At 56.5% G+C, this 55,444-nt stretch carries 64 protein-coding genes and 4 tRNA genes; 11 read left to right on the forward strand and 57 right to left on the reverse strand.

Translation table 11 applies throughout. The features are described 5' to 3' along the window. Positions 1–25: 25 nt before the first annotated feature. The 35 genes from rplQ to RDL77_RS24805 form a co-directional block, all read right to left on the reverse strand. Entirely contained in the window at positions 26–454 is a 429-nt protein-coding gene (rplQ, locus tag RDL77_RS01775) for a 50S ribosomal protein L17 (protein WP_223613272.1), read from the reverse strand. Positions 455–521: 67 nt separating this feature from the next. Further along, positions 522–1,535 carry a DNA-directed RNA polymerase subunit alpha gene (locus RDL77_RS01780; RefSeq protein WP_112526662.1) on the reverse strand — a complete coding sequence of 338 codons (1,014 nt, stop codon included), beginning with the start codon at positions 1,533–1,535 and terminating at the stop codon, positions 522–524. Positions 1,536–1,644: 109 nt separating this feature from the next. Then, complete coding sequence (gene rpsK, locus RDL77_RS01785; RefSeq protein ID WP_008124952.1) at positions 1,645–2,034, reverse strand: 30S ribosomal protein S11; 390 nt, start codon at positions 2,032–2,034, stop codon at positions 1,645–1,647. 130 nt (positions 2,035–2,164) lie between these two features. Further along, entirely contained in the window at positions 2,165–2,533 is a 369-nt protein-coding gene (gene rpsM / locus RDL77_RS01790) for a 30S ribosomal protein S13 (protein ID WP_008124949.1), read from the reverse strand. A gap of 211 nt (positions 2,534–2,744) precedes the next feature. Further along, a complete protein-coding gene (locus RDL77_RS01795; protein WP_223613271.1) occupies positions 2,745–3,395 on the reverse strand; it encodes an adenylate kinase in 651 nt (216 codons plus the stop codon). Continuing rightward, on the reverse strand, positions 3,392–4,732 hold the full coding sequence (gene secY / locus RDL77_RS01800) for a preprotein translocase subunit SecY (protein WP_223613270.1): 1,341 nt from the start codon (positions 4,730–4,732) through the stop codon (positions 3,392–3,394). Before secY ends, RDL77_RS01795 begins: the two co-directional genes overlap by 4 nt. A 217-nt stretch (positions 4,733–4,949) precedes the next feature. Then, positions 4,950–5,426, reverse strand: coding sequence for a 50S ribosomal protein L15 (gene rplO / locus RDL77_RS01805; protein ID WP_105732698.1), 477 nt, complete (start codon positions 5,424–5,426; stop codon positions 4,950–4,952). A 20-nt stretch (positions 5,427–5,446) separates the two neighbouring features. Further along, positions 5,447–5,647 (reverse strand): 50S ribosomal protein L30, encoded by a 201-nt coding sequence (gene rpmD / locus RDL77_RS01810; RefSeq protein ID WP_105732697.1) that lies wholly within the window; start codon positions 5,645–5,647, stop codon positions 5,447–5,449. 66 nt (positions 5,648–5,713) lie between these two features. After that, positions 5,714–6,277: a 30S ribosomal protein S5 gene (gene rpsE / locus RDL77_RS01815; RefSeq protein WP_105732696.1), complete on the reverse strand. Its 564-nt coding sequence runs from the start codon at positions 6,275–6,277 to the stop codon at positions 5,714–5,716. A 101-nt stretch (positions 6,278–6,378) separates the two neighbouring features. Further along, complete coding sequence (rplR, locus tag RDL77_RS01820) at positions 6,379–6,741, reverse strand: 50S ribosomal protein L18 (protein WP_105732695.1); 363 nt, start codon at positions 6,739–6,741, stop codon at positions 6,379–6,381. Between the two features lie 12 nt (positions 6,742–6,753). Next, on the reverse strand, positions 6,754–7,287 hold the full coding sequence (rplF, locus tag RDL77_RS01825) for a 50S ribosomal protein L6 (RefSeq protein ID WP_223613269.1): 534 nt from the start codon (positions 7,285–7,287) through the stop codon (positions 6,754–6,756). A 25-nt stretch (positions 7,288–7,312) separates the two neighbouring features. Continuing rightward, positions 7,313–7,711: a 30S ribosomal protein S8 gene (gene rpsH, locus RDL77_RS01830; RefSeq protein WP_091876988.1), complete on the reverse strand. Its 399-nt coding sequence runs from the start codon at positions 7,709–7,711 to the stop codon at positions 7,313–7,315. Between the two features lie 12 nt (positions 7,712–7,723). Beyond that, positions 7,724–8,029, reverse strand: a complete 306-nt coding sequence (rpsN, locus tag RDL77_RS01835) for a 30S ribosomal protein S14 (protein WP_223613268.1) — start codon at positions 8,027–8,029, stop codon at positions 7,724–7,726. 25 nt (positions 8,030–8,054) lie between these two features. Continuing rightward, positions 8,055–8,618, reverse strand: coding sequence for a 50S ribosomal protein L5 (gene rplE / locus RDL77_RS01840; protein WP_223613267.1), 564 nt, complete (start codon positions 8,616–8,618; stop codon positions 8,055–8,057). After that, positions 8,611–8,925 (reverse strand): 50S ribosomal protein L24, encoded by a 315-nt coding sequence (gene rplX, locus RDL77_RS01845; protein ID WP_105732691.1) that lies wholly within the window; start codon positions 8,923–8,925, stop codon positions 8,611–8,613. Before rplX ends, rplE begins: the two co-directional genes overlap by 8 nt. A gap of 11 nt (positions 8,926–8,936) precedes the next feature. Further along, positions 8,937–9,305: a 50S ribosomal protein L14 gene (gene rplN / locus RDL77_RS01850; RefSeq protein WP_008124924.1), complete on the reverse strand. Its 369-nt coding sequence runs from the start codon at positions 9,303–9,305 to the stop codon at positions 8,937–8,939. 85 nt (positions 9,306–9,390) lie between these two features. Next, positions 9,391–9,633 carry a 30S ribosomal protein S17 gene (gene rpsQ, locus RDL77_RS01855; RefSeq protein ID WP_099999158.1) on the reverse strand — a complete coding sequence of 81 codons (243 nt, stop codon included), beginning with the start codon at positions 9,631–9,633 and terminating at the stop codon, positions 9,391–9,393. An 11-nt stretch (positions 9,634–9,644) separates the two neighbouring features. Continuing rightward, positions 9,645–9,845 (reverse strand): 50S ribosomal protein L29, encoded by a 201-nt coding sequence (rpmC, locus tag RDL77_RS01860; protein ID WP_105732690.1) that lies wholly within the window; start codon positions 9,843–9,845, stop codon positions 9,645–9,647. A 12-nt stretch (positions 9,846–9,857) separates the two neighbouring features. Continuing rightward, positions 9,858–10,271 (reverse strand): 50S ribosomal protein L16, encoded by a 414-nt coding sequence (gene rplP / locus RDL77_RS01865; RefSeq protein WP_091877000.1) that lies wholly within the window; start codon positions 10,269–10,271, stop codon positions 9,858–9,860. A gap of 41 nt (positions 10,272–10,312) precedes the next feature. Next, complete coding sequence (gene rpsC / locus RDL77_RS01870; RefSeq protein ID WP_223613266.1) at positions 10,313–11,020, reverse strand: 30S ribosomal protein S3; 708 nt, start codon at positions 11,018–11,020, stop codon at positions 10,313–10,315. Continuing rightward, a complete protein-coding gene (gene rplV, locus RDL77_RS01875) occupies positions 11,020–11,409 on the reverse strand; it encodes a 50S ribosomal protein L22 (RefSeq protein ID WP_106716807.1) in 390 nt (129 codons plus the stop codon). Before rplV ends, rpsC begins: the two co-directional genes overlap by 1 nt. 2 nt (positions 11,410–11,411) lie before the next feature. After that, positions 11,412–11,690 (reverse strand): 30S ribosomal protein S19, encoded by a 279-nt coding sequence (gene rpsS, locus RDL77_RS01880; protein ID WP_008124912.1) that lies wholly within the window; start codon positions 11,688–11,690, stop codon positions 11,412–11,414. 15 nt (positions 11,691–11,705) lie between these two features. Beyond that, positions 11,706–12,539 carry a 50S ribosomal protein L2 gene (rplB, locus tag RDL77_RS01885; protein ID WP_112526650.1) on the reverse strand — a complete coding sequence of 278 codons (834 nt, stop codon included), beginning with the start codon at positions 12,537–12,539 and terminating at the stop codon, positions 11,706–11,708. A 20-nt stretch (positions 12,540–12,559) separates the two neighbouring features. Then, positions 12,560–12,853: a 50S ribosomal protein L23 gene (locus RDL77_RS01890; protein WP_223613265.1), complete on the reverse strand. Its 294-nt coding sequence runs from the start codon at positions 12,851–12,853 to the stop codon at positions 12,560–12,562. Further along, the gene (gene rplD, locus RDL77_RS01895) at positions 12,850–13,470 is read right to left on the reverse strand and encodes a 50S ribosomal protein L4 (protein WP_223613264.1); all 621 of its coding nucleotides are present in this window, start codon (positions 13,468–13,470) and stop codon (positions 12,850–12,852) included. The genes RDL77_RS01890 and rplD overlap by 4 nt, the downstream gene beginning before the upstream one ends. After that, positions 13,470–14,207 (reverse strand): 50S ribosomal protein L3, encoded by a 738-nt coding sequence (gene rplC, locus RDL77_RS01900; RefSeq protein ID WP_105732685.1) that lies wholly within the window; start codon positions 14,205–14,207, stop codon positions 13,470–13,472. The genes rplD and rplC overlap by 1 nt, the downstream gene beginning before the upstream one ends. Positions 14,208–14,232: 25 nt before the next feature. Further along, on the reverse strand, positions 14,233–14,541 hold the full coding sequence (gene rpsJ, locus RDL77_RS01905) for a 30S ribosomal protein S10 (protein ID WP_008124902.1): 309 nt from the start codon (positions 14,539–14,541) through the stop codon (positions 14,233–14,235). A gap of 62 nt (positions 14,542–14,603) precedes the next feature. Then, positions 14,604–15,779 carry an elongation factor Tu gene (gene tuf, locus RDL77_RS01910; RefSeq protein ID WP_223613248.1) on the reverse strand — a complete coding sequence of 392 codons (1,176 nt, stop codon included), beginning with the start codon at positions 15,777–15,779 and terminating at the stop codon, positions 14,604–14,606. 65 nt (positions 15,780–15,844) lie between these two features. Beyond that, on the reverse strand, positions 15,845–17,932 hold the full coding sequence (gene fusA, locus RDL77_RS01915) for an elongation factor G (RefSeq protein WP_223613263.1): 2,088 nt from the start codon (positions 17,930–17,932) through the stop codon (positions 15,845–15,847). Positions 17,933–17,965: 33 nt separating this feature from the next. After that, entirely contained in the window at positions 17,966–18,436 is a 471-nt protein-coding gene (gene rpsG, locus RDL77_RS01920) for a 30S ribosomal protein S7 (protein ID WP_105732683.1), read from the reverse strand. Between the two features lie 60 nt (positions 18,437–18,496). Next, on the reverse strand, positions 18,497–18,868 hold the full coding sequence (rpsL, locus tag RDL77_RS01925; protein ID WP_008121760.1) for a 30S ribosomal protein S12: 372 nt from the start codon (positions 18,866–18,868) through the stop codon (positions 18,497–18,499). Between the two features lie 501 nt (positions 18,869–19,369). Beyond that, on the reverse strand, positions 19,370–20,599 hold the full coding sequence (locus RDL77_RS01930) for a YcaO-like family protein (RefSeq protein WP_308526347.1): 1,230 nt from the start codon (positions 20,597–20,599) through the stop codon (positions 19,370–19,372). After that, positions 20,526–21,332, reverse strand: a complete 807-nt coding sequence (locus tag RDL77_RS01935; protein WP_288191597.1) for a nitroreductase family protein — start codon at positions 21,330–21,332, stop codon at positions 20,526–20,528. Before RDL77_RS01935 ends, RDL77_RS01930 begins: the two co-directional genes overlap by 74 nt. Beyond that, on the reverse strand, positions 21,322–22,218 hold the full coding sequence (locus RDL77_RS01940) for an McbB family protein (RefSeq protein WP_288191598.1): 897 nt from the start codon (positions 22,216–22,218) through the stop codon (positions 21,322–21,324). Before RDL77_RS01940 ends, RDL77_RS01935 begins: the two co-directional genes overlap by 11 nt. 104 nt (positions 22,219–22,322) lie before the next feature. Then, entirely contained in the window at positions 22,323–22,535 is a 213-nt protein-coding gene (locus tag RDL77_RS24805) for a phazolicin family TOMM bacteriocin (protein WP_353884991.1), read from the reverse strand. A gap of 159 nt (positions 22,536–22,694) precedes the next feature. Between RDL77_RS24805 and RDL77_RS01945 the strand changes: the two genes are divergently transcribed. Both RDL77_RS01945 and RDL77_RS01950 read left to right on the forward strand, forming a co-directional pair. Beyond that, entirely contained in the window at positions 22,695–24,437 is a 1,743-nt protein-coding gene (locus RDL77_RS01945; protein WP_288191599.1) for an ABC transporter ATP-binding protein, read from the forward strand. Positions 24,438–24,461: 24 nt separating this feature from the next. After that, complete coding sequence (locus RDL77_RS01950) at positions 24,462–24,743, forward strand: hypothetical protein (RefSeq protein ID WP_130273172.1); 282 nt, start codon at positions 24,462–24,464, stop codon at positions 24,741–24,743. Positions 24,744–24,855: 112 nt separating this feature from the next. Here RDL77_RS01950 and rpoC read toward each other — a convergent pair whose 3' ends face one another. The 11 genes from rpoC to RDL77_RS02005 form a co-directional block, all read right to left on the reverse strand. Continuing rightward, positions 24,856–29,064, reverse strand: coding sequence for a DNA-directed RNA polymerase subunit beta' (gene rpoC, locus RDL77_RS01955; protein ID WP_288191600.1), 4,209 nt, complete (start codon positions 29,062–29,064; stop codon positions 24,856–24,858). Between the two features lie 143 nt (positions 29,065–29,207). Further along, complete coding sequence (gene rpoB / locus RDL77_RS01960; RefSeq protein WP_223613255.1) at positions 29,208–33,359, reverse strand: DNA-directed RNA polymerase subunit beta; 4,152 nt, start codon at positions 33,357–33,359, stop codon at positions 29,208–29,210. Positions 33,360–33,553: 194 nt separating this feature from the next. Next, positions 33,554–33,931, reverse strand: a complete 378-nt coding sequence (gene rplL, locus RDL77_RS01965; RefSeq protein ID WP_223613254.1) for a 50S ribosomal protein L7/L12 — start codon at positions 33,929–33,931, stop codon at positions 33,554–33,556. 47 nt (positions 33,932–33,978) lie between these two features. Beyond that, the gene (gene rplJ, locus RDL77_RS01970; protein ID WP_105732675.1) at positions 33,979–34,497 is read right to left on the reverse strand and encodes a 50S ribosomal protein L10; all 519 of its coding nucleotides are present in this window, start codon (positions 34,495–34,497) and stop codon (positions 33,979–33,981) included. A 348-nt stretch (positions 34,498–34,845) separates the two neighbouring features. Next, positions 34,846–35,544: a 50S ribosomal protein L1 gene (gene rplA / locus RDL77_RS01975; RefSeq protein ID WP_182552812.1), complete on the reverse strand. Its 699-nt coding sequence runs from the start codon at positions 35,542–35,544 to the stop codon at positions 34,846–34,848. 4 nt (positions 35,545–35,548) lie between these two features. After that, positions 35,549–35,977 (reverse strand): 50S ribosomal protein L11, encoded by a 429-nt coding sequence (rplK, locus tag RDL77_RS01980; RefSeq protein WP_105732673.1) that lies wholly within the window; start codon positions 35,975–35,977, stop codon positions 35,549–35,551. Positions 35,978–36,115: 138 nt separating this feature from the next. Beyond that, positions 36,116–36,646 carry a transcription termination/antitermination protein NusG gene (nusG, locus tag RDL77_RS01985; protein WP_223613252.1) on the reverse strand — a complete coding sequence of 177 codons (531 nt, stop codon included), beginning with the start codon at positions 36,644–36,646 and terminating at the stop codon, positions 36,116–36,118. A gap of 23 nt (positions 36,647–36,669) precedes the next feature. Continuing rightward, positions 36,670–36,870, reverse strand: a complete 201-nt coding sequence (gene secE, locus RDL77_RS01990) for a preprotein translocase subunit SecE (protein ID WP_091886799.1) — start codon at positions 36,868–36,870, stop codon at positions 36,670–36,672. 225 nt (positions 36,871–37,095) lie between these two features. Next, a tRNA-Trp gene (locus tag RDL77_RS01995) sits at positions 37,096–37,171 on the reverse strand. 144 nt (positions 37,172–37,315) lie between these two features. Beyond that, on the reverse strand, positions 37,316–38,602 hold the full coding sequence (locus RDL77_RS02000) for a hypothetical protein (protein ID WP_288191603.1): 1,287 nt from the start codon (positions 38,600–38,602) through the stop codon (positions 37,316–37,318). A gap of 74 nt (positions 38,603–38,676) precedes the next feature. Continuing rightward, on the reverse strand, positions 38,677–39,624 hold the full coding sequence (locus RDL77_RS02005) for a hypothetical protein (protein ID WP_288191604.1): 948 nt from the start codon (positions 39,622–39,624) through the stop codon (positions 38,677–38,679). Positions 39,625–39,943: 319 nt separating this feature from the next. On the opposite strand from RDL77_RS02005, the gene RDL77_RS02010 reads away from it, so the two are divergent. Continuing rightward, on the forward strand, positions 39,944–40,471 hold the full coding sequence (locus tag RDL77_RS02010) for an STM3941 family protein (RefSeq protein ID WP_223613249.1): 528 nt from the start codon (positions 39,944–39,946) through the stop codon (positions 40,469–40,471). 80 nt (positions 40,472–40,551) lie between these two features. Here RDL77_RS02010 and tuf (RDL77_RS02015) read toward each other — a convergent pair whose 3' ends face one another. From tuf (RDL77_RS02015) to RDL77_RS02025, 3 genes are all read right to left on the reverse strand, one after another. Beyond that, complete coding sequence (gene tuf, locus RDL77_RS02015; RefSeq protein WP_223613248.1) at positions 40,552–41,727, reverse strand: elongation factor Tu; 1,176 nt, start codon at positions 41,725–41,727, stop codon at positions 40,552–40,554. Positions 41,728–41,966: 239 nt separating this feature from the next. After that, positions 41,967–42,040: transfer RNA gene (locus RDL77_RS02020), tRNA-Gly, on the reverse strand. A 122-nt stretch (positions 42,041–42,162) separates the two neighbouring features. Then, positions 42,163–42,247 (reverse strand) — tRNA-Tyr (locus tag RDL77_RS02025). 260 nt (positions 42,248–42,507) lie between these two features. Between RDL77_RS02025 and rlmB the strand changes: the two genes are divergently transcribed. From rlmB to RDL77_RS02040, 3 genes are all read left to right on the forward strand, one after another. Further along, entirely contained in the window at positions 42,508–43,371 is an 864-nt protein-coding gene (gene rlmB, locus RDL77_RS02030; RefSeq protein ID WP_288191605.1) for a 23S rRNA (guanosine(2251)-2'-O)-methyltransferase RlmB, read from the forward strand. A gap of 113 nt (positions 43,372–43,484) precedes the next feature. Then, the gene (locus tag RDL77_RS02035) at positions 43,485–44,099 is read left to right on the forward strand and encodes a cytochrome b (RefSeq protein ID WP_288191606.1); all 615 of its coding nucleotides are present in this window, start codon (positions 43,485–43,487) and stop codon (positions 44,097–44,099) included. Then, a complete protein-coding gene (locus RDL77_RS02040; protein WP_223613245.1) occupies positions 44,096–44,686 on the forward strand; it encodes a YceI family protein in 591 nt (196 codons plus the stop codon). The genes RDL77_RS02035 and RDL77_RS02040 overlap by 4 nt, the downstream gene beginning before the upstream one ends. A gap of 19 nt (positions 44,687–44,705) precedes the next feature. On the opposite strand, the gene RDL77_RS02045 is transcribed toward RDL77_RS02040, so the two are convergent. Further along, positions 44,706–45,692, reverse strand: a complete 987-nt coding sequence (locus tag RDL77_RS02045) for a sterol desaturase family protein (RefSeq protein WP_288191607.1) — start codon at positions 45,690–45,692, stop codon at positions 44,706–44,708. 344 nt (positions 45,693–46,036) lie between these two features. Further along, on the reverse strand, positions 46,037–47,041 hold the full coding sequence (locus RDL77_RS02050; RefSeq protein WP_288191608.1) for an alpha/beta hydrolase family protein: 1,005 nt from the start codon (positions 47,039–47,041) through the stop codon (positions 46,037–46,039). Between the two features lie 287 nt (positions 47,042–47,328). Here RDL77_RS02050 and RDL77_RS02055 point away from each other — a divergent pair, with 287 nt between their 5' ends. Then, positions 47,329–47,904 (forward strand): transglycosylase SLT domain-containing protein, encoded by a 576-nt coding sequence (locus tag RDL77_RS02055; RefSeq protein WP_223613242.1) that lies wholly within the window; start codon positions 47,329–47,331, stop codon positions 47,902–47,904. Positions 47,905–48,001: 97 nt separating this feature from the next. On the opposite strand, the gene RDL77_RS02060 is transcribed toward RDL77_RS02055, so the two are convergent. Together RDL77_RS02060 and RDL77_RS02065 are read right to left on the reverse strand one after the other, a co-directional pair. Further along, positions 48,002–49,105 (reverse strand): ABC transporter substrate-binding protein, encoded by a 1,104-nt coding sequence (locus RDL77_RS02060; protein ID WP_374042637.1) that lies wholly within the window; start codon positions 49,103–49,105, stop codon positions 48,002–48,004. A 273-nt stretch (positions 49,106–49,378) separates the two neighbouring features. Continuing rightward, a complete protein-coding gene (locus RDL77_RS02065) occupies positions 49,379–49,900 on the reverse strand; it encodes a cupin domain-containing protein (RefSeq protein ID WP_288191609.1) in 522 nt (173 codons plus the stop codon). Positions 49,901–50,171: 271 nt separating this feature from the next. On the opposite strand from RDL77_RS02065, the gene RDL77_RS02070 reads away from it, so the two are divergent. Together RDL77_RS02070 and RDL77_RS02075 are read left to right on the forward strand one after the other, a co-directional pair. Then, entirely contained in the window at positions 50,172–50,702 is a 531-nt protein-coding gene (locus tag RDL77_RS02070) for a cytochrome b (protein ID WP_288191610.1), read from the forward strand. A gap of 81 nt (positions 50,703–50,783) precedes the next feature. Beyond that, positions 50,784–51,431, forward strand: a complete 648-nt coding sequence (locus tag RDL77_RS02075; protein WP_288191611.1) for a class I SAM-dependent methyltransferase — start codon at positions 50,784–50,786, stop codon at positions 51,429–51,431. A 285-nt stretch (positions 51,432–51,716) separates the two neighbouring features. Here RDL77_RS02075 and RDL77_RS02080 read toward each other — a convergent pair whose 3' ends face one another. Continuing rightward, positions 51,717–52,529: a class I SAM-dependent methyltransferase gene (locus RDL77_RS02080; protein WP_288191612.1), complete on the reverse strand. Its 813-nt coding sequence runs from the start codon at positions 52,527–52,529 to the stop codon at positions 51,717–51,719. A 172-nt stretch (positions 52,530–52,701) separates the two neighbouring features. Here RDL77_RS02080 and RDL77_RS02085 point away from each other — a divergent pair, with 172 nt between their 5' ends. After that, positions 52,702–54,000, forward strand: coding sequence for an Nramp family divalent metal transporter (locus RDL77_RS02085; RefSeq protein WP_374042642.1), 1,299 nt, complete (start codon positions 52,702–52,704; stop codon positions 53,998–54,000). Here the strand turns inward: RDL77_RS02085 and RDL77_RS02090 are convergent. Together RDL77_RS02090 and RDL77_RS02095 are read right to left on the reverse strand one after the other, a co-directional pair. Next, positions 53,989–54,168: a hypothetical protein gene (locus tag RDL77_RS02090; protein WP_288191614.1), complete on the reverse strand. Its 180-nt coding sequence runs from the start codon at positions 54,166–54,168 to the stop codon at positions 53,989–53,991. The two genes, RDL77_RS02085 and RDL77_RS02090, sit on opposite strands and share 12 nt — an antisense overlap. A 38-nt stretch (positions 54,169–54,206) precedes the next feature. After that, entirely contained in the window at positions 54,207–54,476 is a 270-nt protein-coding gene (locus RDL77_RS02095; RefSeq protein ID WP_288191615.1) for a hypothetical protein, read from the reverse strand. 239 nt (positions 54,477–54,715) lie between these two features. Here RDL77_RS02095 and RDL77_RS02100 point away from each other — a divergent pair, with 239 nt between their 5' ends. After that, complete coding sequence (locus RDL77_RS02100) at positions 54,716–55,102, forward strand: YkvA family protein (protein ID WP_223613235.1); 387 nt, start codon at positions 54,716–54,718, stop codon at positions 55,100–55,102. Positions 55,103–55,215: 113 nt separating this feature from the next. Here RDL77_RS02100 and RDL77_RS02105 read toward each other — a convergent pair. Next, positions 55,216–55,291: transfer RNA gene (locus tag RDL77_RS02105), tRNA-Thr, on the reverse strand. Positions 55,292–55,444 lie beyond the last annotated feature (153 nt).

Consider the following 55,444-nt stretch of genomic DNA (forward strand, 5'->3'; position numbering starts at 1 on the left):
AAATCATCGATGCGGAAGCGCTGGATTATGCGGCTTCGGCTTCGTTTGCCTGTTCGGCAGCAACGCGGGCCAAATCCTTGGAACCCTTGGCGCTGACATCGCGATCGACGAATTCGACAACGGCGAGCGGTGCATTGTCACCGGTGCGGAAGCCTGCCTTCATGATGCGGATGTAACCGCCGTTGCGCTGACCGTAGCGCGGAGCAAGCGTGTCAAACAGCTTTGCTACGAGCTTGGCATCGCGGATCGCCGAAATGGCCTGACGACGAGCGTGCAGATCACCGCGCTTGCCGAGCGTGACAAGCTTTTCAACGATGGGACGAATTTCCTTGGCCTTGGGCAGCGTTGTAACGATCTGCTCATGCTCAATCAATGATGCAGCCATATTGGCAAACATCGCCTTACGATGGCTGGCAGTCCGGTTAAGCTTGCGGCCTGAATTACCGTGGCGCATGAGCCTTCTCCTTCAATTTCTCAGTTCGGGCTCATTGCCCGGGCTTGGTTGTCGGGCAGAGCCCGGATTAATACTGGTCTTCATAACGCTTCGCGAGGTCTTCAATGTTTTCTGGCGGCCAGGATGGGACTTCCATACCGAGATGGAGACCCATGGAAGCCAGAACTTCCTTGATTTCGTTCAGCGACTTGCGACCAAAGTTCGGTGTGCGCAGCATTTCTGCTTCTGTCTTCTGAATAAGATCGCCGATATAGACGATGTTATCATTCTTCAGGCAGTTTGCCGAGCGTACGGAAAGTTCGAGTTCGTCGACCTTCTTGAGCAGAGCCGGATTGAACGCAAGTTCAGTGACCTGTTCCTGCTGTACTTCCTTCTGCGGCTCGTCAAAGTTGACGAAGATCGCCAGCTGGTCCTGCAGGATGCGTGCTGCATAGGCAACGGCATCTTCGCCGGAGATCGAACCATCGGTCTCGATGGAAAGGATCAGCTTGTCATAATCGAGAACCTGTCCCTCGCGGGTGTTTTCGATCTTGTACGATACTTTGCGAACCGGTGAGTAGAGGCTGTCAACCGGGATCAGACCGATTGGCGCATCTTCTGCACGGTTGCGGTCAGCCGGAACGTAGCCCTTGCCGGTGTTGACGGTGAATTCCATGCGGATTTCAGCGCCTTCGTCCAGCGTGCAGATAACGTGTTCCGGATTGAGGATTTCGATATCGCCAACCGTCTGAATGTCGCCAGCCGTCACAACGCCTGGGCCTTCCTTGCGGACGACCATGCGCTTGGGACCGTCGCTTTCCATGTGGATCGCGATTTCCTTGATGTTCAGGACAATGTCCGTCACATCTTCACGAACGCCGGGGATCGACGAGAATTCATGCAGAACGCCATCGATCTGTACGGCAGTCACGGCAGCGCCGCGCAGCGAAGACAGAAGCACACGGCGCAGAGCATTACCGAGCGTCAAGCCGAAGCCGCGTTCAAGCGGCTCGGCGACGACCGTTGCCTTTGTCTTCGAGCCGGAGGTCTGAAACTCGACCTTGTTCGGCTTGATCAGTTCTTGCCAGTTTTTCTGGATCATCTAGTTTTTCCCTATCCTTGCCTTGCCACCATCCAATCGTGGCAATGAAGCGTGGAAACCGCAGAGGAGCTGAATGTCAGCTCATGCGGCCAAATCTTGTCGAAACAGATTAGACGCGCCGACGCTTGCGCGGGCGGCAGCCATTGTGCGGGATCGGGGTCACATCGCGGATCGACGTGATCGTGAAACCAGCAGCCTGGAGCGCGCGCAGAGCCGATTCACGGCCGGAGCCCGGTCCGCAAACTTCAACTTCGAGCGAACGCATGCCATGTTCCTGTGCCTTCTTGGCACAATCTTCAGCAGCCATCTGTGCAGCGAAAGGCGTGGATTTACGCGAACCCTTGAAGCCCTGCGCACCGGCGGAGGACCAGGCAATCGCGTTGCCCTGCGCATCCGTGATGGTGATCATCGTGTTGTTGAATGTCGAATTAACGTGGGCAACACCCGACGAAATATTTTTACGCTCGCGGCGGCGAACGCGTGTGGCTTCCTTGGCCATAGTAGTCCTTTCAGTTGATCTCGACGCCTCCGTATTTCCAGAGGCTCCACCATGGTTTCAGTTAGAGTGCGAAACCGGCACTTGTCTCTGCAACAGCAGAACCGGCGCAGCGAACCGCGCCGGCGTGATCTTACTTCTTCTTGCCGGCGATTGCCTTGGCAGGACCCTTGCGGGTACGCGCATTGGTATGCGTACGCTGGCCGCGAACCGGCAGGGAGCGGCGATGACGCAGACCGCGGTAGCAGCCCAGATCCATCAGACGCTTGATGTTCATCGAAACTTCACGACGCAGATCACCCTCAACGTGGTAATCGCGGTCGATCGTTTCACGAATCTGCAAGACTTCGGCATCGGTCAACTGATTGACACGACGCTCTGCAGGAATGCCGACTTTCTCGACGATTTCCTGTGCAAACTTTTGACCAATCCCGTGAATGTACTGAAGCGCGATAACAACGCGCTTGTTCGTCGGGATGTTGACGCCAGCAATACGAGCCACGTCTGTTCTCCTTGTTAACCGGCAGAGCTGGGCAGTCAACGCGACCGGCCAGATGACGGGATGAAAATGATATCCGGGACAAACACAAACGATCAGCCCCGAACCTGCTTTACCGGATCGGCGCCGATCGCTTCATATCCAAGCGAATTTCCGCCGTCTTTGAAGGAATCGCTCCGAAAAGTCAACTCCTCCCGTACATTTTTGTCGGAAACTAAAGTTCCGCCAAAATCTTTTCGATCGATTTGGTGACTTCTTCGAAGTCCGCCATGCCATCGACCTTCTTCAACTTGCCCTTGGCGTAGTAGTAGCCGATCAGGGGCGAAGTCTGCTTGTAGTAAGCCTCGAGCCGCGTACGGACCGTTTCAGCATTGTCATCGGGACGCCGCTTGAATTCCGTCGAACCGCATTTGTCGCACACACCCGGTACCTTGGGCTGCTTGTTGGTGTCGTGATAACCGGTGCCGCACTTGGCACAGGTATATCGACCCGAGATCCGCTCGACGAGCACATTGTCGTCGACCTCGAGCTCGATGACGCAATCCAGCTCAAATCCCTTGTCCGACAGCATGTCCTCGACCGCATCCGCCTGGACAAGTGTCCGCGGGTAACCATCGAGAATGAAGCCATTGGCTGCATCGGGCTGATCAATGCGCTCTGAAACGATCGCATTGACAATTTCGTCGGATACCAGCTTGCCGGCATCCATCACAGCCTTGGCGCGCAAACCGACATCGGTTCCGGCTTTGACTGCGTCCCGCAACATGTCCCCGGTGGAGAGCTGCGGTATCCCTAGTTTTTCTACCAAGCGCTGAGACTGAGTTCCCTTACCTGCCCCCGGTGGTCCGAGAAGTATTAATCTCATCTGTTCCGCTTCCCTCCACGGAGCTTAGACTTCTTGATAAGCCCCTCATATTGATGCGCGATCAGGTGACCCTGGATCTGTGCAACCGTATCGAGCGTAACGCTCACGACAATCAGCAGCGATGTACCGCCGAGATAGAAAGGAACGCCAGCCCAGGAAATCAGGAACTCCGGCAGCATGCAGATCAACACGAGATAGGCTGCGCCAAGAACTGTAATGCGGGTCAGAACGTAGTCGATATATTCGGCTGTGCGTTCGCCGGGGCGAATGCCGGGAATAAAGCCGGAATGCTTCTTCAGCTGATCGGCGGTGTCCTTCGGGTTGAAGACGAGCGCCGTGTAGAAGAAGGCAAAGAACACGATCATCGCGGCATAGGACGCCATATAGAGCGGCTGGCCATGGCCAAGCGAGGAAAGAATCGTCGTCGCCCAGCCGGGAAGACCCTCACTCTTGGCAAAGCCGGCAATGGTCGCAGGCAACAGCAGCAGCGAGGATGCGAAGATCGGAGGAATAACACCCGCTGTATTGAGCTTCAGCGGCAGGTGCGACGTATCGCCCTGGAACATGCGGTTGCCGACCTGGCGCTTCGGATACTGGATCAGCAGGCGGCGCTGTGCGCGTTCGACGAAGACAATGATACCGATGACGGCGATGGTCAGGATGATGATCGCCAGAATAACCGGAGTCGACAGGGCGCCGGTACGGCCGAGTTCCAGCGTGCCGGAAATGGCCTGCGGCAGGTTGGCGACGATACCGGAGAAGATGATCAGCGAAATACCGTTGCCGATACCGCGCGCCGTGATCTGTTCGCCCAGCCACATCAGGAACATGGTTCCGCCGACGAGCGTGATAACGGTGGAAAACAGGAAGAACGGTCCGGGATTGGTCACGATACCCTGACTTCCCTGCAGGCCGACCGCAATCGCATAGGCCTGCACCGTTGCCAGAAGCACCGTGCCATAGCGCGTATACTGATTGATGACCTTGCGGCCCTGCTCTCCGTCTTTCTTCAGCTGTTCCAGAGCCGGGATGACCGAGGTCATCAGCTGAACAATGATCGATGCGGAGATGTAGGGCATGATGCCCAGGGCAAAAATCGCCATACGGGCCACGGCACCGCCGGCGAACATGTTGAACATGCCGAGGATGCCCTGTGCCTGATGGTTGAAGGCCTGGGCATAGGCGCCGAGATTGATACCCGGAAGCGGGATATAGGTGCCAAGCCGGTAAACCAGCAATGCCCCAAGTGTAAACCAGATGCGCTTTTTAAGCTCTTCAGCTTTGGAAAAAGCAGAGAAATTAAGATTGGAGGCGAGCTGTTCAGCGGCTGATGCCATAAGTAGTCTCCGGTCTGCGCCCGTCAGGCACTGACGGTCCTACCCAGATATGTGCCGTTACTGCGCCGTGCTTTCCCAAAACGTGCAGGGAATGCATCAACACTAGGATTTACCCATCATATTTACCAAAAGAATGATGCGGATTGTTTTGGTAAATATGATCGGGGAAGACAAGATACAAGCGGCGACCCGGAGGGCCGCCGCTCATTCAATAGAATTATTCTGCAGCCGCTGCAACAGCAGGAAGCTTGACCGAACCGCCGGCCTTTTCGATCTTTTCGATCGCGGCCTTGGAGGCACCAGCAACTTCGATCGTTACCGCAGTTGTGATATCACCACCGGAAAGCAGGCGAACGCCGTCCTTGGCGCGGCGGATAACACCGGCAGCCTTCAGGGTCTCAATCGTAATCGCAACCTTGGCATCGAGCTTCTTGGCATCGATGGCTGTCTGGATACGGCCAACGGATACTTCATTGAAGTTCTTCATGAAGATGTTGGTAAAGCCGCGCTTTGGCAAGCGACGGTAAACCGGCATCTGGCCGCCTTCGAAGCCGTTGATGGCAACGCCGGAACGCGACTTCTGGCCCTTCACACCGCGACCGGCAGTCTTGCCGGAGCCGGAGCCGATACCGCGGCCAACGCGCTTGCGCGCTTTGGTGGCGCCTGGGTTTTCACTCAGATCATTGAGTTTCATTTGATCAATCTCCGGAGTTCTTAAGCCTCGTCCACAACGCGGACGAGATGCTGAACTTTCGCAATCATGCCACGGACGGAAGGCGTATCTTCCAGAACCCGGCGACGATGCATCTTATTGAGGCCCAGGCCGATCAGCGTTGCGCGCTGTTCTGCCGGACGGCGGATAGGGCTGCCGATCTGTTCGACCGTAACCGTCTTACCCTTCTTCTTCTCAACCATGACTTATATCCTTTAGTCTACAGCTAGCGGGACCGAGATCCCTGCCCTGCTGCGCCAGCTTCTGGCCTATTCTTCCGAACCGACCACGTCGCGGCGACGAGCCTGCAGTGTGGAGTACTTGATACCGCGCTGGGCAGCGATGTCCTTGGGGTGCATCTGGTGCTTCAAGGCATCGAATGTCGCACGAACCATGTTGTATGGGTTCGACGAGCCGAGCGACTTGGCAACAACGTCCTGTACGCCCAGAGTCTCGAAGACAGCGCGCATTGGACCGCCGGCGATGATACCTGTACCAGCTGTGGCTGCACGAAGCAGAACCTTGCCGGCGCCATGACGGCCTTCAACATCGTGGTGAAGGGTACGGCCCGAACGCAGCGGTACGAAAATCATTTCGCGCTTGGCGGATTCGGTTGCCTTGCGGATGGCTTCCGGCACTTCGCGCGCCTTGCCATGACCGAAACCAACGCGACCCTTCTGGTCGCCAACGACGACGAGAGCTGCGAAACCAAAACGCCGGCCGCCCTTGACGACCTTGGCGACGCGGTTGATGTGAACAAGCTTGTCAACGAATTCGCTATCGCGCTCTTCGTTGCGGCCGCGATCCTCGCGGTTCCGTTTTTCCTGTGCCATGCTCCTAATTCCTTTTTCTTTTCCGGTAGCACGAATGATAGTAACGAAATCCGGCTTGCAGGAGACAAGCTCCTGCAGTTCCGGATTTCGGATGTCTTGCCTTAGAAGCTGAGACCAGCTTCGCGAGCAGCTTCAGCAAGTGCCTTTACACGGCCGTGGTAAATGTAGGCGCCACGATCGAAGACAACTTCCTTGATGCCAGCCTTGACAGCACGCTCTGCAACGAGCTTGCCGACGAGTGCTGCTGCACCCTGGTCTGCACCGGTCTTGAGCTGACCCTTCAGGTCAAGATCAAGTGTCGATGCGGATGCAATTGTATGTCCACGCGCATCATCGATGATCTGCGCATAGATATTCTTTGAAGAACGGTGGACGCTGAGCCGCGGACGGTCACCGGCAACCGCCTTGAGCTGGCGGCGAACACGCGCAGCGCGACGCTGAATAATTTCTTTCGGCGATGCCATGACACGAATTCCTTACTTCTTCTTACCTTCTTTGCGAACGATCTTCTCGCCCGCATATTTAACGCCCTTGCCCTTGTAGGGTTCTGGACCACGATATTCGCGGATCTCAGCGGCGACCTGGCCGACCTGCTGCTTGTCGATGCCCGTGACGACGATTTCCGTCGGCTTCGGTACAGCGACTGTGATGCCAGCTGGTACGTCATAGATCACTTCGTGGCTGAAACCGAGCGACAGCTGCAGGTTCTTGCCCTGCATGGCCGCACGATAACCAACGCCGTTGATCTCAAGGCGCTTTTCAAAACCGTCCTTAACACCTGCGAAGATGTTGACGATCATCGTGCGGCTCATGCCCCACTTCGACCGGGCGGTCTTGCTGCTGTCACGCGGATCAACGCGAACGGCATTATCTTCGAACTTGACCAGAACTTCGTCGTTGGCGACAAAGCTCAGTTCACCTTTGGGGCCCTTGGCCTTAATGGTCTGGCCGTCAACGCTGGCTGTTACGCCTGGCGGGACTGCCACTGGTTTTTTACCGATACGAGACATTTTTCAAACCTTTTCAAGCCAGCGGTTAGAATATACGGCAGAGCAATTCGCCGCCGACATTCTGTTCACGTGCCTCGTGGTCTGCCATCACGCCCTTCGGCGTCGACAGGATCGAAATACCAAGACCGTTAGCAACCTGCGGAATCGACTTGACCGAAACGTAAACGCGACGGCCAGGCTTCGAAATACGGGTAATCTCACGGATTACAGGTACGTTCTCAAAATACTTCAGTTCGATTTCGATCTCGGACTTGCCGTTTTCAAAATCTACCTGGCTGTATCCGCGGATATAACCTTCAGACTGCAGAACATCCAGAACGCGTGCGCGCAGCTTGGAGGCAGGTGTGGAAACCTTGCCCTTTTTGCGCATGATGGCGTTGCGGATACGTGTCAGCATATCGCCGAGAGGATCTGTCATAGACATCCGTCTTCTCCCTTACCAGCTCGACTTCACGACGCCGGGCACCTGGCCGAGCGAACCCAGCTGGCGCAATGCGATACGCGACATTTTCAGTTTGCGGTAATAACCGCGTGGACGACCGGATACTTCGCAACGATTGCGAATGCGAACCTTGGTCGAATTCCGTGGCAGTTCTGCCAGCTGGATTGTCGCGCGGAAGCGCTCATCCAGCGGAAGCGACTGGTTCATCACGATTGCCTTCAAACGGGCACGCTTTGCAGCATACTGCTTGACGAGCAAACCACGGCGCTTGTTCTTTTCGACTGCGCTAGTCTTTGCCATTTCAAATACCTCGCTACGCTTGCCGTTACTGCCGGAAGGGGAAGTTGAAGGCGCGCAGGAGAGCGCGGGCTTCATCATCCGTCTTTGCAGTCGTGCAAACGATGATGTCCATGCCCCAGATCTGATCAACCTTATCGTAGTTGATCTCCGGGAACACGATGTGTTCCTTGATGCCCATGGCGAAGTTGCCACGACCGTCAAAGCTCTTCGGGTTCAGACCGCGGAAATCTCGAACGCGCGGCAGCGCGATCGTGATCAGGCGATCCAGGAATTCATACATGCGCTCTTTACGAAGGGTAACCTTCGTGCCGATCGGCATATTCTCACGTACCTTGAAGGTAGCGATCGAATTACGCGCCCGGGTAATAACCGGCTTCTGACCAGCAATCAATGCCAGATCTTCAGCTGCGACAGTTGGCTTCTTGGAATCAGCCGTAGCTTCACCAACGCCCATGTTGAGAACAACTTTGGTGATGCGGGGAATCTGCATCTCGTTGTCATATTTGAACTGCTCGAGAAGGTCTTTACGTACCACTTCCAGGTACTGCTTCTTCAAGCGTGGTTCGATCTTTGCACTGGTATTAGCCATCGATCAGGTCTCCTGAGCGCTTTGCTACACGTACCTTCTTGCCGTCTTCAAGAACCTTGAAGCCAACGCGGGTCGGCTTGCCATCCTTGGGGTCGGCGATCGCGAGGTTCGACAGATGGAGCGGCGCTTCTTTCGAAATGATGCCGGCTTCCTGGGTCTGTGTCTGCTTCTGGTGACGCTTGACAACATTAACGCCGCGAACGAGCGCCTGCTCGTCCTTCGGCAAAACTTTGATTACTTCGCCGGTACGGCCCTTGTCCTTACCAGCAAGAACGACAACGCGGTCGCCTTTACGGATCTTCTGCATCGTCTGCTCCTTTAGAGTACTTCTGGAGCCAGCGAGATGATCTTCATATGGCTCTTTGCGCGGAGTTCGCGCGGAACCGGTCCGAAGATACGCGTGCCGATAGGCTCTTTCTTGTTGTCGATCAGGACGGCGGCGTTCTTGTCGAAACGAATAACGCTCCCATCCGCGCGACGGATATCCTTGGCGGTACGAACAACCACCGCCTTCATCACGTCACCTTTTTTAACACGGCCGCGCGGAATTGCTTCCTTGATCGAAACGACAATAATGTCGCCGACCGAAGCATATTTCCGCTTCGAGCCGCCCAGCACCTTGATGCACATGACACGACGTGCGCCGGAATTATCCGCGACGTCGAGGTTTGTTTGCATCTGAATCATGACTAGCCGCCTTCTTCTTGTTCAACCGGACTGGGCTTTCCTTGCCCCTCGCGATTGTTGCGTACTTACATACAGATAATTAATATTAACTTGCTGGGGCGTCTGTAACGACAACCCAACGCTTGTCTTTCGAAATCGGCTTCGATTCCTGGATGGAAACGGCATCGCCGACTTTGAACTGGTTATTCTCGTCGTGCGCCTTGTACTTCTTGGACTGGCGCACAGTCTTCTGGAGGAGCGGGTGCGAATAGCGCCGCTCGACCTTGACCACGACGGTCTTGTCGTTTTTGTCGCTGACGACAACGCCCTGCAGAATGCGTTTAGGCATGGTTTTCTTCCTTAAGCCTTGCTCTCGACCGCTTTCTGGCGGGCGACTGTCTTGATGCGCGCGATATCACGGCGGATCTGCCGGACACGTGCGGTTTTTTCCAACTGGCCAGTCGCCTTCTGGAAGCGCAGGTTGAACTGCTCTTTCTTTAGCGTAGCCAACTCTTCATTCAACTGATCGAGGCTCAAGGCCCGGACTTCTGCGGATTTCATAGCATCCACCCCTTATTCTGCGATGCGCTGAATAAAGCGCGTCTTGACCGAAAGCTTGGCAGCACCAAGGCGAAGAGCCTCACGAGCCACATCTTCCGGAACGCCGTCGAGTTCAAACATGACGCGGCCTGGTGCTACACGAGATGCCCAGTAGTCCACGGAACCCTTACCTTTACCCATGCGGACTTCGGTAGGCTTCGATGTTACGGGCACATCCGGGAAAATCCGGATCCACACACGGCCGGCACGTTTCATGTGACGGGTAATTGCACGGCGAGCGGCTTCGATCTCACGCGCGGTAACGCGGTTCGGCTCGAGGGCCTTCAGGCCGAAAGCACCAAAATTAAGATCCGTGCCGCCTTTCGACGCGCCGTGGATACGGCCCTTGAACTGCTTGCGGAACTTTGTGCGCTTAGGCTGCAGCATTGTTCTCTACTCCAAAATTCTCTTTCCGGAAAGACGCTATTTTAAGCGTTTTCGCGGCGACGGTTCTGACCCTGATGACCATCACCTTCAACAGCGCGACGTTCGGAGGCCATTGGGTCATGCTCAAGGATCTCGCCCTTGAATACCCAGACCTTGACGCCGCAGATGCCGTAGGCGGTGTGTGCTTCAGCAGTTCCGTAGTCGATATCGGCACGAAGTGTATGCAAAGGCACACGGCCTTCACGGTACCATTCCATACGCGCAATTTCCGCGCCGCCGAGACGACCCGAGCAATTGATACGAATGCCTTCTGCACCAAGACGCATGGCCGACTGAACGGCACGCTTCATGGCACGGCGGAATGCAACACGGCGTTCCAGCTGCTGAGCGATAGACTGCGCAACCAGGACTGCATCTGTTTCCGGCTTGCGGACTTCAACGATATTGAGCGTTGTGTCTGCATTCGTCATTTCTGACAGCTTGCGGCGCAACTTCTCGATATCGGCGCCCTTCTTGCCGATGATCAGACCCGGACGTGCAGCGTGGATCGTCACGCGGCACTTCTTGTGCGGACGCTCGATCACCACCTTGGAAATGGCAGCCTGCTTCAGCTCGTCCATCAGATACTTGCGGATCTTCAGGTCTTCATGCAGCAGCTTGCCGTATTCACCCGTGTTCGCGTACCAACGCGAGTCCCAGGTCCGATTGATGCCAAGGCGGAAACCAATCGGATTAATCTTCTGGCCCATTATGCGGCCTCCCCTTTTTCCTCTGCTTCGCGGACAACGATCGTCAGATGCGAGAATGGCTTCTCGATCCGGCTTGCACGACCGCGGCCACGAACGTGGAAACGCTTCATCACGATTGACTTGCCTACGTAGGCTTCAGCAACAACCAGTGTGTCAACATCCAGGTCATGGTTGTTTTCAGCGTTGGCGATAGCTGATTCGAGAGTCTTTTTCACCGTTCCTGCAATCCGCTTGCGCGAAAATTCCAGATCGGCAAGAGCGGCGTTAACCTTCTTGCCACGGATCAGAGCAGCCACCAGATTTAGCTTCTGAGGGCTGATGCGGAGCGTACGGGCAACGGCTTTCGCCTCGTTGTCCTTAAGCTGGCGCGGAGCCTTAGCCTTGCCCATCTTTATTTCCTCTTCGCTTTCTTGTCCGCGCCGTGACCGTAATAGGTACGCGTCGGAGCGAATTCACCGAACTTGTGTCCGATCATCTCTTCGTTGACCGAAACCGGCACATGCTTGTTACCATTATACACACCGAAGGTCAGACCGACGAACTGTGGCAGGATCGTGGAGCGACGGCTCCAGATCTTGATAACTTCACTGCGACCGCCCTCACGTACCTTCTCAGCCTTCTTGAGAAGATAGCCATCGATGAACGGGCCTTTCCAAACTGAACGAGCCATTTCAGACTACCTCTCTTACTTCTTGCGCTGATGACGCGAACGAGCGATGAACTTGTCCGTCGACTTGTTGGAGCGCGTCTTCTTGCCCTTCGTGGGTTTGCCCCACGGAGAAACAGGATGACGACCACCTGACGTACGACCTTCACCACCACCGTGCGGGTGATCAACCGGGTTCATGGCAACACCGCGAACGTGCGGGCGCTTGCCAAGCCAACGACTGCGGCCGGCCTTACCAAGGCTGATATTGCCATGGTCAGGATTGGATACTGCACCGACCGTGGCGAAGCACGAACCGTGGACGAGGCGCTGTTCACCCGAATTCAGGCGAAGGATTGCCATGCCCTGGTCGCGGCCGACGAGCTGCGCATAGGTACCGGCGGAACGGGCGATCTGACCGCCCTTGCCTGGCTTCATCTCCACATTGTGGATGATGGTGCCGACCGGGATCGACGACAATGGCATCGCATTGCCTGGCTTCACGTCCGTCTGTGCGCCAGCGATAACGCTGTCGCCGACAGCCAGACGCTGCGGAGCCAGGATGTAGCTCAGCTCACCGTCTTCGTAGCGGATGAGAGCAATGAATGCGGTCCGGTTCGGATCGTATTCAAGGCGTTCAACCTTGGCAGCCACGTCATGCTTGCGGCGCTTGAAATCTACAAAGCGGTATGTGCGCTTGTGACCACCACCCTGGTAGCGTGCAGTGACGCGACCGGAGTTGTTACGACCACCCTTTGAATGAAGACCTTCGGTCAGCGCCTTGACAGGCTTGCCCTTGTAGAGCTCCGAGCGGTCCACGATGACCAGCTGACGCTGGCTTGGTGTGGTTGGATTATAATGTTTGAGTGCCATTGTCTTTACTCCACGGCCCCTCAGAGACCAGTCGAAACATCGATCGACTGCCCTTCGGCAAGCGTCACGATAGCTTTCTTGACATCACTCTGGCGCCCGACGATGCCGCGGAACCGCTTCACCTTGCCTTTGCGCACAGCTGTATTGACTGCAGTTACCTTCACGCGAAACAGCGCTTCGACTGCGGCCTTGATTTCCGGCTTCGTTGCCTTGCGGGCCACGTTGAAGACGACCTGGTTATGTTCGGAAACCAGGGTCGACTTTTCGGTGATAACCGGGCTGACGATCACGTCGTAATGGCGAAGATCGGTCATTTGAAACGCTCCTCGAGAGCTTCAACTGCAGCCTTGGAAAGCACGAGCTTGCCGCGACGCAGGATGTCATAAACATTGATGCCCTGAATTGGCAGAACATCGATGTTCGGGATGTTCGAAGCAGCGCGACGGAAATTCGCATCAATCTCGGCACCGCCGATGAGAAGCGCATTTTCGAAGCCCAGCTTGGCGAACTGCGAAACAAGTACCTTTGTCTTGGCATCGGTAGCGGCCAGCTCATCGATGATGATGAGCTCGGAAGCCTTTACCTTGGCAGACAGGGCATGACGGAGCGCAAGAGCGCGTACCTTCTTCGGCAGGTCATGTTCGTGGCTGTGAACAACCGGACCATGCGCCTTACCACCGCCGCGGAACTGCGGAGCACGTGCCGAATGGTGACGGGCGCGGCCCGTACCCTTCTGCTTGTACATCTTGGCGCCGGTGCGTGCGATTTCCGAACGACCCTTTGCCTTGTGTGTTCCCTGCTGCTTGCGGGCGAGCTGGTAACGGACCATGCGCTGAAGGATGTCGTCGCGTGGCTCAAGGCCGAAAATCTCTTCCGAGAGCTTCACCTTGCCGGCGTCTTTGCCTTCAAGTGTTGTAATTGTGAGATCCATTATACGGCTCCCTCAGTCGTCTGAGCTACTTCTGCATCAGACACAGCTGCTGCGGCGTTTGCGGCCTGGCGAACACCAGCTGGCTTGGGGGCCGTTGCCGGCAGCGCTACCTTGACGGCATCGCGTACCAGGATCCATGCACCCTTGGAGCCAGGAACAGCACCACGAACGAGAATAAGACCACGATCCAGATCCGTCGAAACGACTTCGATGTTCTGGGTCGTCACGCGGGTCTGACCCATGTGACCGGCCATCTTCTTGCCCTTGAACACTTTACCCGGGTCCTGACGCTGACCGGTCGAACCGTGAGCGCGGTGTGTTACCGAGTTACCGTGTGTGGCGCGGTGACCACCGAAGTTGTGGCGCTTCATCGAACCGGCAAAACCTTTACCGATCGACGTACCCGTCACATCAACCTTCTGACCAGCAACGAAATGCTCGGCCGTGATCTCAACACCGACATCCAAAAGGTTGTCGGCAGAAACGCGGAACTCGGCCACTTTCGCCTTTGGCTCAACGGAGGCCTTCGCGAAATGACCGCGCAATGCCTGCGTTGTATTCTTTACTTTGGCCAGTCCAACACCGAGCTGAACAGCTGTGTAGCCATTCTTCTCGACTGTACGCTGAGCCACGACATGGCAATTCTCCATACGAAGAACTGTCACAGGTACATGCTCGCCTGCGTCATTGTAGACGCGAGTCATGCCCAGCTTCTGTGCAATTACACCTGAACGCATCGGTTCGTCCTTCCGTCCTCAAGCCTTACAGCTTGATCTCGACATCAACACCAGCGGAAAGATCGAGCTTCATCAGCGCGTCTACTGTCTGCGGGGTTGGGTCTACGATATCGAGAAGACGCTTATGAGTGCGCATCTCGAACTGTTCGCGGCTCTTCTTGTCGATGTGCGGCGAGCGGTTTACTGTGAACTTCTCGATCCGTGTAGGAAGCGGGATCGGTCCGCGCACATTGGCACCGGTACGCTTGGCAGTCGACACGATTTCCCGCGTCGAATCGTCAAGGATCCGATGATCAAACGCCTTGAGGCGAATGCGGATGTTTTGACCGTTCATTTCATCTTTTCCTTGTTTAGCGGAGACGCCTATAGCAGGCGCCTCTGCATAAAACCTTAATATTATTCAATGATCGAAGCGACGATGCCTGCACCGACGGTGCGGCCACCTTCACGGATAGCGAAGCGCAGCTTCTCTTCCATTGCGATCGGCACGATCAGCGTCACATCAACCGAGATGTTGTCGCCGGGCATGACCATTTCCGTGCCTTCCGGCAGCGTCACCACGCCCGTCACGTCGGTCGTGCGGAAGTAGAACTGCGGACGGTAGTTGGAGAAGAATGGCGTATGACGGCCACCCTCGTCCTTCGTCAGGATATAGGCTTCTGCCTTGAACTTCGTGTGCGGCTTGACCGAACCTGGCTTGGCAAGGATCTGGCCGCGTTCGACGTCTTCACGGCCAACGCCGCGGATCAGCGCGCCGATGTTGTCGCCGGCCTGGCCCTGGTCGAGCAGCTTGCGGAACATTTCAACGCCGGTCACCGTCGTCTTCGTCGTCGGCTTGATGCCGATGATTTCAACTTCTTCACCAACCTTGACGATACCGCGTTCAACGCGGCCCGTCACAACCGTACCACGACCCGAGATCGAGAAAACGTCTTCGATCGGCATCAGGAACGGCTGGTCAACCGGACGCTCCGGTGTCGGGATGTACTTGTCGACTTCCGCCATCAGCGCGCGCACTGCGTCTTCGCCGATTTCCTTGTTGGAATCTTCCAGTGCGGCCAGCGCCGAACCCTTGACGATCGGCACATCGTCGCCCGGGAAGTCGTACTTCGACAGAAGCTCGCGCACTTCCAGTTCAACCAGTTCCAGAAGCTCGGCATCGTCAACCTGGTCGACCTTGTTCAGGAAAACCACGATCGCCGGAACGCCAACCTGACGGGCCAGCAGGATGTGCTCGCGCGTCTGCGGCATCGGGCCGTCGGCAGCCGATACAACCAGGATCGCGCCGTCCATCTGCGCCGCACCGGTGATCATGTTCTTCACATAGTCGGCGTGGCCGGGGCAATCGACGTGCGCGTAGTGGCGCGCTGCCGTCTCGTACTCGACGTGCGCCGTCGAAATGGTGATGCCGCGCGCCTTTTCTTCCGGTGCCGCGTCGATCTGGTCGTACGCCTTGTATTCACCGAAATACTTCGTAATCGCTGCCGTCAACGATGTCTTGCCATGGTCAACGTGACCAATCGTGCCGATGTTGACGTGCGGCTTGTTACGTTCAAACTTGCTCTTAGCCATCTGAGCTCTCCGTTATATGTTCGCCTGCTCAGGCTTAACTCAACTGTCACGCGCAACCGTTAGGGCTACGCAAACTTCTTCTGAATTTCCTGTGCGACTGCTGTCGGAACAGGTTCGTAGTGATCAAACTGCATCGTGTACTGTGCACGACCCTGGCTCATCGAACGCAGCGTGTTCACATAACCAAACATGTTGGCCAGCGGCACGTTTGCATTGACGACCGTAGCAATGCCACGGGCTTCGGTACCCGAAATCTGACCACGACGTGAATTCAGATCGCCGATTACGTCACCGACATAATCTTCAGGCGTTACAACTTCGACCTTCATGATCGGCTCGAGCAGCTGGGCACCAGCTTCGCGGGCAGCTTCGCGGAATGCCGCACGGCCTGCGATTTCGAATGCCAGAACCGACGAGTCGACATCATGGTAGGCACCGTCGATCAGCGTGGCTTTCACGCCGAGCATCGGGAAGCCTGCGAGCGGACCCGCACCCATGACGCTTTCAATACCCTTCTGAACGCCCGGAATGTATTCCTTCGGTACAGAGCCGCCGACGATCTTCGATTCGAAGATGAAATCGTCGCCATCGTGGGGTTCGAAGATGATCTTGACGCGAGCGAACTGACCCGAACCACCCGACTGCTTCTTGTGGGTGTAGTCCTGTTCCTTCTTGCGTGTGATCGATTCGCGGTAGGCAACCTGCGGCTGACCAACATTCGCCTCGACCTTGAACTCGCGACGCATACGGTCAACGAGAATGTCGAGATGAAGTTCGCCCATGCCGGCGATGATTGTCTGACCCGACTCTTCATCCGACTTGACGCGGAATGAAGGATCTTCAGCAGCAAGACGGTTCAGCGCAATGCCCATCTTTTCCTGGTCGGCCTTGGTCTTCGGCTCGATCGCGATTTCGATAACCGGATCGGGGAATTCCATGCGTTCCAGGATAACCGGCTTCAGCGGATCACAGAGCGTGTCACCTGTCGTTGTTTCTTTCAGGCCTGCCAGAGCAACGATGTCGCCGGCAAACGCTTCTTCAATGTCTTCACGCGAGTTGGAATGCATCTGCAGCATACGGCCGATACGTTCGCGCTTGTTCTTGACTGTGTTGTCGAGCGAAACGCCCTTGGTCAGCTTGCCGGAATAGATGCGGCAGAAAGTCAGCGAACCAACGAACGGATCGTTCATGATCTTGAATGCGAGCATCGACAGAGGCTCTTCATCCGAAGACTTGCGGGTTGTCTCGCCATCGGTCTTCGGGTCGATACCCTTGATCGAAGGAACGTCAACCGGCGAAGGCAGGAATTCAACAACACCATCAAGCAGAGGCTGTACGCCCTTGTTCTTGAAGGCCGAACCGCAGAATACCGGATGGAATTCAACACGGCAGGTGCCGGTGCGGATCAGAGCGCGCAGAGCATCATTGTCAGGCATGTTGCCTTCCAGATACGCTTCCATCGCAGCTTCATCGACTTCAACGGCGGCTTCAATCAGCTTTTCGCGGTATTCTTCAGCCTTGGCTTGCAGATCAGCAGGGATCTCAACGACATCCCACTGCGCACCCAGCTGCTCATCGCGCCAGACCAGAGCCTTCATTTCGATCAGATCGACGACGCCCTTGAATTCTGTCTCTGCACCGATCGGCAGCTGCATGACAACAGCCTTGGCACCAAGACGGGTCTTGACCATTTCAACGCAGCGATCGAAATCGGCGCCGGTCTTGTCCATCTTGTTGACGAAGATCATGCGCGGAACATGATACTTCTCAGCCTGACGCCAAACGGTTTCCGTCTGCGGCTCTACGCCGGCATTGGCATCGAGCAGTGCAATCGCACCGTCGAGAACGCGCAGCGAGCGCTCGACTTCAATCGTGAAGTCGACGTGGCCTGGCGTGTCGATGATGTTGAAGCGACGCTTCTTGCCATCGCGGCCTGTCCAGTAGGTGGTGGTTGCAGCGGAAGTGATCGTGATGCCACGCTCCTGCTCCTGCTCCATCCAATCCATGGTTGCAGCGCCATCATGGACTTCACCGATTTTGTGCGACTTGCCGGTGTAATAAAGAATACGCTCGGTGGTCGTGGTCTTGCCGGCGTCGATGTGCGCCATAATACCGAAATTACGGTAGTCTTCGATTTTATATTCGCGGGCCATGATATGGTGCCTTCAAGAATAGGGTTTCGACGATTACCAGCGGTAATGCGAGAATGCGCGGTTGGCTTCTGCCATGCGATGCGTGTCTTCACGCTTCTTCACAGCTGAGCCACGGTTGTTTGCCGCATCCAGGAGTTCGCCGGACAGGCGATCAATCATCGTGGTCTCATTGCGACCGCGAGCAGCATTGATCAGCCAACGGATGGCAAGAGCCTGACGACGCTCTGGACGAACATCGACCGGAACCTGGTATGTTGCACCACCAACACGGCGCGAGCGCACTTCAACGTGCGGCGCAACATTGTCGAGGGCCTGATGGAACAGGGCAACCGGCTCCTGCTTGCTCTTGGCTTCAACCGACTCAAGCGCACCGTAAACGATACGCTCAGCGATCGACTTCTTGCCATGATGCATGACTGCATTCATGAACTTGGTCAGAACGAGATCGCCGAACTTTGGATCCGGGTTGATCTCACGCTTTTCTGCACTATGGCGTCTGGACATACTTTTTGTCTCTTATCTGCATCGGGTTGACCTACCTGGTGGCCAAAGTCCCGGAAAATCTTACTTCGGACGCTTTGCACCGTACTTGGAACGGCGCTGCTTACGGTTCTTGACGCCCTGCGTATCGAGAACACCACGGATGATGTGGTAACGAACGCCCGGCAAATCCTTGACACGGCCGCCGCGGATCATCACGACAGAGTGTTCCTGAAGGTTGTGGCCTTCACCCGGAATGTATCCAATAACTTCGAAGCCATTCGTCAAACGCACCTTGGCAACCTTACGCAGAGCCGAGTTCGGCTTCTTCGGGGTCGTCGTATAGACGCGGGTGCAAACGCCGCGCTTCTGCGGGTTTTCCTGCAGGGCAGGAACTTTATTGCGCTTTACCGGCGCAGTGCGCGGCTTGCGGATCAACTGGTTTACGGTAGGCATTCAACCTTCCCTCTTTGTAATGCGTATCAAAGCGCACGCGCTTCGGCACAAATCTCGTATCTTCGCCCGTCAGGGCCGTTTCAGCGCCATGCTCATGCACGAATTCGGGCAACTAAACCACCGCGAGGGTGGTTGCCCGAATAAAAGCAGAGGAAGCCTTAAGAGCTTCATGCGAGCGGCAAATTGCATTTCGATCGTAAAACGAACCCTGTTTGAGATGAACTCCAGAGCGTGTCGCTCCGAAACGGCCAATCTCACATCGGCTCAGATGTGCTGCTGATACTTTGTCCCCTGCTCCACGTCAAGCCTGAACTCCAAATTTTGTTAAGGTTTGGAGCGTTTCGGGGCACTTTGCGGCCTGATGGTAAGATTGTTTCGCCGGACCACCATTAATTCAAGTTAAATTTCTCTTTCTTCACAGCGATTTTGAGAGTCGCTGCAACAGGCAGCACCCGCGAGTCGCAGGGCTGCCAGAATCATGACCTTCCAGGCGTTCTTGCACTAGCTGAAAGGCATAGACGTCAGCCGCAGGGGCCTATCCCTAGCAATTGTTTGAAGCCAACGGTTCTGGTTGTTGTTGCCTGCCCCCGGATTCATGTGAATGAAGAAGTCCGGAGAGAACAATTTACAGAATGTGAGTTTGCTAAGTCCCATGTATTGGCTTTGTGAGAAGGCAAACATGCTCTTGCTGACGTCCAGCAAAGACTGTCTCAGTTCAACCAGAGACCCATCTTCGCCATTCAAGCCAAACAACGGAGCTACCTCCAGATCCAGGTCATAGTCGCTGCGGTTGGCTTTCTGAAAACATTCCTTGAGTTCCCCTCCACCATACTCCGTGGAATCGAAGAAATTCATCTGTGGAAGGAGGACACTCGTCTGCCAAACCTCCGTAAGTGCTTTTGAAAGCGCGGCTTGCCACGAAAACGCTGCTGAAGCGCCGCATGCAAATTGCACGAAGTCGGATTCGGACCGTGCCTTGTAGACCACAAACAAGACATGCGCCCCCTTGAGAAATGAAATGTTGTAGCAGCGCAGCATTCCCCGCATGCTCAACCGCTGCAGCAATGTTTTGATCCTCCGATCTGCAACGTTGTCGGGCTCCAGCACGGACAGTGCCTGACATCGCTTCGAAGCCCACATCGCGGCCAGACTTTGCCGTTCGACAAATTCAAGGACGGCATTTTGGAACGCTGCCTCCTTGTTGACGTGAAGCGCCGATCCGGATGTGTCGCGGGTTGGAACAAATTGCTGGTCCTTCGTAGTGTGAAGGGAAAACAGTATCCGTGGCAGCCGCACCGTCTCGCCCGAGCTCAGATCAAGAACCTCAACAGTATCAAACCTGTGCCCGGCAACGGATTGGCCGGTCTGCTCGTCGCCACACGCCTCAGTTATCGCGGCGTTCAATGCACTCTTCGTTTCCAGCGAAACGTTCAATTCATTGATGGTAGCATAACCGCTTGACCCGATACTTCGGTACGCAACAAAGCGCTCCATATACTCTCCGAAAGCCTTGAGATGTATGTCTGGTCCGTAGCCAAAGCCGTGCCCTTGTATACGGCTACTGTCGTGCGCTCCAAAAACGCAAGGTTCCGATATGAGTGGCGGGCTCGATGCCTCAACGGCAAACTGCGGTACCGCTGTGATCACTGGTCGAAATCTATGCTGGATTACCATCTTGTTTCTTTTCGAACCCGAATGCCTGAACAATAGTCGGCAGCAGCAATCGGCCATCCAGATGACACATGTGTGCAATCTGGCGCTCGGGGAAGCCTGACAGGACGCGCGATGAAACGCCCACAGATTGGGCGCAAGACAGCATATTCTGGTACATCGATCCCACCTCAAGAAGTGAGAGCCTGTAGCCGCGCGTACGATATTTGAAGATCGATTTTTTCAGGTTGACGCAGTAGAGAACATAGAAAGACGGATTTGGTACGTCGCTCAGGCCGGAAAAATCAGACGCTGAAACATGCGCGGTCAGTTGTTCGAATGCATTGGACACGGGAAGAAAATGGAAGGCTGACAATCTCTGCCCTTCCTGAACCCGAGGGCCGGTAATCAAGATTGCCTCTACCGCATAGAGCGCTCCACCGGAGGGATAGGGTCGCCGCCTCTGCTGATCGGCTGCCAGTGCCTGATTGAATATGCGGCCGATCAATGAAAACGCAATCTCAATGCCTTCATCGCCATGGTGCAGCGACGCGAAACGCGTGATATTGCAGATGGGCTTTTCCTGCGGGATTTCGATGGTCTGGGTAAGGTGGGAAAATCTTGCTTCGGTAAACTCGGCACGCTTCAAATGGTTGTTTGTCACCGCGGAAAAGCCAAATAAATTCTCAAATCCAGAGCCGACCGGGGTCACGCAGGCCTGATGGAATTCCCTCACGTGGTATTCCACATCGGCATCAACGAACTGACTGGCGAAGCCGATTTGATTCAACGATGCGGTTTCGTCAGTTTTCATGATCGGCTCTCCCCATTGGGCTGGGCGGCGAAACGGCCCAGTCACGCATGGACGAGCTGAAACTTGAGTGATTGGCGCGATGGCGTTGAATATGTCCGCTATCCAGATTCATCTCCGTGACTGTACCCAGATCATCGGAGAAGACGGGAACCATTTCAGACGCGATCAATTGCCGGAAGCGGGTGTAAAGCAAATGCAGGGCAGCGCTCTCTTCAAGAGAAGACCTTGGCAAGGTTGGGACCGTAGTGGTGCTGACCGCACTTGCATGAGCGAAGAAAACATCCGCCCAGCTGGAAGGTTTGAATTTGGATGATCGATCGAGACCCGCAAGATTGTAGAGCGAACTGAAATGGTCGGGCAGCGCCATCCGCACCGAATAAAACCCGTCAATCACAAAGTGCCTCAATACAAAGTAGGCGTGCAAGAGAAACAGATCCGGTTTGTGATGACAGAGATCGACAATGGCGCGCGCCAATCCATGATCATATTGCGCCTGGACACAGATGAGTATTGTTGGTCCTGAAATGTCACCCAGTTCATCAATGATGACGACGTCGACAGCATCATTCCTCTCGATTTGCGCGGCAACCATAACTGCCATGGCCCCGTCTGTTGAATAGACCACAACCCGCACATCATCGCGATACCGCTTCAATATGTTGATTCTTTCAAGAAAACTCCGGCCAGCCCTGGGGTCAATATTCTGATCTGCAAAGAGTTGATCAATGGCTGGTTGATTTGTCGAGACGCCCAATGCCTTGAGATGCGTCAGCACATCGATCATCGAGTGGTCATGCAGGCGTGTGACACCGGATGGCGTGCATATGAAAGGCATGCCGTCATCTTCACCGACGATTTTGGCATAGGGCTGAATGTTAAATCGCATCCTCAACCTCCAGATTTGGAGTGGTCCGTGGCGCCCTGGATCAATGCAACAATGTTGTCAGCTAAAAAGAGGCGGTACGCGCAGCTTGGGTACCGCCCCTGGGCTTAGGTGCTCCACCCCTTGCTCGAGGCCGAAGAACTGCTGCTTTTGCCGGATGCACCGCATCTGCTGCTGCTATCACATTTTGCGCTGCTACTCGATTTCGAGCTACCTGGGCTTACGCCACTCAGTCCGCCGCTTGCCATGGTCGCGTTGTCATCATCGTCGAACTCGACTTGATCGCCGAATTGTCCTGGGCTCAGAAAATGGATCAACATTCCATATCTCCTTGGAAATTTGCAACAAGCACATCATATCGAATTGCATCGCTATGTATATTATACGTTAGTCCCATAGATAAACGACTGGAATTCGGCCAATATGGCTCGTATCATTTCGACTTTAATAATATAATTCTTATGTAACGGGAAAATTTCGTGAATGAATCCGCCGTATTCAGATATTCCTTTTTAATAATATTCAAAAGTAGAAGACAGTTTGCACTGTTACTTATTTTGATCGGAACAATCACCATAGTCAGTGCGGCAATGTCTGCCATTCCGATACTGTTTGCAAAGGGCATCGATCTCCTGTCTGAGGGGCGTGACATGGAAGCCGGTATATCTCTTATTCTTGCGTTTTCCGTAAGCTTGCTGATCACCTCCATCATCTCTCAATTCGAATGGCTGACATTTGGTCCATTCAATCTCCGTTTGCAACGCCACCTCACGCTGAACGTCTTCAACCATGCGTTGTCGCTTCCCTATCATGCGATGCGGGAACACACGTCTCATGAGCTAGGCCGTATCGTTGAAAAGGGGCTCGATGCCATCCGGGATATTACATCGAGCCTTGCCTTTTCCGTTGCACCGACGATCGTCGAGCTGATGATTGCGGGATTTGTCATCGCAATCATGGTCGATCCATGGATCGCAGTGCTGTTGATTGTCGCTCTTTGCGTCTATGGATACCTGGCAAACCTGTCGGCGATCCGCATACGGGCCGCGACTGAAGACGCCATGGAAAGCGGCACCGCCGCCTGGACATACGGGCTTGATGCCCTCGTCAACGCAGATCATGTACAGCAAGCGAACTTGCGCACGGCAATCATCGAGCAGCTCAACAAGAAGCTGAAGACAAATGACGGGCACTGGAAAGTGACCTTCACCCAGCGTGTTTACTACGGCGTATGGCAAACGATCATATTCGGCGGCGTCGTGATTTGGGTTCTATGGCACGGTGCGCTGGACGTTTCGACAAGTTCGCTCACGGTTGGCGAACTTGTGTTGATCAATACCTACATCATCCGGCTGCTGCAGCCCGTCGAGACATTGGCGCGTGTCTATAGGGAAATACATGCTTCTGCCGGAGAAGCGACCTTGTTGATGCGTCTTCTTGCGGAAAATCCAGTTCCTGCGGCGCAGAGTTCTGATTTGCCGGTAGCCGACAGACCCTGGGCTTTGCAACTCACCAATCTAGGGATCACGATAGGCGCGACTCCCGTGATTGTCGGCCTGGACCTTTCGATCGCCGCAGCCAGCCGACTGTTCATCGTCGGTGCGTCCGGCACGGGAAAAAGCAGTCTTCTGCGCGTTCTGGGGTGTCTGGTTCCCCCATCGACCGGACATTTCACCATTGAGAACGTCGATCTGACACAGACCAACGCTGAAGCATTCCGAAATGGTATCGCGGTGGCTTACCAGGACAGCCTTTTGTTTGATATGACAATCAGAGAAAATATCGCCCTTGGTTCCGGCGCACCGAACGATGCAATTGAAGCCATCATGTCGGTATTGGGATTGCGTGAGGTCCTGGACCGGCATGATGGCGAGAACGAGCCGACCGTGGGGGAACGCGGCAACAGACTATCCGGCGGCGAGAAACAACGCATATCCTTGGCTCGTGCACTCCTGAAACCTTCCAATCTCTTGCTGTTGGATGAACCGACAACCGCGCTGGATGAAGTAAATCGCTCGCGCGTGGTCCTGGCATTGAACAATCGTGAAAACAGGCAGACCGAGATTATAATCACCCATGACATAAAGTTGATCGGACCAAATGATACCGTCCTCTATTTGATTGGACCGGGAAAAACTCTTTGTGGGCCCCATATCGATCTGCTTGGCTGCAAAGAATATTCTGATTTCATAAATGGTACGATTTCATTACAGACAGAATGACGATCAAACTCTGGAATCAATTCTATGCCAACAGATAATCCCGAACCGAAAACAGTCCACCTCATCGTTGCCGACGTCTGGAAGAAAGGCGAGGAAGAGCCGCTGCAGGTGCATGTTCTCCTGATGAACGACGATGCCGACGGGCTGGTTGAAACCGCCCTGCAGATTCTGGCCAATGAAGGCTATGAAGAAGCTGAACTCTTGGAGATCGGCACGCTGACAAGCGAGCCGGAGGAAGAACCCCACCTCTCCGCCTGGAAAACCGCCCTCACCGGCCAGGCCGCGCTGATCGAGTTTGACGAATAACGCCGAGGATACTGAACAGTTTCTTCGTTTGCCCATCAGCATTCATGTCATAGCCCAAACAAAAAGGCCGCCCCGAAAGGCGGCCTTTTCAATGTCGTCGTGTGCAACCGGCTTATTCGGCCGGGGTGCCTGTCATATCGGTCAGCATGGCGTCGACCTTGGCAGCACCGGCTCCGCTTTCCTTGCGGCGCTCGTCGATGATCAGCTCGTCGCGGGCACCGGCAATGCGGCGGATCTGCTTGACCGTTCCACCCGTACCAGCCGGGATCAGACGGCCAACGATGACGTTTTCCTTCAGGCCCTGCAGCGCATCCATCTTGCCGGCAACGGCAGCTTCCGTGAGGACGCGTGTCGTTTCCTGGAAGGACGCAGCCGAGATGAAGGACGGCGTCTGCAGCGAAGCCTTGGTGATACCCAGGAGAACCGGAGTACCGTAGCCTGGCTTCTTGCCATCTTCCTCGAGACGTTCGTTGATCTCGTCCAGCTCGATCCGGTCGACATGGTCACCGGCGATGAAACCAGTGTCACCGGATTCGGTGATTTCGACCTTCTGCAGCATCTGGCGGACAATCACTTCGATGTGCTTGTCGTTGATCAGAACGCCCTGCAGACGATAGACTTCCTGGATTTCATTGACGAGATACGAAGCGAGTGCTTCCACGCCCTTGATGGCCAGAATGTCATGCGGTGCCGGGTTGCCGTCGAGGATGTAATCGCCCTTTTCGATCGCATCGCCATCCTGAAGATGGAAAGGCTTGCCCTTGGGGATCAGATACTCAACTGGCTCGAGCGTCTCGTCGTTCGGTTCAATGACGATGCGGCGCTTGTTCTTGTAGTCGCGGCCAAAACGAACCGTACCATCGATTTCGGCGATGATCGCATGGTCCTTCGGACGGCGTGCTTCGAACAGGTCCGCAACGCGCGGCAGACCACCGGTGATGTCCTTGGTCTTGGCGCTTTCCATCGGGATACGGGCAAGAACGTCACCCGCCTTCACGTGCGAGCCGGGCTCAACCGACAGGATCGATTCAACCGACAGCTGGAAGCGTGCATCGCCGCCCTTTGCCAGTTTCAGAACCTTGCCGGCCTTGTCCTTGACAACGATGCAAGGCTTCAGGTCCGAACCGCGCGGTGTCGAACGCCAGTCGATGACCACGCGCTTGGTGATACCGGTGGACTCGTCCGTCGTTTCCGAAACGGAGAGACCGTCGACCATGTCTTCGAATTCGACATGACCTTCGACTTCCGTCATGACCGGGCGGGTATAAGGATCCCACTCGGCAACGCGCTGGCCGCGCTTAACCGTATCGCCGTCATCGACATAGATACGCGAACCGTAGGTGACGCGGTGTGTCGCCCGTTCCTTGCCTGTCGCATCAAGAATGACAACAGCCATGTTACGGCCCATGACAACCAGATGGCCGTCGGAGTTGCGAACCACATTGCGGTTACGGATCTGCACCGTACCTTCATAGCTGGCTTCGAGGAACGACTGATCCACAACCTGCGCCGTACCACCAAGGTGGAACGTACGCATCGTCAGCTGCGTGCCTGGCTCACCGATCGACTGAGCGGCGATAACGCCGACAGCTTCACCCTGGTTCACTGGCGTACCACGGGCCAGATCGCGGCCGTAGCACTTGGCGCAGATGCCGCCACGGGTCTCACAGGTGAGAGCCGAACGGATGCGGATGGACTGGACGCCCGCCTTTTCGATGGCATCGATATCGAACTCGTCGATGATGTTGCCGCCGGTAACCAGAACGTCACCCGTCAGCGGATGCAGGATGTCTTCGAGCGCCGTACGGCCGAGAACACGCTGGCCAATGGTCGCAACGACCTGACCGGCATCAACGATCGGCTGCATGGTGAGGCCCGTTGTCGTGCCGCAATCCACGGAGATGACGATGCAATCCTGCGCGACGTCGACGAGACGACGTGTCAGGTAACCGGAGTTGGCCGTCTTCAAGGCGGTATCGGCAAGACCCTTACGGGCACCGTGGGTCGAGTTGAAGTACTCGTTCACGGTCAGGCCTTCCTTGAAGTTCGAAATGATCGGCGTTTCGATGATTTCGCCCGAAGGCTTGGCCATCAGTCCGCGCATGCCGCCCAGCTGGCGCATCTGGTTCGGCGAACCACGAGCACCCGAGTGCGACATCATGTAGATCGAGTTCATCTGCTTCTGGCGACCAGTCACAGGATCGAACTCGACAGCCTTAATGCGGGCCATCATTTCGTCGGCGACCTTCTCGGTGCACTTGCCCCAGGCGTCGACGACCTTGTTGTACTTCTCGCCCTGGGTGATCAGGCCGTCATTGTACTGCTGTTCGTATTCGGTCGCCAAAGCTTCGGTCTCGGCAACGAGCTTTGCCTTGGTTTCCGGAATGACCATGTCGTCCTTGCCGAAGGAAATACCGGCACGGCAGGCGTGGCTGAAACCGAGCTGCATGATACGATCGCAGAAAATGACCGTCTCTTTCTGTCCGCAATGGCGATAGACCGTGTCGATCATCTTGGAGATGTTCTTCTTGGTCATTTCCTGGTTGCAGATGTCGAAAGGCACGTTGTGGTGCTTCGGCAGCAGCTCACCGATGATCATGCGGCCAGGCGTCGTGTCGAAAATCTTCGACGTCGGCTTGCCGTCCGCATCAATGCTCTTGAAGCGGCCCTTGATCTTGGTGTGCAGGGTGACAGCACCGCTGCCAATGGCGTGATGCAGTTCACCGATATCGGCAAAAGCCATGCCTTCGCCCGGCTCTTTCGCCGCAACGATCGACAGATAGTACAGGCCCAGAACCATGTCCTGCGACGGAACGATAACCGGCAGACCGTTTGCAGGGTGCAGGATGTTGTTCGTCGACATCATCAGAACGCGGGCTTCAAGCTGCGCTTCCAGGGAAAGCGGAACGTGAACAGCCATCTGGTCGCCGTCGAAATCCGCGTTGAAAGCGGTACAGACGAGCGGATGCAGCTGGATTGCCTTGCCTTCGATCAGGATGGGTTCGAACGCCTGGATGCCAAGACGGTGCAGCGTCGGCGCACGGTTCAGGAGAACCGGGTGCTCGCGGATGACTTCGTCAAGGATATCCCAGACTTCCGGCTTTTCCTTTTCAACCAGCTTCTTCGCCTGCTTGACGGTCGAGGAATAACCCTTGGCGTCGAGACGGGCATAGATGAACGGCTTGAACAGTTCGAGCGCCATCTTCTTCGGCAGACCGCACTGGTGCAGCTTCAGTTCCGGACCGGTCACGATGACCGAACGGCCGGAATAGTCGACGCGCTTGCCGAGCAGGTTCTGGCGGAAGCGGCCCTGCTTGCCCTTGAGCATGTCGGACAGCGACTTCAGCGGACGCTTGTTGGCACCGGTGATGACGCGGCCGCGACGGCCGTTGTCGAACAGTGCATCAACCGATTCCTGAAGCATGCGCTTCTCGTTGCGGATGATGATGCCGGGTGCGCGCAGTTCGATCAGGCGCTTCAGACGGTTGTTACGGTTGATCACACGACGATAGAGATCGTTGAGATCGGACGTCGCAAAACGGCCGCCATCCAGCGGAACAAGCGGACGCAGGTCCGGCGGAATGACTGGAACGATCTTCATGATCATCCATTCCGGACGGTTACCCGATTCCAGGAAGTTTTCGACGATCTTCAGACGCTTCATCAGCTTCTTCTGCTTCAGATCCGAAGTTGTTGTCGCCAGCTCTTCACGCAGATCGCCGGCAATCTTCTCCAGATCCATGGAAGCCAGAAGCTCATGGATAGCTTCCGCGCCGATCAGTGCCGTGAAGGAATCTTCACCGAACTCATCGACAGCGATCATGTATTCTTCCTCTGAAAGCAGCTGATGCTCTTTCAGGGATGTCAGGCCGGGTTCGGTCACGATGTAGTTCTCGAAATAGAGAACGCGCTCGATGCCCTTGAGGGTCATGTCGAGCAATGTGCCGATACGGCTTGGCAGAGACTTCAGGAACCAGATGTGCGCAACCGGAGCTGCGAGTTCGATATGGCCCATGCGCTCACGGCGAACGCGCGACAGCGTTACTTCCACGCCGCACTTTTCGCAGATGATGCCCTTGTATTTCATGCGCTTGTACTTGCCGCACAAGCATTCATAGTCCTTGATCGGCCCGAAGATCCGAGCACAGAAGAGACCATCCCGCTCAGGCTTGAATGTGCGGTAGTTGATCGTCTCCGGCTTCTTGATCTCACCGTATGACCAGGACAGAATCTTCTCAGGGCTGGCAATCGAAATCCGGATGGAATCGAATGCCTGTACAGGTACCTGAGGATTGAAAAGATTCATGACCTCTTGGTTCATGCCGTTTCTCCATGGGGCAAAAATTGCCCTCTGCTTGCGATGGAATGATCCGCCGTCGCGGGTCCATCTAGATCAAATGCCGCTTCTGCAGCGGCTCGAAACAAAATGGTCGGGTGCGCGGCAAACCGCGCACCCCAACTTTTTTACTCTGCCGCGTCAGGCAAAGCCTGCTGCTCTTGCTGGCGTGTATCGTCCAGCTCGACATTGAGACCGAGCGAACGCATTTCCTTGACGAGAACGTTGAAGCTCTCCGGAATACCGGCCTCGAACGTATCGTCACCGCGGACGATCGCTTCATAGACCTTGGTACGACCGGCGACGTCATCGGACTTGACCGTGAGCATTTCCTGCAGCGTGTAGGCCGCACCGTATGCTTCCAGGGCCCAGACCTCCATTTCACCGAAGCGCTGACCGCCGAACTGGGCTTTACCACCCAGGGGCTGCTGCGTCACGAGCGAGTATGGTCCGATCGAACGGGCATGGATCTTGTCGTCGACCAGGTGGTGCAGCTTCAGCATGTAGATGTAGCCGACAGTCACCTGACGATCGAAAGTTTCACCCGTACGTCCGTCATAGAGCGTCGACTGACCGGAAGCCTTCAGACCCGCCTGCTCCAGCATCACGTTGATGTCCGGCTCATGCGCACCGTCAAACACCGGCGTTGCAATCGACACGCCGCGCTTCATCTGCTCACCAAGACGCACGATACTCTCGTCGTCATAGTTGCGGACTGGCTCGTTCCGGTCGTTGTCGGGGATGATCGACTCGATCGTCGCCCGCAGCGGCTGGATATCGCCCTGACCACTGGCCGCATACTGTGCCTTGTAGGCTTCGATCAGATCACCGATCTTCTTGCCCATTCCGGCGCAGGCCCAGCCCAGATGCGTTTCCAGAATCTGGCCAACGTTCATGCGGCTTGGCACGCCAAGCGGATTGAGCACGATGTCGACATGCGTTCCGTCTTCGAGGAACGGCATATCTTCAACGGCGGCAATGCGCGAGACAACACCCTTGTTGCCGTGACGGCCGGCCATCTTGTCGCCTGGCTGGATCTTGCGCTTCACAGCAACAAAGACCTTGACCATCTTCATGACGCCCGGAGGCATCTCGTCGCCGCGCTGTACCTTTTCGACCTTGTCCATGAAGCGCTGTTCGAGCAGCTTCTTGGAGTCATCGTACTGGTTGCGCAGAGCTTCGATTTCGCCCTGAAGCTTCTCGTCCTCGACGGCGAACTGCCACCACTGGGAACGCGGGTGTTCACCCATGACTTCCGTCGTGACAACAGTGCCCTTCTTGAACGACTTCGGTCCGGCAACGGCAGGCTTGCCATTGAGAACGTCAGCCAGACGGCCATAGACGTTGCGGTCAAGAATAGCCTGTTCGTCGTCGCGGTCCTTGGCCAAACGCTCGATTTCCTCGCGTTCGATCGCCATGGCGCGTTCGTCCTTTTCAACGCCGTGGCGATTGAAAACGCGAACTTCCACAACCGTACCGTAAGTCCCGGGCGGCATGCGCATCGAGGTGTCACGGACATCGGAAGCCTTTTCACCGAAGATGGCGCGCAGAAGCTTCTCTTCCGGCGTCATCGGGCTTTCGCCCTTCGGCGTGATCTTGCCGACGAGAATGTCGCCGGGCTGAACTTCCGCACCGATGTAAACGATACCGGCTTCGTCCAGGTTCTTCAGGGCTTCTTCCGAAACGTTCGGAATGTCGCGCGTGATTTCTTCCGGTCCGAGCTTCGTATCGCGGGCCATGACTTCGAACTCCTCGATATGGATCGAGGTGAAGACGTCATCCGAAACGATCTTCTCAGACAGAAGGATGGAGTCTTCGTAGTTGTAGCCGTTCCAAGGCATGAACGCGACGAGCACGTTGCGGCCGAGCGCCAGATCGCCCAGGTCCGTCGAAGGACCGTCGGCAATGATGTCGCCCTTTTCGATCCGGTCGCCAACACGAACCAGCGGACGCTGATTGATGCAGGTGTTCTGGTTCGAACGCTGGAACTTCATCAGGCGGTAGATATCGACGCCTGATTTGCCCGGTACGAGATCTTCCGTCGCACGGATAACGATACGCGTCGCATCGACCTGATCGACGATACCTGTGCGGCGTGCACCGATGGCGGCGCCGGAGTCACGGGCAACGATCGGCTCCATGCCGGTACCGACGAACGGTGCCTCGGCGCGAACCAGAGGTACGGCCTGACGCTGCATGTTCGAGCCCATCAGAGCGCGGTTGGCGTCGTCGTTTTCCAGGAACGGAATGAGCGCTGCGGCAACCGATACGAGCTGCTTCGGCGACACGTCCATCAGATCCACGTTTTCACGCGGAGCCATCAGAACTTCACCCGCATGACGGCAGACAACGAATTCGTCCGTGAAGGCGCCGGAAGCGTCGAGTTCCACATTGGCCTGCGCCACGTGATACTTGGCTTCTTCCATCGCCGAGAGATAGACGACGTCATCCGTGACCTTGCCGTCAACGATCCGGCGGTACGGGCTTTCGATGAAGCCGTACTTGTTGACCCGGGCAAAGGTTGCGAGCGAGTTGATCAGACCGATGTTCGGGCCTTCCGGCGTTTCAATCGGGCAGATACGGCCGTAATGCGTGGGATGCACGTCGCGGACTTCGAAGCCGGCACGCTCGCGGGTCAGACCACCAGGTCCAAGTGCCGAAAGACGGCGCTTGTGGGTGATTTCCGAAAGCGGGTTGGTCTGATCCATGAACTGCGACAGCTGCGAGGAACCGAAGAATTCGCGAACGGCAGCAGCTGCCGGCTTCGCATTGATCAGGTCCTGCGGCATCACGGTGTCGATTTCGATGGACGACATGCGTTCCTTGATGGCGCGCTCCATGCGGAGCAGGCCAACGCGGTACTGGTTTTCCATCAATTCGCCGACCGAACGCACGCGGCGGTTGCCGAGATTGTCGATGTCGTCGATTTCACCGCGACCGTCGCGCAGATCGACCAGCATCTTGACCACGGCAAGGATATCTTCCTTGCGCAGGATGCGGACAGTGTCTTCCGCATTCAGGTCGAGACGCATGTTCATCTTCACACGGCCAACAGCCGAGAGATCATAGCGCTCGCTATCGAAGAACAGCGACTTGAACATGGCTTCAGCCGAGTCGATTGTCGGCGGCTCACCGGGACGCATGACGCGGTAGATGTCGAACAGGGCGTCCTGACGGCTCTCGTTCTTGTCGACGGCCAGCGTGTTGCGGATATACGGTCCGATATTGACATGGTCGATATCGAGAACGTTGATCTCGGCTACACCCGTGTCGAGCAGAACCTTGAGGGTCTTCTCGTCCAGCTCGTCACCGGCTTCGAGATAGACTTCACCGGTTTCCATGTTGACGATGTCTTCGGCAAGATACATGCCGAACAGGTCGTCTTCCGTTGCCTTGATGAACTTCAGGCCCTTTTCAGCAAGCTGCTTGGCAGCACGGGCTGTCAGCTTCTTGCCGGACTCGAGAATGACTTCACCGGTATCGGCATCGATAACGTCGGTTGTCGCCTTGAAACCGCGGAAACGATCGACGGAGAACGGAATGCGCCAGGTGTCGCCGTCACGGCTGAACATCAGCGAATTGTAGAACGTCGACAGGATTTCTTCGCTGTCCATGCCCAGCGCCATCAGCAGCGATGTCGCAGGAATCTTGCGGCGGCGGTCGATACGCGCATAGACCACGTCCTTGGCATCGAACTCGATGTCAAGCCAGGAACCGCGGTAAGGAATGACGCGCGCAGCAAACAACAGCTTACCCGACGAATGGGTCTTGCCCTTGTCGTGATCGAAGAAAACGCCCGGCGAACGGTGCATCTGCGAAACGATGACGCGCTCGGTACCGTTGACGATGAACGTGCCGTTATCGGTCATGAGCGGCATGTCGCCCATGTAAACGTCCTGTTCCTTGATGTCCTTGATCGACTTGGCGCCCGTATCCTCGTCAATATCGAACACGATCAGGCGCAGCGTGACTTTCAGCGGTGCAGCATAGGTCAGATCGCGCTGACGGCATTCGTCAACGTCGAATTTTGGAGCTTCAAATTCATACTTGACGAATTCAAGCATGGAAGCGCCGGAGAAATCCTGGATCGGGAACACAGACTTGAACACAGCCTGCAGACCTTCATCAAGACGCCCGCCTTTCGGCTCCTCAACCATGAGGAACTGATCGTAGGAAGCCTTCTGAACCTCGATGAGGTTCGGCATCTCTGCGACTTCAGGGATCTTACCGAAAAACTTGCGTACGCGCCTACGACCGTTAAAAGTATGGGTCTGAGCCATCGTCGCTCCTCGTCTTTGCGCCAGCGGAAACTGGCATGTTTCTTAAAACCGCTTTTGCGGCCCCGTGAACGGGACAAAACCCGTTTCCTGAAAGCATCGGAATTGCCGTCAGGAAAAGGGTTCAGTACCGGGTTGCCCAAAAAGGGCAGATCAGCGGACAGGGCTTGTCGCCCTGCCCGCCAAAAATGTTGGACTTACTTGAGTTCAACCTTGGCGCCAGCTGCTTCGAGCTGTGCCTTGATCTTGTCAGCTTCGTCCTTGGTAGCAGCTTCCTTGACTGGCTTGGGAGCAGCTTCAACGAGGTCCTTGGCTTCCTTGAGGCCGAGACCGGTGATTGCGCGGACTTCCTTGATCACGTTGATCTTGTTAGCGCCGGCTTCGGTCAGAACGACGTCGAATTCAGTCTTTTCTTCAACGGCTGCAGCAGCTGCACCGCCGCCAGCGGCAGCAGCAACAGCAACAGGAGCAGCAGCAGAAACGCCCCACTTCTCTTCCAGAAGCTTGGAAAGTTCAGCAGCTTCCAGAACAGTCAGGTTGGACAGGTCGTCTACGATCTTTGCGAGATCAGTCATTTTGGTTTTCCTTTACAAGGTTCGATATATTGACAGCGAGAACGGCCTTATGCCGCTTCGTCCTTCCGGGCATAGGCGCCGAAAACGCGGGCAAGCTGGCCTGCCGGTGCGTTGACGATCTGAGCGATGCGCGTTGCTGGTGTCTGGATCATACCAACCAGCTTTGCACGCAACTCGTCGAGTGACGGCAGTGCGGCAAGAGCCTTCACGCCATCAGCGTCGAGAGTTGTTGCTCCCATCGAGCCACCGAGGATGACGAGCTTCTCGTTACCCTTGGCAAATTCGATGGCGATCTTTGGTGCCGTAATCGGATCATTCGAATAGGCAACAAGTGTCTGGCCTGTGAACAGGTCAGAAATGCCTTCCGATTCCGTGCCCTGAAGAGCGATCTTGGCAAGGCGGTTCTTCGCGACTTTAACGGTGCCACCAGCATCACGCATCTTGGAGCGAAGATCGCTCAGCTGCGCAACGGTGAGACCGGTATAGTGGGCCACGACAACTGAACCGGAGTCCTTGAAGACGCCGTTCAGCCAAGTGACAAATTCGCGCTTTTCCGCTTTTTCCACTGTCTCTCTCCATTTGGCAGAAACGCACGGTGCGTCCCTGCCGGGTTGCCTTTTGTTGCAAGGCTTCAATCCGAAAACTGAAACCAAACAACACTTGAGGATCCTGTCCCCCCTGCTTCGCCGGAAATCCGGCTGCAAGCGAAAGGCAACTACGGTTCGAACCTTGTCTCGGTGGATTTTTCCACCCTAACAAAGCTGTTCCACGTCTCATGCAGGCTCATGACAATTAAGGCGAGCCACCTGCAATCTCGGACAGGATAACCGGACTTTCATCCGGTTATCCAGGCCCCGAAAGGCCTGGAATTCTTTAAAACCCGGACGGTTAGGTCCGAGACTTCACGTCGGTTGTTACGCAGGGCGCACAGTCGACGGATCAACCTTGACGCCAACGCCCATCGTCGAAGAAATCGCGACGCGCTTGACGTATTCACCCTTGGCGCCTGCCGGCTTTGCCTTGGTGACGGCATCGGTGAATGCCTTGATGTTTTCTTCCAGCGCCTTGACATCGAACGATGCCTTGCCGACGCCGGCGTGAACGATACCGGCCTTCTCGACGCGGAACTCGACAGCGCCGCCCTTGGAAGCCTTGACCGCCGCCGTAACATCCGTCGTTACGGTGCCGACCTTCGGGTTCGGCATCATGCCGCGCGGGCCGAGAACCTTACCGAGACGACCGACGAGCGGCATCATGTCCGGAGTGGCAATGCAGCGATCGAAATCGATCTTGCCGCCATTGACGATCTCGAACAGATCTTCCGCGCCAACAATGTCAGCACCGGCCTTCTTGGCTTCTTCAGCCTTGTCGCCGCGAGCGAAAACAGCAACGCGAACCGTACGGCCTGTGCCGTTCGGCAGATTGACAACGCCGCGAACCATCTGGTCCGCATGGCGGGGATCAACGCCGAGGTTCATCGACACTTCGATCGTCTCGTCGAACTTGGCAATGGCACGTTCCTTGACCATGGCAACAGCCGAAGTCAGATCATAGAGCTTCTCGCGGTCAACGCCTTCACGAACCTTGGCTACACGCTTTGATACTTTTGCCATCGTCTCAGCCCACCACTTCCAGGCCCATCGAACGGGCAGAACCTTCGACCATGCGCATGGCGGATTCAACATCCGCTGCGTTCAGGTCTTTCATCTTCGCCTGCGCGATTTCACGGACCTTGTCGCGCGAGATCTTGCCAGCAACCACCTTGCCTGGCTCTTTCGAACCGGACTTCAGGTTTGCAGCCTTCTTGAGGAAGTAAGACACCGGCGGCGTCTTCATCACAAAAGTGAAGGACTTGTCCTGATAGTATGTGATCACGACCGGAATGGGCGAACCCTTTTCCAGTTCCTGCGTGGCCGCATTGAAGGCCTTGCAGAATTCCATGATGTTGATGCCACGCTGACCAAGTGCCGGTCCGATGGGAGGAGACGGTGTTGCCGATCCTGCCGAAACCTGCAGCTTGAGCTGGCCTGCAATTTTCTTAGCCATAACTTCTCTGCCTTATCATTATGCCGGAAAACCGGCGGTTGCAGTTTGGTGGTACGGATTGAAGACCCGGCTAAAGGTCACCTCACCTCCCACCATTCGCCACTGACGTGGCTGGCCGCCCGTCGGGCGGCCGATTGATCAGATCTTTTCGACCTGGCCAAATTCCAGATCGACCGGCGTAGCGCGGCCGAAAATCGAAACTTCCACCTTGAGGCGCGAACGCTCTTCGTCGACTTCCTGAACGACACCGTTGAACGAAGCAAACGGACCGTCGGCAACGCGAACGCTTTCGCCGATCTCGAACGAGATCGAAGCCTTCGGGCGCTCGACACCTTCCTGAACCTGCATCAGGATGCGATCGGCTTCCTTGTCGGAAATCGCAACCGGCTTGTTGTCGGAACCGAGAAAACCCGTCACTTTCGGCGTATTCTTGATCAGATGATACGCATCATCCGTCAGATCGGCACGCACAAGGACATAACCCGGGAAGAACTTGCGCTCAGCATCAACCTTGCGGCCACGGCGCACTTCAACCACCTTTTCGGTCGGCACGAGGATCTTCTCGAAAAGATGCGACAGACCCTTCTGCCTCGCCTTTTCTTCGATCGACTCAGCGACCTTCTTTTCAAAGTTCGAATAGGCGTGAACGATATACCAGCGCGCGGTCATTCAAATTTCCTTGTCAGCCTGCGTTAACGACCAAGACCGAGAACGAGATCAATCCCGAAGGCCATCAACTGATCAGCTGCGAAGAAGAAAATCGCAGCAAAAAACGCCATCACCATCACCATAGCGGTGGAAATGAGCGTCTCACGGCGTGAAGGCCAGGTGACCTTTGCCGTTTCCGCGCGCACTTGCTGAAAAAAACTTATCGGGTTTGTCTTGGATGCCATTTACCGCTCGTGCGTGTCATGTTGTTGTAAACTCAATATGTTGTCATGGTAACAACACGCTTTGTTCACACCATTACGGCCCGTAAAGCTGATCGTTCAGCTCCACGCACCGCGTGTCTGTTGATGTTACATAGAACCGATTCCGGTAAAACACAAGTCCCCGGTTTCGTTTCTTTCCAAACATCTGTCAGCACACCATCCAATCGTGTGCGGGCAGACTATGAGTGGCAGGGGAGACAGGATTCGAACCTGCGACCTACGGTTTTGGAGACCGCCGCTCTACCAACTGAGCTACTCCCCTACAGTCCGGGGCGTACATTCCACAAAGCGCTGCGCTTTTCAAGCCCATATTCCCGCCGCGCGCCGCTTTATGAGAAATTCGTCGCGTGACGCGCAGATTTGACGGCATTCCCGCGCCGGCAGAGATGAAAGCCGCTGCCTTTTCTCAGGCTTTCGGTGGAATAGGCTTCAGTTCCACACAGTTGCCGGGCTTTGGATCGCGGTTGCAAATTCTGCCGGCAGTGAATGCACGAGAATCACCCTCGTCCGTCGCAAATTTAAAATCCGACAACTCTTTATACTGCAGTATGTAGATATCGCTGGCGGAAACGGCAAGCATCCGGTCGACGAGGCTGGGTTTGACGCCCATCTCCACGAAATAGGCAACGAGTTGCTTGCGATAGCCTTTACGCACCTCCGTGGTTTCATACGTCCCGGTAGGTTTCCGGCTGACAACTTTTCGATCAATGATTTTCTTCTTGCCGTTCACGATCCTGTAGCGTGTCTGATAGGTAATCATGAGATTTGTGACCGTGGTGGTGATCTGGTGAATCCCGACCCGCGCCTCATATCCGGCCAATCGCTTTAAGCCGCCGGCGGCAAAAAACGGACAGGCGGACAGACAAAGCCCACCGCCCGGAAAAGCATAACCGGCGTAAGCCCCATCGGCAAAATCGGGTTTGCAACTCTTCGGGCCTGGCGTGCATCCCAAATACATCGTCTTGCCGATGGCAACGTCCAGACCGCGCTTGCGGATGATCCGCCCCATCTCGATGGCGGCATTCACGGCGCCTCCCCTCGAGTCGATCACAAGCGGCAGCCGCCGCTTGCCGGCCTGGTTCAGGATTTTCCGCAGCTTTGCAGGCGTATCGGGCTTGATCGTCCCCGTAGCCGCAATCCATTCCGGACAATTCGGTTTGCAAACCTCCACGTCGGCGCGCACAATCGCAAACACCATAGGACTATCAGCCACGAGAAGATTCGACTGATACGTGTCTGGTAGTGGTTGGATCGGTTCTGCTCTGGGGATATTTCCCGCTTGCGGCGAAAAAAGCGGAGCATAGGCGGGCACACCCGCCACACAATTCTTCGTCGGATTGCAAATGGACGCGCGATCCGGCGTCCATGCCGGGCATGACATATCGCAGAAAGGTCCGGTGCTGGGCGCGGATTGCCCTGGAGAGCTATAGGACGGGCCGGTCAGGTCAGCATCGCGCAGGATCGGTTGCGCCGTCGTTGCCGATCCCGAGGCAAGGCCGAGCGGTGGTGGAACATATGGCTGGCTGGTCGAGCCCGGGCCGGGCAATGCGGGCCGTTCGGCATCCGCGGCAAGCAGCGCCGTTGTCAAACCTGCAAACAGAGCAAAAGCGAGGCTGAGAACAATCAATAAACGGAAAAAGCCATCGTGGCAGCGCAACCGGCAATCATCGAACGCAACTTTCGTCAACGCCATGCTCTTCCCCACAAGCCATTCCCCTGCCTATCTATAAGCGGAACGGCTTCGCTATCAATGGGGTGTCAGAAATATCAGTCCATACTCGAAACAATCTTGGAACCGGCAGATTTGAGCTCGACACAGTTTGCAGCCTTGGGCTCCTGCTCACAGATGCGCGTGGCCGCGAGATCGCTGACATCCCCCGTTCCCGACACGAGCTTGAACGCAACCAGTTCATCCTGCGTCAGAACCGAGATATCCTTGGCCGGAATGGAGAGCATCCGGTCGACAATGGCCGGGTCGATGCCCATGCCGGTGAAATAGGCGAGCAGCTTCTGGCGATATCCCTTGCTGAGATCGGTGCGTTCATAGGAGCCGGCAGGCTTGCGCCCGACGATCTTGGTATCAAGAATCTTCTTCTTCCCGTTCACCATCCGGTAGCGCGTCTCATAGGTGATGCGTGTCTGCGTATAGACCTGCGTGATCTGGTGCACACCAATCAGGGCCCAGGGGCCGACAAGACGCTTTTCGCCCGCCGCGAAGATATAGGGACAGGCGGAGAGGCAATAGGCGCCCGCCGGATAGGGAAACCCGGCATAGGCCCCATCGGCATACCGGTCGGGCTTGCACTTCTGGTCGGGGCTGCATCCTTCAAAGCGGGTTCTGCCGATGGCAATGTCGAGGCCGCGTTTGCGGATCATACGGCCGACCTGCATGGCCGCATCCACATTGCCGCCATTCGATTCCATGATGATCGGCAGGCGCCGTTTGCCCATGACCTTCAGAATCTTGCGCAGCTTGGCCGGCGTGTCGTCCAGTATGGTGCCGGAGGCCCATATCCATTCCGGACAGGCGGGCTCGCAACTGGGCACCGCACTGCGGACAATGGCAAAGCGCATGGACTGCAGGACGGGTGCCCCGGCCTGCTTCTTTCCCGCCAGAACGGGCGCGACAAGCGCCAGTTGGAGCACCAATGCCAGGAGAACACAGGCAGCCATGCCTGAAAGAACGCTGCATCCGGCCAAACGATAACCAAACATGTCAATCCCGATAACTGCCAATCGCCCGCTGCCGGATCGCGGCGGTATCCCTGGAGCCAATATGCTCTGTTGCAGCAAGGATAGACCAAGGGTCCGGACGGGTAAACAGAAAGCGGTTGTCCTTTCGCCGCAGGCGCGTTGAAGCGCCGCGATCCCGATAAGTATACAATTGAAACAAAGTGTGAATTGACGCGTCATAGGATTGTCATGCTCACGTCATGCATTTACGTCATCACATTTTCGTGAATTCAACCTGTCCCTTCCCGCGACCGGGCCCGGCATCGACCGGCGGTCACGGGGATTGGCGAAAGAGATCAAAATGGACGCGCGCCAAACGATCAAAATCAAATCCTCGTTCTCGAAGCCATTGCAGCATATTGCCATGACGAGCATGCTGTCATTCTATTCAATCGGGGTCGTTATCTATGAATTGCTCGGCAGTGAGCCGGAAAACCTGATCGAGTACATCGCCTGTGCCGGTTCCGTGGTTTTCCCGCTTCTGACGGCCCGCCTGGTCTGGCGGCTGCTCAAGACCCGCGATGCGATCACCATCTCGCCGGAAGGCCTGTGCGACAGGCGCCTGGCCGACGAGACCATTCCCTGGAAGAACATCAACGACGTGGCGTCATGGAATGACAACCGCGAACAGACAATCGTGCTGGGTATCGATCCCCATCAGGTGGATCAGCTCGGTCGGGGCATCAAATCGAGGATCGTCCGGGCATCGCTGTTCCGCATGCCGAAGGGCATCTACATCGATGGCCGGGTCCTGTCGATCGACTTCGATCGCCTGTTCGAACTCGTTGCCGCTTACCATCGCACCTACGGCAAACCGAAATCCGTCTGATTTCATCAGGCAATAGCTGCAGGCAAACAAAAAAGGCGGCCACTGGCCGCCTTTTCCATATTCAACTTGTCTTGCGACAATTACTCGATGATCGAAGCAACAATCCCTGCGCCAACCGTGCGGCCACCTTCACGGATAGCGAAGCGCAGCTTCTCTTCCATTGCGATCGGCACGATCAGCGTCACATCAACCGAGATGTTGTCGCCGGGCATGACCATTTCCGTGCCTTCCGGCAGCGTCACCACGCCCGTCACGTCGGTCGTGCGGAAGTAGAACTGCGGACGGTAGTTGGAGAAGAATGGCGTATGACGGCCACCCTCGTCCTTCGTCAGGATATAGGCTTCTGCCTTGAACTTCGTGTGCGGCTTGACCGAACCTGGCTTGGCAAGGATCTGGCCGCGTTCGACGTCTTCACGGCCAACGCCGCGGATCAGCGCGCCGATGTTGTCGCCGGCCTGGCCCTGGTCGAGCAGCTTGCGGAACATTTCAACGCCGGTCACCGTCGTCTTCGTCGTCGGCTTGATGCCGATGATTTCAACTTCTTCACCAACCTTGACGATACCGCGTTCAACGCGGCCCGTCACAACCGTACCACGACCCGAGATCGAGAAAACGTCTTCGATCGGCATCAGGAACGGCTGGTCAACCGGACGCTCCGGTGTCGGGATGTACTTGTCGACTTCCGCCATCAGCGCGCGCACTGCGTCTTCGCCGATTTCCTTGTTGGAATCTTCCAGTGCGGCCAGCGCCGAACCCTTGACGATCGGCACATCGTCGCCCGGGAAGTCGTACTTCGACAGAAGCTCGCGCACTTCCAGTTCAACCAGTTCCAGAAGCTCGGCATCGTCAACCTGGTCGACCTTGTTCAGGAAAACCACGATCGCCGGAACGCCAACCTGACGGGCCAGCAGGATGTGCTCGCGCGTCTGCGGCATCGGGCCGTCGGCAGCCGATACAACCAGGATCGCGCCGTCCATCTGCGCCGCACCGGTGATCATGTTCTTCACATAGTCGGCGTGGCCGGGGCAATCGACGTGCGCGTAGTGGCGCGCTGCCGTCTCGTACTCGACGTGCGCCGTCGAAATGGTGATGCCGCGCGCCTTTTCTTCCGGTGCCGCGTCGATCTGGTCGTACGCCTTGTATTCACCGAAATACTTCGTAATCGCTGCCGTCAACGATGTCTTGCCATGGTCAACGTGACCAATCGTGCCGATGTTGACGTGCGGCTTGTTACGTTCAAACTTGCTCTTAGCCATAGCTGTCGTTCTCTCGTCATCACAACCGGTCTAGGGCCGGTACCATGTTTGTAGCTCAGACGAGACAGCAAGCCGTCCGTCAGCTCAGTCGCCCGCCCGGTCTGATCAACCGGATCGGATTGGTTTCGTCTTGTTCATGCTCGTTCATATGGGGACACATGAGCGGCGTGCAATGCTCAAGACAAAAATCGAAGAGCACCTCTGCGCGCTCACGCGTGCACGCGGTGCTCTTGCAAATCTGGAGCGGGTAGCGGGAATCGAACCCGCATATTCAGCTTGGAAGGCTGCTGCTCTACCACTGAGCTATACCCGCACATATTACAGTGCCGTGCGTGCGAAACGCACTGGAACCACCGTAACATTTTCAACGGCGCACAAGCCATACCAAAACCAGTTCCGGTTTTGGCTTGTGCATCAGGCGCTCGGTTCCGGCAGTGGTGGAGGAGGTTGGATTCGAACCAACGTAAGCCAAGCTAACGGATTTACAGTCCGTCCCCTTTAACCACTCGGGCACTCCTCCGGTCACTACCGATAGAACCGCGCCATCAGGCACTCTGCAAAACCAGCTGCCGAATTTGTTTTCCAGCGGCGGCTTGCGGGTGGCCTTATGCCGACTAGCTTTCGTGGTGTCAACAGTCTGCGGAAGAAAATGACGGGTCCTGTGAAAATCATTGTCCCGGGCCGTTCGCCGGCACGGCCACGGCGATCAAAGCGGGAGCATCTGCATTTTCGCCAAGAAGCATATATCGCCGGGCGGCATGAAGGGTTATAGGTTGCGGCATGAGCGAAGAAAAACCATCCCGTACACCCAAAGATTCCCACTATGCCACGCTGCGCCGCCAGTTTCGCGACAAGAAGGCCGGAGGGCCGCCGCAGGTCCAGCGCCCCACGCGGCCCGCTGCGGAAGGCACACAGGCGCCCGAAGGGCTCGTGCGCCTGTATGGCCTGCACACGGTGCGCGCCGCGCTGGACAACCCCCAGCGCCAGATCAAGCGCATGCTGGTGACGAAGAATGCCCTCGACCGGCTGGAGATCGCTGATTCGTCCGCCCTGCCCTTCGATGTCGATATTGTCGATCCGCGTGCGATTGATCGGGAAACCGGCTCCGAAGCCGTGCATCAGGGCGTCATGATCGAAGTCAAGCCGCTGAAGACCCAGTCGCTGAAGGCTTTGAAAGACAGCCAGCTCCTGCTGATTCTCGACCAGGTCACCGATCCGCACAATGTCGGCGCGATCATGCGGTCCGCCGTTGCCTTCGGTGCCGGTGCCATCGTGACCACCGCCCGCCACAGCCCGCAGGAATCGGGCGTCCTGGCCAAGGCCGCATCGGGCGCGCTTGAACTCATTCCGCATATTGAGGTGCGCAACCTCGCCGACGCCATCCACGAACTGCACGAGCTCGGCTTTGCCACCATCGGTCTTGATTCGGAAGGCCCGCTCGAACTCGAAAAAACCATGGCGCACGACCGCATCGCGCTTGTGCTCGGGGCTGAGGGCAAGGGGTTGCGGCAAAAAACCCGCGAAACGGTGACCCACCTCGCCCGTCTCGACATGCCCGGCGCGATCAAATCGCTCAATGTTTCGAATGCCGCAGCCATCTCGCTGTATGCGGCGCAGCGGTTTCTGAGCATAAAAGCCGGATAATCCGCGCCGCCGAACAAAAGAATCGGCGGACCGAATAATTTTCACCGCTGCGGTGTTCATTCCACATCAGGGTAGCCCCTCCCCAGGGGCTGCTTGTGCGATGGAGTGTACCGATGCTGCGAAATGATGCGGAATCCTATGGCGTGGTGACGATCCTCTTCCATTGGATCATTGCCGCCATTTTCCTTGGACAGATTCTGCTGGGCTATCTGATGGTCCGCACCGGCAATTACGCCCTGCAGTTCAGCCTTTTCCAGTGGCACAAATCCCTGGGCTTTCTCATTCTGCTGCTCTCGGGCGTGCGGCTTCTCTGGCGGATGGCAAATCCGCGGCCGCGTGCGCCCGACAGCATGAGCCGGATCGAACGCGCCGCGGCGCATGTCGCGCACGCGTTCCTCTACGTCGCCCTCTTTGTCATTCCGTTGACCGGATGGGCGCTCGCCTCCAGTTCGCCTTTGCAGATACCGACCTATGCTTTCAATCTGCTGGTGATACCGCCCTTGCCTCTGGCAATCTCCGATCAGGCCGAAGCATTCTGGACGGCCAGTCATGCCTGGCTCGCCTATCTCTCCGCCATTGTTGCTGCCGCGCACATTCTGGCAGCCCTGCACCATCACTTCTGGAAAAAGGACACTGTCCTCCTGCGCATGCTCGGCGCACGCCGCCCGGCTTCCGTTCGATCGCGCGCCGATCCCCTGCGCATTGCAAACAAGGATACTCGATCATGAAAATCGCCCGGGCTTGCATCAGTGCCGTTCTCAAGGCCGTCATACCACTTCTGCTTGCCATAGCGCCTGCACTGGCAAATGCCGACACGCTGGCCGATGTGGCAGGCCGTTACAAGATCGATGCATCGTCCCGCATCGGCTTCGTCGTCGCGCAAATCGGCGGCGGCGGCATATCGGGCGACTTCAAGAAGTTCTCGGGCGTATTCTCCCTGAACAATGGCGATATCAGCCGGTCGAGCATTGAGTTCACGCTGTTTCCGGAAAGCGTCAACACCGGCCAGTCGCGGATCGAAAGTTTCCTGCGTTCCGACGCGGTGTTCGACGCGCAGAACTTTCCAACCGTCACCTTCAAGTCAACGCATATCACCCAGACCAGCCCCAACACGGCGACAATCGACGGAATATTGACCGCCCGCGGCAAGAGCAGCCCGGCCAGTTTCCAGGCCAGCCTTGCCACCCATGACCGCAACGCCATCGTCTTTCATGTCGAAGGCAAGGTAATGCGCTCCAGATACGGCATGGATGTCGGCACGCCGATCTATTCGAATGTCGTGCAGTTCAACATGACCATCCACGGCCAGCGCTGATGAACCGGCGAGAGCCGCCTCAATCCTTGTCGCCGGCCTTGTCGCCGGCGAGTACTTTCGCCGCGATCGATGAAGCTCCGGCCTCATCGCTCTTCTTCGGCGCATAACCGAGAATCTGCCGGACCCCCTTGGACGAAAAGGGTTGCGCCAGCTGGCCAAGAAAGCTCTTGGCCACCTTGCCGCTGATGCCGATATCGACAGACGATGGCCGCGGCGGATTGAAGTAGGTCCCCAGAATCTGATCCCACAGCACCAGATTCTCACCGTAATTGGTGTTGCCTTCCGACAATTCCTTGGAATGGTGCCAGCGATGCAACCGTGGCGTGCTGAGAATCCAGTCAAGCGGTCCGGTGCGCACGTCGACATTGCAATGGGTCAAAAGCCCGGTAAACGCGGTCACGGCGCTGATCCACAGGAACACCGGCAGCGGTGCGCCGAGCAGATAGAGCGGTATCTGGCTGAGAGCGATCTTGAACAGCGAATCGATCACATGGAAGCGGCCCGTGTTGACCACCCACAAACGCTCGACACTGTGATGCAAGGCGTGAAACCGCCAGAGTGCCAGTTTTTCATGGGCCAGCCGGTGCGCGATATAGAGCCCGAATTCGGCGATGATCAGGCCGAGGACGACCTGGATCGCCAAGGGCCATTCGCTCGGCCAGATATGTGCCGACGTGCTGAGCACCGGCTGGGCGACGATGGCCACAAGCATGGGAAACGATGCGCCAATGGCCGCGGCGATCTGCACAGCGCCCTTTGTCAGCAACGTATGGGCGATGTCATTGAAGGTTTCGCCGTCGCGTTTCAGCCAGGTTTCCTCGTACGGCATGATCCGTTCGAAGACGGCAATGAGCGCCACCACCGAAAAATACACCACATTGAACCACAGAAGCGGCGCTTGCGTCTGAAACGCCGCATAGGTTCCGATGAGCCCGACGCAATAGAACAAGGGCCACAATGAATAGGAGAGTGCTGCGTAGAGCCATGAATTCTTGGGGATCAGCATAGGAATATCCCCCCGGCATGAATCATTGCTATCAACCTGTATTCGATGTTTGTCGCAGTCATAATGGGTTCACGTCGTTTTTCATCGGCTCAATTTCTGGCGCCCGCAGGATGCCGCTTCATCTGAAAAGCAGGTTGCGAGGCATCGGTCAAATTCTGATCAGCAGATCAAACCGGGTTGCTGCCGCAATCGGGTTGTCACCACATTAGATTGCAGGAACATTGCATAAAACCCCGTTTGTCCGATTGCCAACCGGAACTTTCGTCCCGTGGCGGCGTTGCCTTGGCGCTGCTCTCCATGCTGGTTGCCCGGTCGGGCCTACCCTATCTGGGTCGCCGGATGCCTCAGCTCAAGGCCTTGGCAAGAAAAGGCAGGCTTACATCCATGCGATAATCGACAGCCGAATGATTATCGTCGAACTCGTCATAACGGTGAACGACGCCAAGCCGGTCAAGCGTCCGATGCACCCGGCGCGACCCGTAGAGAATGTTGTACTGGTCCTTCGTCCCGCAATCGAAATAAACCGCTTTCAGTTTCGCCAGATTGTGACCATGCGTTTCCGCCAGCCGCGCCGGATCCCAGGCCAGCCAGTTCGCCCACCGCTCCTCGATCAGTTCGCAGGTTTCCAGATCGACGGGCAGCCGCAGCCCCAGGAAGGCCTGCGGATCCGGATCGAATGTTGCCGCCTGGGCCAAAATCATGATGACCAGCGTATCGCTGTCGCTCTTTTTCGGTTTCGCCTCGAAAGCCTTCATCCATGCTTCAATGGAGAGATCATGTTCGGCAAGCGCCCGCAGCACGCCGGGAAATTCCGGCAGATAAAGCTGTTCAAACCCCGCATCGCCGGAGTGGCTTGCCGCCGCAGACCAGATATCGGATCGCCGCATGGCATGCACGTGCGTGCCATAGCCGCCTGAACTCTTGCCGAAAACCCCGCGCTTGCCGTCACCGCCGCAGCGGAACCGCCCTTCGACCGCTGGCAGCATCTCGTCGATGAGAAAATCCTCCCAGTTGCCCATTGCCGCGCTGTTGATGTACTGGTTGCCGCCGAGCCGGGTAAAGCAGTCCGGGAAGGCAACGACGACCGGAGGCATGGCGCCCGAACCGATCAGCCGGTCAAGCCGTTCCGGAACGTTCTCGCCAAAACCCTTCCAGTTGGTGTGCGCGGGACCGCCGGCGGTGAACCCCACGAGATCGACAAGCAGCGGCAGACCGGTGCCGTCATGCCCGGCGGGCACATAGACGTCGACCACGCGAGCGGTCGGATCGCCCAGCAGATTGTTGCGAAGGGAAACGCCGTCGATGATCAGTCGATGCACGGTTCCGGCGGGATGATGGGTGGCACGCATGGGGAAAACCTCTGGAATGGTGACCGGCGACCTCCATTGCACGGAACGGATTCGCCGGGCCAAACGTGATCCCGCTGCGGCACGAAGGCAAGTCTCTTTCTCGCCGGGATACATCGGGGCACCGCCTCACCCCGTGCCGTCCCTGTTCGCGCGGCGGCAGGCAGCGTTTAAGAAACAATAAATTGTCACATCAAATTTGATCGAATGTGATCGGCCCCCGAGGCCATTTGGTAAGATTCCGTTAGGAATTGAGGACTAGTTGGTTGGGCAAGACAAAGGACTTGCCCATGCGCCGCATCATGATGATACCCTTGTTGTTGCTGGCAGGCTGCGCCTCGGCGCCCACCCAGACCAGCAATGTTTGCGCCGTATTCGATCAAAAGGACGGCTTCTTCAACAATTGGTATTCCTACGCCAAGGGCGCGGAAGCGCAATATGGCGTGCCGGTTCCCATTCTCATGGCCACGATCAACACCGAATCCGGCTTTCAGGCCCGGGCAAGGCCGCCACGCACCAAATTGCTCGGCTTCATTCCCTGGACGCGCCCCTCAAGCGCCTACGGCTACTCGCAGGCACTCGACGGCACCTGGGCGGAATTCCAGCGCAGCACCGGACGTTATGGCAGCGGCCGCACCAGTTTTGCCGATGCGGTGTATTTCGTCGGCTGGTATCACGCGCAAAGCAACAAGAAGAACGGCATCCCGCTCAACGACGCCTACAATCTCTACGCCGCCTATTACGCCGGTCCCAAGGAATATGCGCGCGGAACATGGCGCAACAGGCCGGGTGTCGACCGGGCGGCGCGGCGCACGGCCGCCATGGCAAGCCGGTACGCCGCGCAGATGCAGAGCTGCGGACTGTAGAACACCTCTTGTTTGCCAAGGAAAACGGGCGCCCGAGGCGCCCGTTTTCATTTTGACCGGTTCAGGTGGACGAAACGACCGCCTGCCCCTTGCTGTCTTACGGCTTCATGGCCGAGTAAGCACCGTTGTGCCAGATATTGATGTCATATTTGGCATCCTTGATATCGCCCTTCTCATCGAAAACCACCGAGCCAATGACCGTATTGACCGGCTTTCCATCCTTGAGCGCCGCGGCAACCTTGACCGGATCATCGCTGCCGGCACGATCGATGCCCTGTGCGAAAGCTTCAACAACCGCGTAGGAGAACAGCGTGAAACCATCGGGCGTGAAGCCGCTGGCCTTGATCTTCTCAACCGCCGCTTTCGCCTCAGGCCGGGCCTGCGGGTTGGCCGGGAATGTGAACATCACACCCTCGCCTGCCGGGCCTGCCACCGCCCAGAATTCCGGCGAGGCAATCGCATCGCCCATCATCAGCTGGAACTTGAAGTTCTGGTCGGCCGCCTGACGCAGGATGAGGCCCGCTTCGGGATGATAGCCGCCGAAATAGACGAAATCAGCCTTTGCTTCCTTCAGCTTGGTGATGAGCGCCGAATAATCCTTGTCGCCGGCGTTGATGCCGTCATACAGCACTTCCTTCAGCCCGCTCTCGTTCATCTTGGCTTTCACCGCGTCGGCGAGGCCTTTTCCATAGGCGCCCTTGTCATGCAGGATCACGACGCGCTTGCCCTTGTATGTCTTGGCGATCCATGGGCCGACAAATTCACCCTGGCCATCGTCGCGCGTATAGAGGCGCATGATCGTCGACCAGCCCTTTTTCGCTGCGGCATCGGTCAGGTCGGGGTTGGACGACGCCGGTGTCATCATCAGCACGCCAGCCTCGGCATAAACCGCCGACGCGGGGATGCTGGAACCCGAGCATGCATGACCATCGACGAACTTGATCCCTTCGCCGACAATACGGTTGGCAATCGAAACGGCCTGCTTCGGATCGCAGACATCATCTTCGAACACCAGTTTGATCTGCCGTCCCTTGATGCCGCCCTTTTCGTTGATCGCGGCGGCTGCGGCCTGTGCGCCCTGCTTGAACTGGTCACCGATATTGGCAAGCTGGCCGGTCATCGGGCCTGCGACCGCGATCTTCAGATCATCGGCCAAGGCGACTGGAGCGCCCAAAGCAACGCTCAGTAACGCAGCCTGCATTATTCTCTTCAAAGACATGGTTTTTCCCCTCATTTTTCTTCAATGGTCCGCAAGGACGAGCGAACCGTACTATAAGTAAAAATGAAATGCCACGTCCCGCCAATGCTCATTTAGTATGAAAAATCTGGCCCGGTTTATCGGAACAATACAGCGGCTTTCCCGGCGCATGCCGACTGCGGATTTCACGCGTTTTTCCGGAAATCCCCATGATCAGCAAGTACTTCTGCAGGAACCTGCTTTGCGTTCTCTTCTTCGCGCAGTCGGGAAGCCCGTCTACACGGTCCGCGCTTTCCAAATACGGACCTTGTCCGTCATGCCGTCGTGGTCACCCAACGGGCGCTCGGGCGGATTGTCCCACCAGTCGGAACGCAATGCCTTCCGCTCGGGATGGCGCGGATAATAGATCAGATTCTCCGGTTTCGGTGTTTCACCAACCACGAGAAGACGGACTTCCTCCTCGGTATTGTTGAGAAAACTATGGGCAATTCCGGTGCCCGCCGGAAAACCAACCGCATCGCCCGCCTTCAACCGACAGAGTTCGCCGTCCAGCCAGACATCGGGCGTGCCCTCGATGACGTAGACGAACTCCTCTTCCGCGCTCTCGGCATGCGGGAAAGATGTCCGCCGCCCCGGCAGGAGGCGCTGGTGATGAATGCCGATCCTGCCGAGCCCGAAATGCCGACCGAAAGCCGCGTTGATGGCGAGCAATTCGTCATCACCCTTGTAGTGGTTTTCATCAGTCCCTTCGATCTCGGACCAATGCGCAACACAGGACGGCCGGTCTTTCGTTGTCATGTCAAACTCCCGATGGAACAAACGGCGCAAACGGGTCGTGTGTTCATGAATCTGGGCTGAATGGTATGGGACCGGCTATCCGGTTTCAAGCCGTCTGACGATGGCAGGATGCGCATGCACAGCATATGCGGATGTCTGCCGGACGATGGACCGCGGGCGGAAAGCAGCGGCTCCGAACCTTACGAATCGTTAAGAAAAAAACCGTTGCCGCCGCGCCGCGTTTCACGCCAATGTAAAAACATTAGAATGATTATAAAGTGGAGTACCTTCCATGGCGGTCAATGGATATTCACCGATGCAGAAGACCCTGCACTGGTCGCTGTTCGTTCTGGTCCTGCTGATTTATGCGCTGACCTATGGCAACGATCTCTTTCCGAGAGGTGATCCCAACAGGGCCCTGGCGTGGTGGCTGCATATCTCATTCGGCTTGCTGCTCGCCGCACTCGTGTTCTGGCGGGTGGCTTTGCGTGTTGCGCGCGGCGCCCCGGACCTTCCGCCTTCGATGACAGGCCTTGAGCGTCCGTTGGCAAAGGTCGGGCATCTTTTGCTCTACGCCTTGCTGATCGCCATTCCCGTCCTTGGCATATTGCTCACCTGGTTCAGAGGCGACGCCTTGAGCTTCTTCGGCCTCTTCACCATTCCCACGCCATTTGTCCCCAACAGGGAAACTGCGCGATCGATCAGGGAACTGCACAGCCTTTGCGCCAACGGAATACTCATCCTGGCCGGCATTCATGCCCTGGCCGCACTTTGGCACCGCTTCATCCGCGGGGATGAGGTGATGCAGAGAATGCTGCCGTGACCCGCCAGGGCGGATCACGCGAACCTTGCTATTTCAAAGATCATAAAATACCTGTTCCCTATCAGAACGACGGGGTTTGACATGTCACTTTGGCCATTGTTCCTGAATAATCAGGGCCGCATCATTCATAAATGGAAACACTATTTCCCCAGCTATGAACGGCACTTTTCCAGATACATCAATCGTCCCGTAATATTTCTTGAAATCGGTTGCGGCGAAGGCGGGTCACTGCAAATGTGGAAGCAGTATCTGGGCCCTCTTGCGACGATTGTCGGCATCGATGTCAGGGCCGAATGTGCAAACTTCGAGGAAGACCAGATCCATATCAGGATCGGGGATCAGTCGGACACCAATTTCCTGGCTTCCGTTCTGGCGGAGTTTGGCGCACCTGATGTCGTGCTCGATGACGGAAGCCATGTCATGGAGCACCTGTCGGCAACGTTTCAATTCCTCTATCCGCGCATGGCGAGGGACGGCGTCTATTTCGTCGAGGATCTGCACACCGCCTATTGGGAAGAATATTCCGGCGGATACAAGCGGGCCGGATCGTTCATTGAGCATTGCAAGGACATGATCGACGAATTGAACGCCGAACATACGCGCGGGGCGATTCCGGAAAGCGACTTTTCGAGGGGGACGCTTTCGATGCATTTTTATGATAGCTGCGCGGTCTTTGAGAAGGGTCGTACCGGAGAAAAATTTGCTCCACAGATCGGCACACCGATCTAGCTCAACCGGAATCAATGGTGTTTGCGGGCACCCCGACCCAGAAAGATAAAAAGCCCTCGCGTCTGGAGACACACGAGGGCCTTAATTTATTCCAGCACGCGCTTTTCCAGCACTTTGCTTCATCGTCAGATCAATGCACCATATTCTCGACAGTGGACTGGGGCATGATCCCCTATTCTTCAGTTCTTGAGACGATCATGTCTGTCCACTCCAGGACCGACAAAAGCAAATCCGGCGTGACGCGCCAGTGACGAAAGGCTGCGGCAAATGCTGGGTCTCGATCCGCTAGGCCCGTGCAACAACGATATGCGCCTGGATTTTTCCGGAAACCGGCCCATCACCATACTGCTTCGCAATCGCTTCGGCGGCACGGTCGGTAACGGTCTGCAAGGCCTTCGGGTCGCGGGCTTCGATTTCGTTGCGCAATGGCGTGCCTTGGCAGTAGGCAATCGCCGCGCTGCGCGCACTTGGCGCATCGCTTCGGTGCTGAAGCGTCATGATCTCGATGGCTGTGAAGCCCGCCATGCGCAATTCTGCTTCGATCAGCCCGACATCGTGATAGCCGTGCGGCGTTCGGGCGAGGAACCGGGGCGGATCGCTGGGGAAAACGGCGGATGCAGCATCCGTGACGATGCGGGCAAAATCGTTTTCCTCGATGCGATCCCACACGTTGAAGAGAAAGCGGCCGCCAGGTTTGAGGACGCGAAGCGCCTCCCGATAGCCGGAGACCCTGTCGGGGAAGAACATCGCGCCAAACTGACAGACAACCGCATCGAAACTCTCCTGCTCGAAGGGCAGGCTAAGCGCGTCCGCCTGTCGCCAGGTGATGCGCCCGTCCTCTCCCTGCCGGATGGCAGCTCTATCGAGCATAGGCTGGTTGAGATCGCTGACGATGTACCTGGCTCTCGCGTCGAGAAGCGGGGCCAGCGCACGCGTGACGACGCCGGTTCCCGCCGCCGTTTCCAGAACGTGGGCAGGAGCCGCTCCTGCGACCCGCCGGGCCAGGTCAGTTGCATAGGCCTGAAAGATGAGAGGCACCAGACAGGTGTCGTAAATCTCGGGGATGGATCCCGCGAACAGCTTGTCCATGGCAGGCATAGGTGATGATCCTGTCGCGCCTCAGGCTCCGATGGCCAACAATCGGAACTATACATCGGTTGAGCCGCTGATGCCATCAGCGGCCATGCGTCGTGCCCGTCAAGGAACCAATTCCTGTTTTGCCCGTTGCTGTGTGCCGTTGAAGCGGCCATTTCGGGAGAATATCGTCGTGTTGAAGAAAACCAGGGATCCGGAAAAGGATCCAGCAGCGGGAACATCGAAGTCAAAGCTTCTGAGCGTATTGGGACCGGGCCTTATTACCGGTGCGGCGGATGACGATCCCAGCGGTATTGCCACTTATTCTCAGGCCGGCGCGCAATTCGGATTTGCGATCACATGGACCATGCTGTTCAGCTATCCGCTGATGGCCGCCATTCAGGAAATCAGCGCCCGGATAGGACGCACGACGGGCCATGGCATCGCGACAAATCTGCGGACATATTATCCTCCCTGGATTTTGCCGGCTATCGTCGCCCTGCTCTTCATTGCCAATACGATCAACATCGGTGCCGATCTCGGGGCTATGGGCGACGCGGTCGGATTGCTCATCGGCGGCAAGGTCGCACTTTATGTGGTTCTGTTCGCGATTTTCAGCGCCTGCCTGCAGATATTCCTGCAGTACACCCGCTATGTCTCCGTGTTGAAATGGCTGACATTCTCGCTGTTCGCCTATTTCGGGACGGTTATGGTCGTGAAAATCCCCTACGCAGAGCTGGCGCGCGGGCTCTTTATTCCCACCTTTTCGGCAGACACGGCATTCTGGACGACGGTCGTGGCCATTCTGGGCACAACCATCAGCCCCTATCTTTTCTTCTGGCAGGCCTCGCAGGAGGTGGAAGACGAAAGGGAGAGCGCGTCCCGCCAGCCGCTCGTTGATGCACCGGAACAGTCGAAGGGTGCCATCCATCGCATTCGCTGGGATACCTATGTCGGCATGGGCTTCTCGAGCCTGGTCGCCCTGGCCATCATGGTGACGACTGCAGCAACGCTGCACGTGGCCGGAAAAACAGACATACAGACATCGGCTGAGGCAGCAGAGGCACTCAAACCGATTGCCGGCCAGTTTGCCTTCACGATCTTTGCGCTGGGCATCATTGGAACCGGCCTGCTTGCCATTCCTGTGCTGGCGGGATCGGCGGCCTATGCCCTGGGGGAAGCCCGCAAATGGCCGATCGGCCTTGCGCGCAAGCCGAAGGAAGCTAAGGCGTTTTACGCAACCATTGCCGCGGCGACACTCATTGGCATTCTCGTTGATTTTTCGCCCATCGACCCCATCAAGGCATTGTTCTGGAGTGCCGTCATCAATGGTATCGTATCCGTCCCGGTCATGGTGATGATGATGTTGATGACGGCCAGAACCGACATCATGAAGAAGAATACCGTAAAGGGTCCGCTTTGCTGGATAGGCTGGCTGGCCACGGCCGTTATGGCTGCTGCCGTGATCGGCATGATCGTGACATCACTCCTGTAAGCACGGATCGATGACAGCTTTCCCGGCTAAACAGTCATTGTTGCGAAAAGAAACGGCTGATAGCCCTCCTGCGCGAAACTTCGGCAGCAGCGGATTGTAGCTCGGGCCGATCTCAAGCCCTTGGCCATCGACATCAATCAACGACCGCAGACGTGCTGTTTGATCCATCCGGCGTTCTCTCGGTTACGGCCTGTCGAAAAGCCCCATCACGGCGATCTGTGCTGTGCCAGCACGCCGCGGCAGGCTTTCAGATAACCCTGGAACGAATTTGGGGATGCAAGGGTCTCTTCAGACGTCGTTTTCCACTTAGGCGCCAGACCGGAGTCGGCATCGCCCGCCAGTGCCTGAACGATGTAGGTCTTCACCTCATCGGATAGGTTTGCTTTTGCCAGAGTTGTGTCAAAATCCGTCCAAAGACGGGAAGAGCGAATGACGAGCGGGAAATGCCCAAAGTGCGCGCACGAACTGACATCCATCACTGTTCAACAGGTTGATTTGGTGGATGGCACGAAGCATTTGCGCGGCGGGATGTTTGTCTGCCCGCATTGCGATACGGTGATCAACGTTTCACTTGATCCCAGTTTGGTCGCTGCCGCATTGCATCGCAGCGCGAAGCGTCGAACCACCATCTGATGATCTGCGCTTCTGCTCGGGCCATGCCGCGAATGGCCAAAATGGACTAGCCATTGACTGAAATTCGTTGCTAATTGCTCTGATGGCCTGGACAACAGATATCAAACAATGGGCGCGGCGGATAAAGCGCGATGTCGTGGCGCTTTGGATCGCGGCGCGCGATCCGCGAACACCAACGCTGGCAAAGGTCATTGCGGGTTTCGTGGCGGCCTATGCCCTATCGCCGATCGATCTCATACCCGACTTCATCCCCGTCGTGGGATATCTGGATGATCTCTTGATTGTCCCTGCCGGTATCCTGCTGGCGATAAAACTCATACCGGCGCCGTTGATGCAGGAATTCCGCCACGCCGCCGACGAGCGATCCGATCGCCCCACGAGCAAGGCAGGCCTCGCATTCATTCTGCTGGTTTGGGCTCTGGCTGCGCTGGCTCTTGGAGCGTTCGCGTACAGCCACTGGCGGGGATAAGGCCCATGGCGCGGATCGGATGGAGAACGCTTTGACCCGCACTTCACATCCCGGCACCGCACCTTGAAAAAGATGCTGGACAAACAACCACTTGAAAATGAAGGAAAAACAGGTGGTGCCCCCGGAGAGACTCGAACTCCCGACCCTCTGATTACAAATCAGATGCTCTACCAACTGAGCTACAAGGGCAGCGGCGTCCGATTAGCATAAACCTCCCCGATGTAAAATGAAAAAACAGCACTTGGCGCATTTTTTCCGGTTTTTTTGCCTGCACAGCGTTTTGCCAGATCAAGCGCGCCGTGCTAGGCGATACATCCTCGACATGCTCGGACACGCAGGCAG

It is taken from the genome of uncultured Phyllobacterium sp. (genome assembly GCF_902479695.1).
Lineage (GTDB): Bacteria > Pseudomonadota > Alphaproteobacteria > Rhizobiales > Rhizobiaceae > Phyllobacterium > Phyllobacterium calauticae.

Bases quoted from the DNA above. Each gene is read 5' to 3' on its own strand.
- rplQ (WP_223613272.1), bottom strand. From the start codon at position 454: ATGCGCCACGGTAATTCAGGCCGCAAGCTTAACCGGACTGCCAGCCAT.
- RDL77_RS01780 (WP_112526662.1), bottom strand. From the start codon at position 1,535: ATGATCCAGAAAAACTGGCAAGAACTGATCAAGCCGAACAAGGTCGAG.
- rpsK (WP_008124952.1), bottom strand. From the start codon at position 2,034: ATGGCCAAGGAAGCCACACGCGTTCGCCGCCGCGAGCGTAAAAATATT.
- RDL77_RS01795 (WP_223613271.1), bottom strand. From the start codon at position 3,395: ATGAGATTAATACTTCTCGGACCACCGGGGGCAGGTAAGGGAACTCAG.
- secY (WP_223613270.1), bottom strand. From the start codon at position 4,732: ATGGCATCAGCCGCTGAACAGCTCGCCTCCAATCTTAATTTCTCTGCT.
- rplO (WP_105732698.1), bottom strand. From the start codon at position 5,426: ATGAAACTCAATGATCTGAGTGAAAACCCAGGCGCCACCAAAGCGCGC.
- rpmD (WP_105732697.1), bottom strand. From the start codon at position 5,647: ATGGTTGAGAAGAAGAAGGGTAAGACGGTTACGGTCGAACAGATCGGC.
- rpsE (WP_105732696.1), bottom strand. From the start codon at position 6,277: ATGGCACAGGAAAAACGGAACCGCGAGGATCGCGGCCGCAACGAAGAG.
- rplR (WP_105732695.1), bottom strand. From the start codon at position 6,741: ATGGCATCGCCGAAAGAAATTATTCAGCGTCGCGCTGCGCGTGTTCGC.
- rplF (WP_223613269.1), bottom strand. From the start codon at position 7,287: ATGTCTCGTATCGGTAAAAAACCAGTGGCAGTCCCGCCAGGCGTAACA.
- rpsH (WP_091876988.1), bottom strand. From the start codon at position 7,711: ATGTCTATGACAGATCCTCTCGGCGATATGCTGACACGTATCCGCAAC.
- rpsN (WP_223613268.1), bottom strand. From the start codon at position 8,029: ATGGCAAAGACTAGCGCAGTCGAAAAGAACAAGCGCCGTGGTTTGCTC.
- rplE (WP_223613267.1), bottom strand. From the start codon at position 8,618: ATGGCTAATACCAGTGCAAAGATCGAACCACGCTTGAAGAAGCAGTAC.
- rplX (WP_105732691.1), bottom strand. From the start codon at position 8,925: ATGCAGAAGATCCGTAAAGGCGACCGCGTTGTCGTTCTTGCTGGTAAG.
- rplN (WP_008124924.1), bottom strand. From the start codon at position 9,305: ATGATTCAGATGCAAACAAACCTCGACGTCGCGGATAATTCCGGCGCA.
- rpsQ (WP_099999158.1), bottom strand. From the start codon at position 9,633: ATGCCTAAACGCATTCTGCAGGGCGTTGTCGTCAGCGACAAAAACGAC.
- rpmC (WP_105732690.1), bottom strand. From the start codon at position 9,845: ATGAAATCCGCAGAAGTCCGGGCCTTGAGCCTCGATCAGTTGAATGAA.
- rplP (WP_091877000.1), bottom strand. From the start codon at position 10,271: ATGCTGCAGCCTAAGCGCACAAAGTTCCGCAAGCAGTTCAAGGGCCGT.
- rpsC (WP_223613266.1), bottom strand. From the start codon at position 11,020: ATGGGCCAGAAGATTAATCCGATTGGTTTCCGCCTTGGCATCAATCGG.
- rplV (WP_106716807.1), bottom strand. From the start codon at position 11,409: ATGGGCAAGGCTAAGGCTCCGCGCCAGCTTAAGGACAACGAGGCGAAA.
- rpsS (WP_008124912.1), bottom strand. From the start codon at position 11,690: ATGGCTCGTTCAGTTTGGAAAGGCCCGTTCATCGATGGCTATCTTCTC.
- rplB (WP_112526650.1), bottom strand. From the start codon at position 12,539: ATGGCACTCAAACATTATAATCCAACCACACCAAGCCAGCGTCAGCTG.
- RDL77_RS01890 (WP_223613265.1), bottom strand. From the start codon at position 12,853: ATGACCGATCTTCGCCATTACGACGTGATCGTCAGCCCGGTTATCACC.
- rplD (WP_223613264.1), bottom strand. From the start codon at position 13,470: ATGGATCTCACAATTACAACACTTGAAGGCAAAGACGCCGGCAAGGTG.
- rplC (WP_105732685.1), bottom strand. From the start codon at position 14,207: ATGCGTTCAGGTGTAATTGCACAGAAGCTGGGCATGACTCGCGTCTAC.
- rpsJ (WP_008124902.1), bottom strand. From the start codon at position 14,541: ATGAACGGTCAAAACATCCGCATTCGCCTCAAGGCGTTTGATCATCGG.
- tuf (WP_223613248.1), bottom strand. From the start codon at position 15,779: ATGGCTAAGAGCAAGTTTGAACGTAACAAGCCGCACGTCAACATCGGC.
- fusA (WP_223613263.1), bottom strand. From the start codon at position 17,932: ATGGCCCGCGAATATAAAATCGAAGACTACCGTAATTTCGGTATTATG.
- rpsG (WP_105732683.1), bottom strand. From the start codon at position 18,436: ATGTCCAGACGCCATAGTGCAGAAAAGCGTGAGATCAACCCGGATCCA.
- rpsL (WP_008121760.1), bottom strand. From the start codon at position 18,868: ATGCCTACCGTAAACCAGTTGATCCGCAAGCCGCGCACTGCGCCGGTA.
- RDL77_RS01930 (WP_308526347.1), bottom strand. From the start codon at position 20,599: ATGGCCGATTGCTGCTGCCGACTATTGTTCAGGCATTCGGGTTCGAAA.
- RDL77_RS01935 (WP_288191597.1), bottom strand. From the start codon at position 21,332: ATGAAAACTGACGAAACCGCATCGTTGAATCAAATCGGCTTCGCCAGT.
- RDL77_RS01940 (WP_288191598.1), bottom strand. From the start codon at position 22,218: ATGCGATTTAACATTCAGCCCTATGCCAAAATCGTCGGTGAAGATGAC.
- RDL77_RS24805 (WP_353884991.1), bottom strand. From the start codon at position 22,535: ATGTTGATCCATTTTCTGAGCCCAGGACAATTCGGCGATCAAGTCGAG.
- RDL77_RS01950 (WP_130273172.1), top strand. From the start codon at position 24,462: ATGCCAACAGATAATCCCGAACCGAAAACAGTCCACCTCATCGTTGCC.
- rpoC (WP_288191600.1), bottom strand. From the start codon at position 29,064: ATGAACCAAGAGGTCATGAATCTTTTCAATCCTCAGGTACCTGTACAG.
- rpoB (WP_223613255.1), bottom strand. From the start codon at position 33,359: ATGGCTCAGACCCATACTTTTAACGGTCGTAGGCGCGTACGCAAGTTT.
- rplL (WP_223613254.1), bottom strand. From the start codon at position 33,931: ATGACTGATCTCGCAAAGATCGTAGACGACCTGTCCAACCTGACTGTT.
- rplA (WP_182552812.1), bottom strand. From the start codon at position 35,544: ATGGCAAAAGTATCAAAGCGTGTAGCCAAGGTTCGTGAAGGCGTTGAC.
- rplK (WP_105732673.1), bottom strand. From the start codon at position 35,977: ATGGCTAAGAAAATTGCAGGCCAGCTCAAGCTGCAGGTTTCGGCAGGA.
- nusG (WP_223613252.1), bottom strand. From the start codon at position 36,646: ATGACCGCGCGCTGGTATATCGTTCACGCCTATTCGAACTTTGAAAAG.
- secE (WP_091886799.1), bottom strand. From the start codon at position 36,870: ATGGCATCCAAGACAAACCCGATAAGTTTTTTTCAGCAAGTGCGCGCG.
- RDL77_RS02000 (WP_288191603.1), bottom strand. From the start codon at position 38,602: ATGGCGTTGACGAAAGTTGCGTTCGATGATTGCCGGTTGCGCTGCCAC.
- RDL77_RS02005 (WP_288191604.1), bottom strand. From the start codon at position 39,624: ATGTTTGGTTATCGTTTGGCCGGATGCAGCGTTCTTTCAGGCATGGCT.
- RDL77_RS02010 (WP_223613249.1), top strand. From the start codon at position 39,944: ATGGACGCGCGCCAAACGATCAAAATCAAATCCTCGTTCTCGAAGCCA.
- tuf (WP_223613248.1), bottom strand. From the start codon at position 41,727: ATGGCTAAGAGCAAGTTTGAACGTAACAAGCCGCACGTCAACATCGGC.
- rlmB (WP_288191605.1), top strand. From the start codon at position 42,508: ATGAGCGAAGAAAAACCATCCCGTACACCCAAAGATTCCCACTATGCC.
- RDL77_RS02035 (WP_288191606.1), top strand. From the start codon at position 43,485: ATGCTGCGAAATGATGCGGAATCCTATGGCGTGGTGACGATCCTCTTC.
- RDL77_RS02040 (WP_223613245.1), top strand. From the start codon at position 44,096: ATGAAAATCGCCCGGGCTTGCATCAGTGCCGTTCTCAAGGCCGTCATA.
- RDL77_RS02045 (WP_288191607.1), bottom strand. From the start codon at position 45,692: ATGCTGATCCCCAAGAATTCATGGCTCTACGCAGCACTCTCCTATTCA.
- RDL77_RS02050 (WP_288191608.1), bottom strand. From the start codon at position 47,041: ATGCGTGCCACCCATCATCCCGCCGGAACCGTGCATCGACTGATCATC.
- RDL77_RS02055 (WP_223613242.1), top strand. From the start codon at position 47,329: ATGCGCCGCATCATGATGATACCCTTGTTGTTGCTGGCAGGCTGCGCC.
- RDL77_RS02060 (WP_374042637.1), bottom strand. From the start codon at position 49,105: ATGCAGGCTGCGTTACTGAGCGTTGCTTTGGGCGCTCCAGTCGCCTTG.
- RDL77_RS02065 (WP_288191609.1), bottom strand. From the start codon at position 49,900: ATGACAACGAAAGACCGGCCGTCCTGTGTTGCGCATTGGTCCGAGATC.
- RDL77_RS02070 (WP_288191610.1), top strand. From the start codon at position 50,172: ATGGCGGTCAATGGATATTCACCGATGCAGAAGACCCTGCACTGGTCG.
- RDL77_RS02075 (WP_288191611.1), top strand. From the start codon at position 50,784: ATGTCACTTTGGCCATTGTTCCTGAATAATCAGGGCCGCATCATTCAT.
- RDL77_RS02080 (WP_288191612.1), bottom strand. From the start codon at position 52,529: ATGCCTGCCATGGACAAGCTGTTCGCGGGATCCATCCCCGAGATTTAC.
- RDL77_RS02090 (WP_288191614.1), bottom strand. From the start codon at position 54,168: ATGGATCAAACAGCACGTCTGCGGTCGTTGATTGATGTCGATGGCCAA.
- RDL77_RS02095 (WP_288191615.1), bottom strand. From the start codon at position 54,476: ATGGATGTCAGTTCGTGCGCGCACTTTGGGCATTTCCCGCTCGTCATT.
- RDL77_RS02100 (WP_223613235.1), top strand. From the start codon at position 54,716: ATGGCCTGGACAACAGATATCAAACAATGGGCGCGGCGGATAAAGCGC.